The following is a 53,480-nucleotide window of genomic DNA, read 5'->3' on the forward strand; positions in this document are numbered from 1 at the left end:
CTTCGGATGATCTGACAGAATAACCATATACACAGAAAGCCCACGCCTCCGGTTATCTTGCCGGCTGCGTGGGCTTTTTTTCGGCCATTGCTTTATTTCTTGTTTTGCAGCTGTTCATGGGCTTCCTGCTGGACAATCATCCCCGCCGAAAAGCCATACTTGAAATGGCTCTCACTTTCCTCGCATTGGGCAATAGCGTTCTGCGCCCGGAGTTCCTCCACCAGAGCATAGTCCTCTTTGCTGAGCCGCTGGGATAACTGATCCATCAGCTCTGCACAGGTTTGGACCGCCTTGCGGTATTCCGGGGACGTGGGCACTACCGTTTCACAGGGATAAAACTCTCCATTATACATGGTTTCTAAAATCATGGTGTTCCCTCCCGCAACAGTAAACCAGCTCCGCCAGGACAATTTCCTCGGCTCTGTTGTGGATGGAGTTCATGGAGCGCACCCATGCCATCTGGTCGGCAGCTTTCAGGGCTTCTGTGACGTCCTCTTGCTGCATCATGGCTTTTTCAATGATTTCCAGCCGCTCCCGGCAGGCGGTGTCGATTTCCTCCAAGTGGGGAAACAGCTTTTCGGTGATAATGAGATCGGTATACAGAATAGGCCGGTGTTCTTTTAAGTAGGCACGGCGCAACCGACCATATTTCCCGATATGGTACTCTTTGGTGTCCGATAACACAAGATCGGGAATGAGATAGTCGCCGCATTTGCTGTAAGTCAGTTCCATACAAGGCTCCTTTCGTGGGAATGTGGTTGACAGTTACGGTAGGTTTGAAGGCATCCCTCCTTTATCATAACTGTCTTTTCATTCGCCACAAATGAGCCGCCAGTCATGATGTAATGTTTTTTGGTGTAATCCACCCTCTATACATTACATCATGGTTGCCGATGCTGTAACTCTCGCCCTCCAGGTTGTCATCGCGGGAAAGCCGCTCATAGAGGAAAGCGGTCATGTCACGGGATTTTTTATGATTCGACTGTCTCATAACTCCTCCTTTCCGGACAGCCGAACAGTGCATATCTTGTATTCCCAATACAATTATACCGCCGCCCTCTGCCCGTGTCAGCCGAGTATGGAGAGTTTATCATTTCTCATGTTCGGCCTTCATCAATCGAAGAAGGACGCTGCCCAGGGTATCCGGGCTTTCCTCTTTGAAAACAGACTCTACAACAAACGCCCTGTTGCCGAAGCGATATGTCATTTGTTCAAGTTGTACTTGGTTTTGCTTCGGGACATCCTGGGATGCAGGTTTCTCTTTCATAGATTGTTGTCCTTTCCTCTCGTATAGAAAAATGAATCCAGCCCAAGTTGTCGACGGGCGCAGAAAGGGGAAACCGTCCGCCGACACTTGGGCTGGTGCAGTTATTTCCGAACGATAGCCCGAATCAGTCGGATTTCCAGACAGCGCTTCATGTGGGTATCCACGCACACATGAGGGGTTCCGTCCTTGTCATAGAGGGTGCAAGTACACAGGCGGCTCATATAGTCGTCGTAGTACCGCAGCACTTGCTCCATGGCCTCGCTGTCACCGCCGGAGGCCGCGTGGATCACCCAAACGGGCGGCAGGTCCTTTCCCTTGTGGATGGGCTCTGTCATCTTCCTCAGCCTCCTTTCGGCACCAGCGCCGACAATGCTTCGCGCAGCTTCTGCAGCGCCTTTGTCCGGTGCCGCTGAACGGCGCTCCGGGACATCCCAACGAGATTGCCGATCTCACCATCTGCCAGGCCCAGGGTGCAGTGCAAAATCAAAATACTCTGCTCCATCTGCGGCAAAGCGGAGAAAGCCTCGGCCACAAGCTCGTTGTCGATATGTAGATCGTAGCCGTGCGACGAGAATACAATGCTGTCGCTGGGGTAACGATCCACGACGCAGAGCTTGTCCAGTTCCGCCTGGGACAGGTCACTAAAGAAGGCTTCACGCTCTCTTTGGCGCTTCATGTTCCGCAGGTAGGCCCTGGCCTCATTTCGCAATACCTTCTTGCAAAAAGCATCAAACCGGCATTGCTCGCCATAGTCGCGGGGGTTAGATTCCATCAGTTTCACCCCCTTTCCGTGGGGGGGATCAGGTGGTTCTCTCCCTTTCCGCTACTACCAATCCTGCGAGAGCGTGTTCTGCCCGCTAAGCGCCTCCTTTTTGAAGAAAATTTGAGAAAAGTAACGGCCAGCCAGCCCGACCGCAGGAAACGACAAAAAGCGCCCGGCAGGTCACAGACCCACCGGGCACAATGGAAAGTGATATGAAGTTTATTTACATGGTATAGTTCATACTCATGGCCGGACCTCTCCGCCGAATGGAACGGGCTTTTTTTGAGCGGCTAGCCCTTGTCAGATCAGGCGGAAACAGCATCCGGCGCAGCATGGCGGCATCCTCCTTCTGTGCCGCCGTGTGAGCTGTCGGTGCAAAGAAAAACGGCGGCCTTGATTTCTCAAAACCGCCGTTTATTCGATTGGGCATAGGAAAAGGGCTGCTGTACGACGGCTTTTTTTCTTTTGCCGTCGTCCGGCAGTTTCATCGGATTTTATGATTTAAGGGACATATCATTAGGAGGGCTATTCCTATGAGGAACAGAACACATTGCGTAACAATGGTTCCAATGGGTAAAGAGAATGTAGGATCAAGAATGTCAAAGGTCAAAGGACGATCCGTAAAAATACTTCCGTTCAACAGGCCAAGAAATTCTGGCAGCGGCAAAACCATCAGCACAAAGGGTACCAGTATCCAGGCGTAGATCAGATAGGAGCGAATCCTGCCCAGTAGCCAGCCGCTGCCAAGGGCAAGCATCAGCGGGGGAATCAGCGTAACCAAGGTGGGCAGAGCCAACTCGTCCCACCCATACCAGTCGAAATACCGGCCATAAAAAACGGCGGCCTCGATCAGACAGACCAGAGCCAGAAGTCCTGTCCCCACCAAAGCGGCGGCGCACCGGGCCAGGGCATACCGTCCTGGGGCCACTGGCGTAGCATCGGTGAGGACGGTCACACGCCGGGCCTTGCCGGAGGTAAAGAAGGTGAGAAAGAACAGCACCCCGATCCACAGCAGCTGGATCATCCGACTCAGGTAATCCCCAAAACTCCAGGGAGAAAAGGGTGCGGTGTGGGACACCCCAAGAATGGTCACGCTGTTCAATACTTGCCATCCATAGAACAAGATGACCAGCAAAAGGCCAAAGAAAAACTTGTTCCACAGCAAGCGTTTGCACTCATATTGAAATATCTTAATCAAGGCTCAAATCCTCCTCCGTAAGCCCGCAGGCGTCCAAAAATTTCTGATAGGTCAGGTAGGGATACATGGGGTCCAGTTCCCGATTGAACAGGCTGTTAAGGATTTGATCCATAGACTCCTCGCCGCCCACCAGCTGCTCTGCTTTTAAGATCTTCAGCGGCATCTCGCAGTATTGTCGTACATAGGTCAGATTGCCCGTGATCTCCAACTGCTTGTCCTCCGGCAGGTTTGCCAGATAGTCAGGATTGCGCACATAAAAGTCCAGATAGTAGTCATCCACCGCCTTCTGCCACTGGTCTACATAGTGCTCCCGGGCGTAGTCCTCCCCGTACAATTCCTTGACAATGCGGTAGGTGGTGTAGACGGTTAGGCCCTCGGCCGACCAGGGACTTGTTGGATCGGAAGTGTCAAACATATTGCCCAGGCCCCACCATTGGTGAACCAACTCGTGAATCATGACTTCACCGGCACCACCGCCTTTGCTGGCGTCGCCCAGGTTGTCAGCAGTGAAATCCGCTTCATCCAACAGGCTGGCCCCGTCTGTGGCGTAGCCACCACCGGCCACTCGGCTCTGGATGAGCTTAAGCGTTTCGCCGGTACCGAAAGACAACAGGCCATAATGCTCGGTACAGTAATCCACCACAGATTTGACCGCATCCACCGCCCCGGCGGACTCCATGACAGCCTGATGTTTGCGGCCATAGTAAAATTCGATGGTCATGCCGCCGGCCTCAATGTCCTCCCGGACATAGTCGCCGGCATACAGAATCCCGCCAGCACTGTTGGCCTCATAGCGCCAGGTCTTCGTTCCATCCTCATTTTCCGCGATGACCTCCGCCTCGCTGGAGTTGAAAGGAATGGCTATCATGACCTCCGGCAGGGTGATTTCAATGGTAGTAGGGTAGCCGTTCTCCCCCGGCAGAACATTCATCAGACGGGGCGAGAGGACGGAGTTTTCCAGGCACAGGTACTCAGAGCTGATTTCCGTGCTGCCCTGCATGGTGGACATATTGTAACTCTCCTGGGGGAATCCGCTATACTCCATGGTCAGCTCCACCTGTTCCACGGCGGGAATCGTCACCTCCAGCATAGCCTCATTGTATTCTTGATAGTCGCTCACCGAGAAAGGAACGTTCACACCGTTGGCCTGCACATTTGAGATGGTATAGCCGGGATTAATGCCGAAAGCCACATTCTGCTCCTGATCGGATGTGTTCTGAAATTGATAGGACGCCGTACCGGTAACGGAGCCGACAGATGTATCCGGGAATACCTGGGCACTGCGCCCGGTGCAGACCACCCCCTCCACATAGGGGATCTCGTAAAAGGTCATGGCCATCTGATCCGGATTGCTGCTGTCTACCAGGGGCTGGGCGGCGTATGCCGTGCCGGAGCAGGCCAGTAGCGCCAGGGCGATGATGGGGCGATAGACCCGCCGTACGTTCCGGGACAAAGAGCCAAACACGCCCTTGCCGTACTGTCGGATGCAGAGATAAGAAACCGTCCAGACCCCGGACAACGCTGCCAGCCAGGTCAGACGCATCCAGGCCACCGAGCGGAAGATGCGGAAGTTTGAAAAATCATCCGACAGGGCCCACACGCAGGGGTTTAACCAGCACAACTGCCAGTTGTCTGCCCACACCGTCAGGCTCAGTGCCGCAAATGCGGCAAACAGCACCAAGGAAAGATCCACCCGTCGTGTGAACTGATAGGCGGATGCTGCGGCCAGAATAGACATCGGCAAGGACAACCCCATAAGGAGCAGGTAGGCTAAGATATAATCCACACCGCCAAAGACCGAACCGATCAGCCCCGCACTGATGGGGAGCCAAACCAGCATCGTAACGGCCACGGTCACCACCGACGCTGCCAACAGAGCCAAAAGGCGTACTAATGCCATCGTCAGAGGGGAAACTGCCGCATCCATCAGGACATCCACACGACTCCGGGCGGCCCGGTCCGACTCAAAGACAGACAGCAGACCGAATAGGATGCCGCCCACAACACCTCCGGCGATAGCGGGGTTGGCGAGATACATGGAGAGCATTGTGCTGGCGGTAGCCGGTTTGTAGAGGATTAGACCCACCGCAGGCGAGAGCACGGTCAGACCGACGATCAGCCAGGTAAGCCGACTTTGGAAAAGCCGACGCAATTCCAGAGGAAATAGGCAGAGTGTTTTCATTGGGCAGCCTCCCTGGAAATCAAATAGAGATAAGCGTCCTCCAGGGATGGTTCTTCCACTTTGGCATAGGTTGGAAGTCTGTCAGCAACCGCACGGCAACGAATCCCTTGACTGGTGTTGACCCGCGCTGTGATATGGAGTCCCTGCTCCTGCTTGGCATCCCGTTCCCAAAATGCTCCCACATGGCCCACAGCAGTTTGGATCAGTTCTTCGGGTGTGCCGGTAAACAGCACCTTGCCATGATCAATCACAACAATTTGATTGCATACCGACTGTACATCTTCAATAATGTGGGTTGAGAGCAGTACCAGCCGATCCTGGGCTGTGCGGGAAAACAGGTTTCGGAAATGGATGCGCTCCTCCGGGTCAAGTCCAACTGTAGGCTCGTCAAAGATAAGAAAAGGCGGATTGCCCAGTAGAACCTGGGCAATTCCAACCCGCTGACGCTGACCGCCGGAGAGTGTACGGATTTTTGCCTTAGCCTTCTCCTCCAGATTGACAGCTCGGATCACTTCTTGAATAGTCTTTTGGGAATCATGAAGCCCTTTGAGAGCGGCCATGTAGTCTAAAAATTGTGCCACCGTCAGTTCGTCAAACAGGCCAAAGTCCTGGGGCAGATAGCCAAGTTTGGACTTCAACATATGCTCTGTCTTTGCGAGAGGCTGCCCATCCACCAGGATCGCGCCGCCCGTAGGCATGAGAGCTGCCACCAGCAGTTTCATCAGTGTGGACTTGCCCGCGCCATTTGGCCCCAACAATCCGATCAGGCTGGGAGCCTTCAGCGCAAGGTTCAAATGTTGCAGGGCCTGTTTTCCGTTGGGATAGGTCATATTCAGGTCTTGAAGTTCAATTTGCATGGGTTGGTATCCTTTCTTTTTGGATTTCATCCATAGGATACCGAGCCTGTATGGAGAGGACTTGAAGCCAATTTGTGTTTTATATGAAGAAAGCGTGCATCTGATGGAAAATCAGATGCACGCTTTCTTCACTGTATGTTACTTGGGAGGATTAAAACTGACTGTAGCCTGAACGCCATCCTCCGTATTTTCGATCCGGCAATTTGCTCGATGCTGCTCCAGGATGATCCGTACTAGATAGAGCCCCAGACCACTGCCGCCCGTGCGCCGGTTGCGGGATTGTTCCTCCCGGTAAAAAGCCTCAAACAGATGCGGCAAAGCCTCAGTCCCAATATGGACGCCAGTATTTTCGATTGTCAGGGCAGGGGTATCTTGCTGAAGGCCAGACCAAATACGGATTTCTCCGCCCTCTGGAGAGTAAAGCGCCGCATTGGAGATCAGATTGCCAATGGCTTTTGCCAGCATTGAGGGTTCTCCTTTTACTGTCAGCCCAGGACACAGATCAACGGTTACCCTCAGATTTCTTTGTTGTATCAAATCTGTATCCAATTCCAACTGCCGTTTTGCTATTTCAGAAATGTCCACCAGTTCTTGAACAAACGCGCCGCCATGAGCCTCTACCCGTGAGATGGTCAGGATTTCTTGAATCAGATTTTCCATCCGGGCGGTTACCTGAAGAGAACGGGCCAGGTATTTTTCTCGATCCTGATAGACATCCACTCCATCCAGCATACCGGACAACTGGCCTTTCAGAATGGTAACAGGAGTTTTTAGTTCATGGGATGCGGCAGAGAAAAAGGCCATGCGTTGGCGATCCATTTCCCGCTCCTGCTCCATTTCTCCCCGGAGCGCCTCATTGGATGCCTTTAGATCGCAGAGGGCACCGGACAACTTTTGTGCCATTTGGTTTAGGCTACGGCCCAAATTCCCAATCTCGTCCTGCCTGGTCTCCTCACAGGTCCATCCAAAATCTAAATCGGCCATTTTCCCAGCGATCCCGCTCAGCCGGACAATGGGGCGGGTGATATATCTGGAGTAGACCAGCGCACACAGCAGGGAGAAGATCAGTAAAAGTAGCAGCAGCCAAGGAGCCATTTGAATCAGCGCCTGTACCGCCAGATTTTCTGCCTTCAGCCGAGGTGTCACATAAAGCGTGTAGGAATCCGACTGGTTAAGAAAGCGCACATCAGCCGTAATGGTAGCCTGCTCAGACATGGTGACAGTTACAGAATCTTCTGTATCTAAGCGGTCGGTGGTATAAGTAACCGTGGAACCGATGTCCGCTGCCGTAGTCATTTTGCCAGTGTCCTCATAGATCGATTGAAGTGCAAACTGGGAGCCGGTATTGACAATTTGCTCGTCGGGGCCCACCAGCATCGCATCTGCTCCAGAGTCCCTGAGAAAGGCATCCAGTACCGACCCACAATCCTCCAGTGTGGTGTCCGCCAGTTTTTCCACCAGCGCATTTACCTGTTTGGTCAAATCATCATTGATCACAGCGGTATAGGTACTGGGGGTTGCCCAGGCAATCAGCCCAAAAGTAATAGCTCCTGCCCCTAGCAGAATGAGGGCCGTTATCAGAAAAATACGGACTGTCAAACTTTCACGGATTTTCTTTCGCAGCACGATACCCCACCCCTCTTACAGTTTCGATATAGTCAGTACCCATCTTGTGCCGTAGGTTTTTAATGTGACTATCCACCACACGCTCGTCCCCAAAGAAGTCGTAGCCCCACAACTTGGCCAGCAGAACTTCACGGGTGAACACCCTCCCCGGACTGGAAATCAACGCCTGGAGCAATTCAAATTCCCGGGTTGTTAAATCCAAAGATCGTCCTGCCAGAACAGCCTCCATTCCGTCTAAATCCAAAGTTAGATCACGGTAATGCAAGCATTTGTTATTTTCCATGCCTCCTGCGGTGCGACGAAGAATTGCACGGATTTTTTGCAGTAAGATAGGCATAGAAAATGGTTTTGTCACATAATCGTCAATTTCCATCTGGAATCCACGCAGCTGCTCTTGTTCACCGTCCAGCGCGGTGAGCATCAGAATCGGCACACTGGACTCCCGGCGTATCAATTCGCACACACCAAACCCGTCAATTTTAGGTAGCATCAGATCCAAAAGGATCATGTCAAATGCACCTTGTTGAAATTGGGCCAGCGCCTCCACACCATCTCCCGCAATCACTATTTCGTAACCGGCATCTCGAAGATATGCAGCCAAAAGTTCCTGAATATCCGGCTCATCTTCTATAATCAAGATTTTTCTCAAATCGAATCACCTCTTTGCTGAATATATCACGCAAATATGAATTTATCATGGAGAAAGCCAACTTTATTCCCTTGAAATTATCATGTAAGCAAGAGGTAAACGGGAGGAGAAGAAAACAGAGCAAGCACAGCAAGTGTGGCCTCACTTGCGAATTTTTGCTTTAGGGAACCCCTGCCCCTAAACACAAAATTGTTTGTTGGGATAGTCCCAAACCCTTAGACATAAAGTTCGATTCCTACCTCAGTAAATCGCAAATGCCCCCATCATCCTGATCTGCCCGATAACATCAGAGGATCTGGTCCTACTTGAACAGTAGATGGCGGATCTGCAGACAGCGCTTATCTCTTCGCTTTAGGATCGTGATAGGTGGATGTTTGAACCTGGAGATGTATCCGCCCGAAAAAGGCCATGGGATTAGGGTGCAGCTAGCAAAAATAACGGGTGGCAAGTACGAATTTGTACTCACCACCCATATTGACAATGAGAACGAGGAAAAAAAGATTTAGATACTGGATAACTTCTTTTAACTGCGTTTTAGCGAACTTCCATATTTGATACTAACGGTTGTAACAGCAACATAAAGGCGGAAATAGTATCAATTATGTGAATGACCTCTTCTGTGTTACTCTTACGCCTGATACGGTCAATTATGTCATCGCCACAACTACAAAATGTTTTGATTGCCTCTATCATTTCAAGAATTTGCTTGTCAGCATCTGTGATAAGTTCATCTACAATATTCTCACACACAGTGAACTCGGCCCATAAGTTTTGAATTTTTTCTTCTGTTTTTTCGCAAAACAATGCTAATACACCAATGCAGTTTTCGCTGGGCTCAATCTGAATAATTTGTTGGAATCGTTTAATATAAAGTTTGATTTCTTGAACTTTTTGCATGGCGGCAATCCATGTGAGTACATCTGTTTTAGTGAAGAATTTTTCTTTGACTTCAGGTTCTATTTCGCATGGCAACATCGTTTTTTCAAGGGCCGAAACATCAGAGTCAAAAAGTCTATAAAAAGGAATAGAAAACGCTGTAGGTGAATACGAGCCGGAAATTACAGGGATGTATGCTAGTTCTATAGGCTGTGTTTCGCAATACCATCTATCGCTAGATGGCAACACGGCACTTTGAAACACACTTCTCAATTCGTAGACTAGACTTGCATACTCTTTTTCAATCGGATTGTTCTCATCAATGCTGTAATCTTTAGCAATATATGCATGATGGTCAGTTACGAAAAGTGTTCCCTCTATTGTACCGGGTATTCTGGCAAGGGCATCTTGAAAAAATGTCTTGCTTTTACGATACCGCAATTTAGACTCATAAGCTATTGCTTGTCCTTTGGGAGGATTATCAAGAACATGACGCCAAACATTCAATAATGTGAGAAAATTTTCTGCTTCTTCCTGCTTAAAAGATGTACTCAGGCCGCTGTATTCTAAAAACAGTGAATCATACTCATAACAAAAACTGAAAAAAGCTTTGGCAGCAGAATAGAGATTAAACATAGCTAGCCTTGGATTCTTAATTGATGATATATCTTGTTTTTGGATTCGAACCAAAAGAACCTCAGCAAACTGATTATAAAAGCTGTCCAAAGAAGAATATACCTCATTAAAATATTTCCTAAAACGCTTGTATTTTTCGACGGAAAGCAACTGTCGCATCGGAAAATATTCAGATGCAGGTATATTATTTTTCCCCTCTGAGTAGAGGCAATATGGATCTACCGCAGAAACCGGAAGATGATTTTCAGCGAAGGTGTGCCTCCTAAATACACCGACCTGATCTTCAATTCGCTTCCACCTTTCTTTGGTAAATCTTCCTTTTTTATAAATATCATCTATCAACCTTATCGTTTGCTCAATCAATTCGTTAACATCTGTTCGGATTTCATCGACTTCTGCCACATACTGCCCCCAAGATTCCGGGCGTTGGGTATAATCTATTCTGATCTTAACCCATCCGTTGACTTCGGAGACCCAAGAGTTGTATCTCCTATCTTTATGCATACGAAGTTTGTAATCTAACGGCTCTATGCCCAAATCATCTAGAAGGTCAACACCAAGTAGTTCTATATCAATGTACTCTTTTTTTGGATACATCTGTTCAAGAATATCTAGCATTTTAATTCGCCAGTATTGGTTTAGATTCTTAGTTTTTTCTGGAATCGTTACTTCATTTTCAAGCGGCGGGATGAATTTGCATATGATCTCATTCTCGTCCTCAGTAAAAGATATTACCGGAAATGTCAATAGTAAATGCGAAAAAAATATAAAAATTTATTTTTAGGGCATCAGGCGAGGGCGGCAATACACTCCCGAAAACAGATTTCAGCCGTTTTCCATCCCAATATTTCACGCGGATAATTGTTCATCCATGCTTCCGCCGCCTCGATCTCCGCCACGGACACTTTTCCGAAATCGGTTCCTTTCGGAAACTTCCGGCGAATCATTTTGTTCTGGCACTCATTTGACCCGCGTTCATACGATGAATACGGGTGGCAGTAGTAAGCCGCTGTCCTCCGCTTTCCCTTTCGCACCACGGACCGTTCCAACCTCTTCACGTCGGAGAACTCCCCGCCGTTGTCGAATGTGATCGTCTTGAATGCCTTTGCGAAAAGGTCCGCACCGAATTTCCGTTCTATGCGGTCCATTGCCTTTACAACACTTGCCGCCGTCCGGTCTTTGATTCTTGTAATGATTTCCCATCGGGTCAAACGCTCTGTCAGCACAAACAGGGCTTTTGACCCGTCTTTTTTACTGTAAACTGTGTCGCCCTCCCAATGCCCGAAAGTGCTTCTCTGGTCCACTTCATCCGGGCGTTTTTCGATATTTTTTCCATACGACGCACGCTTTCCGGTCTTTTTAACTTTCTTGTATTCTCGCTTTCGCTTCGATTTCTCCGGCAAATTGCTGTTGGTCAGGGACAGGAAAACGCCCTTTGTAATGTAACTGTAAAGCGTGCTTACGCAAATCGAGGTTTTGAACGTCCGCCCCTCCAACCTGATTTCGGCAAGGGCCGCGGCGGGCGAACGATCTTCCACGATAATCTTTCGTTCTATGTATTCCGCAAGCTCAAAGTCGCGCCCGATTTTCAGCGGTGCGCCTTTTGCGGCGAGGTTTTCGCGGTATCTCTTTTCCGCCCCGTCCGGGTTATAGCGATCTTCTGTAATCCATGTATCACCGTCCAAATACTGCCAGCGAGCGCGTTTGATTTCGCGGTAAATCGTGCTGATATGCACGTGCAATTCGTCCGCAATTTCCCGCTTTGTATGCCCCTGATTCAAGAGGGCTTCAATTTTATAGCGGTCTGTTTTTGATAAATGGCTAAATACGTGTCCCATGCCACAACCTCCACAAAGCAAAGAAACCCGCCCAATCCGGGCGGGTTTCTTTCGTTCTCCCTTGTTCTTGCGGGGTTTCCTCCGCCGTTGTGGTCATATTATAGCATTTGTTTCATACTCACGCAAGTATTTATTTTTCGTTCTGCTCTGTCAGCCATTCCAAAGACACGTTTAGGACCCTTGCGAGAACGACAAGTTCATAATCTGTCACAAAACGCGTTCCAATTTCAATTCGGCTTACGCTGTCCCGCTCCATCGTGATTCCCTCCACCTGTAACCGGGCCGCAAGGTCCTCTTGCGTGATTTTTAGGCGTGCGCGGGCTTCTTTTACGCGGTTTCCGCAAAGATTTTTGCGCCCTTTATAGTCATATATCTTCATCGGTTGTTCCTCCACATGTGTTAAAATTTCGCATTTTTCTTGACTTTAACACGCGTACCGCCGATAATTGTGTTAAAGGTCAGAATCCAATAATTCCAATGGATTCAAACCCGCAAAAATACGGGTCGCCCGACACAACGGGCGGCGAAATGGAGGATTTCACATGAAAAGATTGCTTTCTCTTTTTCTTGCGGCCTGTCTTGCCCTCTCCCTCTCCGGGTGCCTTGCAGACTACGACACGCCCAAGCACGCCGAATTGTCCGAACAGTACGACTTTTACGCCGATTCGCAAAGCGCGCTTTCTTCCGGTATGGCGATCACGCCGGAACAGGCCGATGAAGTATTCATCGTCCTTGTGTCCTGCGGCATGGAAGCAAAAGTAACAAATGTCACCAGAAAGGCGGGCGACGACGGACATTGCCAAGTTTCCGCCGGGCTTTACATGTACGATGTCTATTACACCGACGGCGTGGTTGACCGCGTGGAATACAACGGGGAGGAACTTTACCCAACCCCCGCCCCGGCTCCCGTAGAACCTGCGCCCACGGATGACCCCGCCGCGCCGGAAACTCCGGCCACGCTGGAACAGGCAGTTGACGACGCGATCACCGCGGCCAATGCCGAAAAAGAAGATGTCAGTATTTACGACGCGGCCAGCGTCGGGGAAAGTTCGGACGGCTCCTTTGTGGACATTTATCTTTCTGGGAAAGATCATCTAACCTCGAATATGGTTCGGAAAGGAATGCTGATGCAGGCCGCCGACATTCTGGAATCCCTGCAATCCCGCGACGACATCGGGCGCGTAACGCTTTTCTGGGCTTTCCCGCTCGTGGACGCTTACGGAAACACGTCCACCGAAACCGTGATGAAAGCGACATTCTACAAAGATACCATCGACAAGATCAACTTCGACAATTTCGATTACAACAGCATTCCCGTGATCTGCGACGACTTTTACCAGCACGCGGCATTGAACGGGTAAGAAAAAAACGGCGGGCATGATTCAACGCCCGCCGTTCTCTATGCTCATTCGTCTTTCTTTTTTGCTTGCTCTGCCGCCGCCTGCACTTCCGCCGCGTATTGCTCCGGGGTCAGCCCCAAAACCTCCGCCGCGATTCTGTCCGTCGCCGTTTCGATCAGGTCGTTCAGGCTTTCAAAGCCGCCAGCTTCTACCGCTTTTTGATAGACCGCCTTTTTCCCGATCTTCACATAGGGGTAAAGGCGGTCGTAATTTTCGGCGTTCCACTTGTTCTTCGCCCGCGTGTTGCACGCATACTTTTTCTTTTCCATGTGTTCCGCCTCCTTTCTCCGCTGATTATATCATTTTCTGAATACTCACGCAAGTATGAAAAACTATACAATCTCACGTGAGTATTTTTGTGCAACTTCCCATCTTGCTTTTTCATACTCACGTGAGTATAATAAAAACAGAAAGAGGGAAGCGAAAGCCGCCCACCCGCCGGGGCGTAAAGAATACGGCGGGGGCCAACCTTACGGGCCGACACGAAAAGGGGGCCGACACGGTAAACGACAACACTTCAATTTCTGGTTTTTATATATGGGAGGTAATCACATGAAAAAGTTTGAAATCGGCAAGGAATACTTCACGCGTAGCATTTGCGACAGCGAGTGCATTTTCTCCATCAAGATCACCGGGCGGACCGCGAAAACCGTTTCTTATGAGTATATGGGCGAATCCCGCCGTTCCAAGATTCGCTTCGATGATTCCGGCGAATATATCCAGCCGGACCGCTATTCTATGGCTCCCACGTTCCGCGCTGAACGTGAGGTTCAGCCGGAGGAAGAGGCCCCAGCCGCGGAGGAATCCGCCGTTTCCGTTCCCGCGGAGGACGCGGCCCCCTCCAACGTAATCACCATTTCCCAGCCCGCCGACAACGGGACGGTAATTGTAATGATCGGCCAGCGCGTCGAATGCGTCTGCGGTGCCTGCTATCCCGTAGAGGGCGGAACGGTAATCGGCTTTGAGGATGTCCCCGACGGGCGGTTCTTCCGCGGCGGCGTGTTTGCCCTGATTCGCTGGGACAGCCGCCCGGACCGTCCCGAACGGGTCCGCCTCTCCGACATTCACCGCCGCGGGTGGCGGTCTGCGGGTGGCTCTCCGCTGGGCGTGTTCGTAGCCGGATGATTTACCGGGGCGGCGCAAGCCGCCGCCCCTTTTCAAAGAATGGAGGTTCTGAACGAATGAAAAACTTAATCCGAATCGTGGAAGCGTCCGGGGATTTGTCCCTTTTTCCCTGTCCTTTTTGTGGCGGTCACGGGGCCGTCTATGCAGAATATGAAACCCCCGTTGGGAATCGCTGGCGCGTCTTTTGCCCTGATTGTATGGCCGGAATTGACCCCGGCTGGGCGCAGACACGTTCCGTTGTTTGCGGCCTATGGAACAGGCGCACCCCCGCCGAAAGAAGGTGACTTCGGAATGCCTTGCAACCCCCACCGCATGACCCGGACGGCCCGCACCCGCTCCCGCAAGTTCTCCGGGCGTTGTGAATCCTGCGGAAAGCCCCTTTGCAGTTGCCGGGCGTATCAGTACACCGACGAAAACAACGGGGCGATCACCGCAAACGCGCCGTACCTCTGCCGCGACTGCTACGAAACCCGCTACGGTGTGAAGATACCGACGGAGGTTGACGCGTACAAGGCCCGCTTGCTGGGCGTGCTGGGCCGCTATGCCGACAGCGTGGAAGATGCGTCCGCCCGCGATCTTGCCTTGCGCGTGATGCGCCTGATCGAAAGTACAGATTGACCCCGCGCCGCCGAACCTCCCACGGCGGCGCAACTTTTTTGAAAATTTTTCGTTTTCCTCTTGACTTTTTATACTCACGTGAGTATAATAATAATCAGAAAGAACAAAATAAGCGGAGGTATTCAAGATGAAGAGGACGACGAACAAATACCAGAAAGCATACATGACCGCCAAAGCCCGCGTTCAGGAAATTGAATCCCGGCAAGAGGCCATCGAAAAGAAGTACATTTCCGACAACGACATTGTCAATCCCGACGGCTCCGTTCCCGAATTTCTGTACTGCATGGAGGACGACGCGGCCTTTGAAAAGGCGAACGACGAATGCGCCGCGCTGATCTCCGCCGCCGGGCTGGAAACTGAACTTCTTTCCGCCCGCTCCGCTCTGAAAATTGCGGAAGATCACCTGATTGCCTACGGCCTGTCCCTTGCTCCCGCCGGGGTCCGGGCCACGTTGGAAAAGGCCGTTCAGCACAACGCCGCGACCCGCGCAAAGGTCCTTGACCTTGCGTTCCGGCTTGACGTGTCCACGGTCAGCGCGTAAGATAAAGGCGGGCGGCGCAAGCCGCCGCCCGCTTCAATAAAGAAAGGACGTTTTTTATGGAAAATTCGGAGTTAGAAAAGCAGATTGACGCATGGAAAGAAAAGGTTCTTTCTGTGCATGACGGGTGCGGCGCGGACACGCGCAAGATGATGATCGACATTGACAAGATCATTTCCGCGGCATTCGATCATATACCCTGTTTCCCTGAAAATTTATAATCGCAAACAAAAAAGCCCGCCGGGGAATGACCCCCGGCGGGCTTCGTGTTGTCCGAATCGGACAGTTATTCACTTTCCGCGGGCGCGTCTGCTTCCTCTTCCGCGTCCTGTTTAATTCCGATTGCCAGCATGGTTTCGGCGGGCGGGGTTTCCACGTACTCTTTCAAATTCTCGTTGGTTCCCCACGCCTTTTTCGCTTCCTCCAATACGGCTTCAATCATAGTCGCAATATCCTTTTCCGTGAACAGCAGTTTCAGCACCGCCGGAATTCTCTGATAAATCCAGTCTGCGACGGCGGCAAACTTCAATTCGCCCGTCCCGCTCCCGAACTGCTTTTCTGCCTGTGTCACAAGATTAAAAAGAATCTTCTTCAAAACCTTTGTTTCGCCGCGCTTGATAAGCACGACAACCAGCACAAGGAACGCGAGGACCACAAGAACACTGTCCCAATTCGCGGCCAGAAATTGAATGATGTTCATAATTCGTTTCTCCTTTCGTTTTTACACAGCCCCGCCCAGCGCGCAAAGAAGCAGGTCAAGGCTCTGCAATTTCCCGTAGTTCTGCAACCAATATTCCGGGGTGTTGATGACCCCGGCTTTCACCAGCGCGCCAACGCCCGATTTCACGTCCGCGGTTCGCGGCCCGGCCTTTGTAATCTTCGCCGCGGCCTGCGTGAACAGAATATCCAGATAGGCCACCTTTCCGCCTGCGACGGCGTTTTTCCAGTAGTCCGGGGAGTTGATGACCCCCAGCCCGGCCAGCTTGTCAATGGCCGCGTCCGTCTCGCTCTGAACGTCCGCCGCGTTGACCCAGCCGTAAACCGTGGACCCGCCGCCCGCCTGCTTGATAAGGTGGTACGGGTGTTTCGCGCCCTTTGAAATCATGGTGACTTTTGCCGGGCCGGGCTTACAGGCTTTCCCGCTTGCCGCCGCCGCGCTGGTGTAGTGCGTGTTGCCCGTAAACTGCACCACGTCGCCCACGGCGAACGCCAGCGCGCCGGAGGTGTCGGAGGTCCCGCTGGGCTTCTGCGCCGTTCCTGCGCCGCCTGTGGCCGCGCCTGCGGTGTCATAGGTGATATACGGCAATTTGCCGTGTTTGGTCCACCTGCGCCCGTTCATGCCGGAGATTGCGCCGATGTTCAGGCACGCCGTCACCTGTACGCAGTTCTTGAACGCCGGGGAACACTCGATCACCTTTCCGCCGCCGATGTAAACGCCGATATGACCTTTCAGCCAGACGGCTTCCCCCGGAACAATCTTGCCGAAATCGGTGGAAACGCCGGAACACTTCGTAATCATGGTGTCGGCTCCGATGTCCGGCACACCGCCGGAGGCATAGGACGCGCCGCCGTAGGTTTTGGACGCGTCGCCGTTCCAGCCCCACAAAACGCCCTTGATCATGCACACGCAGTCAAAGCCGAAAACGGGCGGGTTCTGATTCGCCGCGGCCTTGATCATGGCCGTGCGCGCCGCCTGCTTGTTGTAGCTGTGGTTCTGGCAGTACCGGGACACGTTGCCCCCGGTCAGGGGCGCGCCGAAACAGCCCATGACGTACAGTGTCTTGTAATGGTCCACGATGTCTTGCAGTTTCTTGATGAATTCAGACGCTTTCATTTTGCCCTCTCCTTTCGCGTCTGCGGGGCGTTCCGCCCCAGCCGTGATATTTGACCCGCCGCCCGCTCCGGCCTGCCCTGCGCCGTCGTAGGCCGTCAGGCCGTATGATTCGATAATCTGAATCAGCTTGTCCGGGTACTTCGGGTCCGTGGCGTAGCCTGCCGCCTTGATCGCCCGGCAAGCGGTTTTATAGTCCCGCTCCCCGACAACGGCTTTATACCGTGCCGCGCCCGTCAGCAGGGCCGAATGGTCCGCCACGCTCTCTTCCCAACTGTCGTATGCTCGGAAAAGGGCCGTCACGGTGGTAAAGGTCACGCCGTCGTAACACTCTTGCGTTTTCGTGCTGTAAACGCGGCCTTTCCAGCTTGTCCCGGCCTTGATGCCGAACAGGGCGTTCGCCTTGACGGTCAGGCCGGATTTTCCCCAGCCGCTTTCCAAGATCGCCTGTGCGATTGTCAGGGAGGCGAGAACGCCGCTTTTCTGCATATCCGCCGCGGCCAGCGCGCCCACCCGCTCAATAAATGCTTTCTGTTCCTGTGTCATTTGTGTTCCTCCGCTATGGCTGAATGTTGTTCAGGTCTACGGGCATTCCCTCCGTCGCCGTCGGGTTCGCCTGTTTGATCTTCACCACGTTTTCCGCCTTTGCTTTCCAACTGTAAAAGCCGATTGCCGTTGCCGCCGGGGTTCCCACATAGGCGAGGAAAACGCCAAGTTGCGACGGGTCAAGGATGACGACACGAACGCCGATGACGAACCCCGCGAAATAGGTTAAAAGCACCGCCGAAAGAACCAGTTTTGAAAACTCGATCTTTCGGCGGTCCCGCTCTTTCTTCCGGCGGCTCCGCCGTCCGCCAAATAGGAGGACCGCGGCAATTCCACCGATTAGCCCGGCGGCGGCGCTGATAAGGTAAAGCACGTTTCACACCGCCTTTCATAAAAAATCATGCTTTATCAATCTGTCGTCGTAAACTCGTTTGATGTTTGCGACGGCGTGTATTGCGCGGTTGTTGATATACTCTTTGTGGGTGTCGCAATATTGCTCGTAAAAGTCAATTTCGCTTAAAACTTCAAAAAATTCTTCCCGTGTGTGGGGAATATCCCGCAATAGTTCATTGTTGAACCGTAAAATCGCGGCCCGGTGCATGTCTGCGTTGCGCGCGTCGTCGGTCTTGATGTGATCGTCAAGGGTTCTCCGGGTTTCTTCTAACTTCTCGATCACGTCCCCGTTGATCGCCCGCCCGACGGCCTTTCCGATCGCCGTCCACGGATTGACCTTGATAGGGGCAATCTGAACCAACGTCAGAAGCACCAGCAAAAGCCCGACAATCCCACCGCCGCCGGACAGAAGTTCGGCGATTGTCACGTTCCTTTTCCTCCCGTGATAGAATGGCCCCGGCGCGGTACAGGTCCGCGCCGGGGTGTTCGCTTACTCCATGTCCACAACTTCCCATCCCTGCGGATAGTCTGCGGGGGAATAGGCGTTTGCGGTTTCCATTGTGGACCGATAAACTTTGCCGTCAGTCCACAAGCAGACTTCGCCCTTTTGGTAGGAATCTTCCGCCATCGTGGGCTGAATGAACGGTTTTCCCTTTTGGGGGTCTGTGGTGTGATATGGGACCCATTGCGCCGGAGATTTGCCCGGCTCAATATCGGGGTTGTTCTTGTTGTCGTGTGGTTGACAGCACCGCCACACCTGCCCGTCGTGAACCCGCACGTCGTCTTTCTCATATTTTCCGGGCTTCCATTCCTCGAACAACGCTTCACAAGCCACAACGTCGGTTCCCGTTCGTTTCCCGGCCTTGATTTCGTCGTTCATGGTCAGCCGGGCGGACATGACCGCCGCTTGCATGGCCGGGGACGCGCCCCCGCCGCTCTGCTCCAACTCCGAAACCTTGCGTTCCAGTTCCGCCCCCTGCGCGGTCAACTCTTCAACCGTTTTCGGCTTGTTCTTGATACTTGTCCGCTTATGCTGTACGCTCATTCAAAATTCCCTCCCACGGATGAAATAAAGCAATCCCCGCTTGCGCTGTTCCGCTTCACCTTGATTCGGAAATTGAATCCCCATTCCTCCGCCGTCTTGCTGTCGTTGGAAAGGAAAAACTTGCTCCCGCTGGTGACGGCCTGCGTCACGTCCTCCCACGCGGGGGAATCGTCGTGGCCGTTGTTGCACGCCTCCACGGTGAACTCTGCGCCCGCCGGAATCTGCCGGGTGATGGACATAATCGCCTTTGTCACCATGTCGTCGGCTTCAAGAGGCGTTGCAAGGGTCAGTTCGATTTCAGTTTCGTTCTTGCTGAATGTGTAAGTCCGCGTCGCGGCTCCGCCGTAATTGTCCGTCGCCGTCACCGTCAGCGTGTGGGACCCGTTCAACAGCTTCCGCCATTCATCCGCGGTGACGCTGAACGTGTATTCCTGCCCGCTGGTCGCGGCGTAGGACCGCTTTTGCGTTCCGTCGATCTTCTCAACGACGGTGATCGTCTGGCCGCTGTCCGGGTCGGTGACGGTGTATTTCTGGTCGAACGCTCCGGTCTTTGCCCCAAGGTCCGTATCTGTCCCGCTGATCGTGGGCGGCGTGTTGTTGATGACTGTCCGTGTCGCGCTGGTTTTGTACGCCGATTCTGCGCCCGCGCTGTCGTATGCCTTGACCCGGTACGCCACATTCTCCCAGCCCTTTGTGATCTGGTCGGTGTACGTCCGGTTGATTCCTTTGTAGAGCTGCGCCCAGCCGCCGCCGTTGTACTGCCGTTCGAGGATGTACCCCGAAAGGTTGTTGTCCGGGTCGGTGGAGGTCCCCCACGTCACGGTCAGTTTTTCTCCGCCCCGAACGTCGCTCGGAACGTCGATGGAATCCGGGACCGACGGGGCGCGGTTCCAAATGATCGTATATGCGCCGTCCGAATCCGGGCTGTCAGATACCAAGATTTCAGATTTTAGATTACAAAGCGGGCGAACGCCCCCGTAGCCGCTGTACGCGTGGCTCCAGTTCATCGCGCCGGAGGAATAGACGTGGCGGACGATGTACGAGTCCGACGCATAAGCGTCCGCAAGCCACCAGTGCCACGGGTCATTGACGTTAAAACTGCTTGTCTGGTATTCGCTTTTTGATACGCATTCCGCCGTTGGCTTCGCCTTGCGGGAATTGTCATCCGTAAATAGCGCAAGTTTGCTTCCGGCCACCACGTCGCCCGACAATCCAACTTCCGTTGACGTGGCAAAGAAAATCTTGTCGGTGCATGTTTCTGTTCCGCCGCCGTCCATCTGCGCTTTTCCGACGGTCCGGTTCGTGGTCAGCAGGGCGGCAATGAAATTCGCGGAGAACCCCGCCAGAAAGCCCGCTTCTGCCTCGTACTCGTTGTAGTTGCTCCACACATTCGAGTTGTTCGGCGGCGCGTCCATCCCGTGCTGGGCCGCGTACCACGCGCCCGCCCCCGCTTGACTGTTCAGCCATCGACGGATATTTGACCAAATCCAGCGGTTGTTTCCGTAGGAACGGCGGTTTCCGTCGTTGTTGCTCGGCTCCATAGCGTCAAAGCATTTCAGCGAGATAATGCGCTCCGTGATCAGCGTGACGGAATTCGCCGGAAACCCGGCGTGGTTCTTGTCCGCGATTTTCCAAATAATCGGTTTCCCGTTGTAAAGCGTCCCCGTGTCCTTGACCAGCGCGCCAACGGCAAGGGAACTTAAACTTTTTGCCATTGTTTAACACTCTCCTTGAATAATTTTTTGAACAGGCGGTCCGTTTCCCGGATAAGGTGGTGACAGTTGCCCTTTGCCGCATGGCTCCGCCAACTTCCGTATGACTGTTCGATTGCCGCAAGGGTAATTTTCCCCTTGTCCAGCAAGCCCCGCTGTTTCTTCAATTTCCGTTGCTCGTTACATTTGCTGTTCCTCCTTACCTTTCGCACGATCTTCCCCGTGTCGGTCATATAGGTTCGGAATCCAAGGAAATCAATTCCGTTCCGCAACGGGAAAATATTTGTCTTGTTGTTCAGTTTCAGTCCCAGCCCGGCCACGTACTTTTCAATCTCCCGGCGGCAATACTGCAAATACGCCTTGTCCTCGTGAATCAAGTAAAAGTCGTCCATATACCGCCCATAATAGCGGATTCCCAATTTCTCTTTTATGAAGTGGTCAAGCCCCGAAAGGTACATGACCGCGAACCATTGTGAAGTCTGGTTGCCGATCGGAATTCCGGGGTCGTCCGTGCTGTCAATGATCATATCGACAAGCCATAGAACGTCCGGGTCCCGGATAAAGCGGCGCACCATTGCTTTCAATGGTTCATGCGGAATTGAGTAGAAATATTTTGATATGTCGCATTTCAGAACCCAGCCGTCCGCATAATGGGCGGCGCGCGGGTCGGGCCGCGGCAACCCCTCCTCCCGGCACCGTTGTTCTTCCCGTGCTTTCCGCTCGAAATAATAGGACCGCATAAACGCTTCCAGTCGATACAGTCCGTCATGCGTCCCGCGCCCGGCCTGCGACGCGTAGTTGTCGCGGATAAAGGTGCAGGAAAACGCTGGTTCTAACACATTGTCACATAAGGAATGCTGAACCACCTTGTCTTTGAACGCGTTGGTCATAACAATGCGTTCTTTCGGTTCGTAAACCCGAAATACGAAATATTCCGACGGGCGATAGGTTTTGTTCTTCAGCATTTCCGAAAGCAGGCACAGGGCTTCCAGCAGGTTTGCTTCAAACTTCGCAACGCTTGCTTTGCCCCGTTTGCCCCGGCGGGCTTTTAGAAACCCTGCGTACAGGTTCCCGAAATCGTGTACCCGCTCGAATTCTGTTTGTTGCATAATAAAAAATGCTCCTTGCCGTGTATAGAATCCGCCTTGCGGGGGCGGCAAACGGTCCTCCGCCTGCCGTCGCAATGCTTCATCATCGGACCCCGCCGCGCGCCCGTGGCGGGGCGGAAGCTGGTTCCCGTGGGCCTTGCTTCACCAATCTTGTGTTTACCGTCGCGCTGTCACCGCGGCGGAGGGATGCGGCTTCCTTTGATAGTGGTCCTCTGTTTTCAGCCGTTGGCTTACTCATTCGCGGTATTCCACCAAAGCGGGCGAACGCCCCTGTTGCCGTTGTACGCGTTGTTCCAGTTCATCGCGCCGGAGGAATTGACGTTGCGGACGTTGTACGAGTTCGACGCTACAAGCCGCACCCCAAGAAAAACGCCCCGGCGATCACCGCCGCGGCGCATTTCCCCGTTGTCTGGATTCTGTGAACCGTTCGAGGTCCTTTTTCCTCCAACTGGCCGTCATCCGTTTTACTTCCACGGCGTACTTTGTCCACGCCGCGCATTGCGCCGTTGAAATCAGGTTCTTTCGTTCGGCCAGTTCGATCAAAAACAGCATGTCTTTACAACGTGAAAGGGCCTGTTTCTGTTCATACCGCCGTTCCCGGAACTCTCCCGCGTCTGTAATATCAAGTTCGTTTGCGTCCTGAATGTGAACCACGATTTCCCGCGCAAAGGTCATCAAATCAACCGCAAGTTTCCCGTGCCGCTTCGGAAAGCGGCGGGCGGTGGTCATGTCGTAGGTGTGAAATGCTAAATCTTTCGCTTTCGTGATGATGATAAATTCCTTTTCATCCGCCACGCCGCAAGCACCTCTTTCCCCGGATTTCTTCGATCTCCGACGGGTCCCCGTCGAACCGGAATCCCCATTCCGTGACAGTTAGAACCGCCTGTGCCCCGGTATAGGTCCGCCCGCTGATCGTCAGTTCGTCAGCGTCGGAATCGCACGCGGCGCAAGGCGGGTCCAATTCCGCAAACAGATTCCCGATGATGCAGGACAGTTCCCGCCGTGTGCAGGCGTATTCCCTCAACATTCGATTCTGTTTCGGGCCGCGTTCCAAATGCCCTTTGTCATAACCACCCCGTCGAGGGAATCAAATTGCACAAGGAACGGGTTTCCGGTGATGTTGTTGAACAGTCCATCTTCCACGCGGGAAACGCGGCTTTCCAGCCCCGCAATCGCGGACAGGGCTTCCGCCGCGTCCGCCTCCGCCTGCTCTGCGGCCTCCGCGCCTGCGTCCCACGCGGCCCGCTCGCCCGGCTGAACGTGAACTTCTGTGTCCTCCGTGTGGTCGATCAGTCCGGCAATGGCCGTGTCGTAGTTCCCCATCGTCGTGGGGTTCACGTGAATGTCGCTGTTGTTCGCGTGGTCGTTCAGGGCAGTAACGTCTGCCTTTTTCTTAAACTCCGCGGCGTGCGCCGTCTGCGACGTGTTGTGGTCTGCAAGGTCCTTTTTCGTGGCCGTTACCACGTTCGGGTCAATGACAAAAGAGATCGCGCCCGTGTTGGAAATTTCGATGTGCATAGTCAGTTCAATTTCCCCGGCGGCTCCGCTGGTGATAATGACCTTTTCCGTGTCCGGCGTGTTGCAAACGGCAATCATGTTCGGCTCTTCCGCGTCGTCGAACACGCCCATTTCCCGGATAGTCCAGCCGCCCACGTCGGAGGGGACCACCGCCACCACGTCAATCATGTTCGGGGATTTCTCGTTGACCTCCACGCGGTTTACCTTTCCGCGCCATTTCTCGCCCTTTAGGGCGGTCATGGTGGAATTCGGCTTGTAGTAGCTTCCGCCGCCGTCGCCCACGGCGAGGGTTGTAATATTGACTTTCTGCCCCTCCATGACCGCTTCCGTGATAAGCTGAACGCCTACGTCGGTCACAATACTTCCGTATTTGTTTTCGATTTCTGCCATTGTTACGCCTCCGTTCTGTTCTGCGGGAAGATTTCAAGTTTCCCGGTTTGCTGAATATAGGCGGCGCATAACGCGCGCCAATCTGCCCCCATCTTCCGGTAAACATGCGGGTAAATGTCCACGCGCACGCCGACGGTGTGGCCCGCTCCGGCCTTGATGCGCGCCGTTTCCTCGATGTCCTCCGCAAGATAGGGGTAAACTTCCAGCCGCACGCCGACGGAATGGACCGCCGCCGTGAATACTGCCGCTTTTTTCTCAATCTGATAACTGATTGCTTCCAAATGGGACCGGAGGTTTTTATAAAAGCGCACCCGCTCCAAAACCGCCGCTTGCCGGTCCGCCGATACCCCCGATTCCGTCGCGCCGATGATGACTTTGAACATGTACGGTTCTCCGCCGTACTCGAACCACTCTTGCACCCGCGTTCCGGGGAATACCGCCCCCAGCGCGGTTTCGACGGCGTATTTCGTCCCCAACCTCCGGTGAACGCGCACGCTGTCCCGGATGGTCTGCCGCTTGACTTCGATCGGATAGGAATAGTCGTACCAATCCACATGCAGGTCATAGGCCAGCACGTCAAGCGTCTGTTCGTCCAGTTCGTCAATCCGGGCGTATATGATGTTCTTCCCGATCTGCCGGACGGTCCCTTGCAACTGCTCCGCAATGACCCGCGCAAGGGCCGTCATGGTCGGGTCGTTTTTCAGGGGAGGGGGGAGGGACCGCGTATAATCTGCCGAATGCAGTTCGTTGTCATTCACTTTCCGCACCCCCGTTCGTAACGGTGGTCGTTCCGATTTTCGCAACCTGATTGTCTTTCACCGTCGCAAAGGCCGGGGCGCGGACCTCCACCCGCTTTACTCCGGCTTGCATAAGCAGTTGAATCAAATAGGACGGGTTCACGTCCCGCCCCATCTTCTCCGCCTGCCATTTCTTGAACGCGCCCACCGCCGCGTTTACGTTCTCCGAAATCACGTCGTCGCTGATTGCGCCGCCCTCCTGTGTGTAGTAGGTCACGTCGATGTTGTATGCCACGGTTTCCGGGGCCTTGACGGTCACATGGTCAGTCAGCGGGCGCACCGTGTCCGCGTTCAGGATTTCCGAAACCTCTTTCAAGATTTCTTCCTCTGACAGTTCTCCGCCTGCCAGCAGAACCCGCACGTCCACTTCTCCCGGCTCCGGCGACGTGGCTTTTACGTCCGCGATCAGGGCCGACGCGGATTTTGCGAAATACTCATATCCGCCCATCGGCCCCGCTGTGGAGTATGTTTCCACGCTCTCCCGTAGCCGTTCATAAAATGCCGCGTCGCTCTCTTCATCTGCGCCGCCCGCGCTTTCCGTTGTGTTCGACACGCTTTGAAAGTAGGGGAACACGTCAACCGCCTGTTTGATTTGCCCCGGAACAAAGCCGTTCCCGATTTCTCCCGCCTGCGTGCATTCCGCCGCCACGTCGCCGGACAACTGGCCCGCCGGAATGGTCAGGTCTTGAAGCGTGGCAAACACAACGTCGCCGTCCGGTGTTGCGCGGGTCCCTGCCGGGATGACGGTCGCGGTGTCAAGTTTGATGGACAGCGTATATCGCAAGGTTGTTTTCGCCTTTTCCGGCTCCAATCGGTACGTGTCCTTGAACAGTTCCGCGAGGGAATCCAGATATTCCCCCTCCGCGTATCGCGGCACGTTCTGTTTTGCCGAAAAGTCGATGTTCACCCGCTCTTGAACGATGATGTCCGCCACCCACAAAATGAAAAGCCGCGCCGGGTCCGCCGGGTACAGCGTGCGCCCGGTGAACTTCTCGTATGACTGAATCAGCGCGGTCACGATTGCTTCCGTGTCGGTTTCCACAAAGGAAATATCCGGGTAACTCCTATTCGTCGCCGCCAATGATCTTCACCTCCACAATGGGAATCAGGGTCCCCGGCCTGTCCCCCAACTCAAAGGTCACGTTTTCCACCTCTGCCCGCGGCTCGAATTCCTCGATCGCTTCGAGTACCTCCGAAATCAAGATTGACTGCGCCGCCGGAATCGGTTTATCAAGAAACCGTTGCGCCAGCCCCAAGCCCCGCTCCAACGGAACGGAAAATTTCGGTGTGGAAAGGATGACCGCCACGTTCTGCAATACCTCTTCCGTGATGTCCTCCGGCGCGAGGTTGATTTTTTCAAGGGCGTATGCCTTTACGGTGTAAGCCATCGTCCGCCCTCCTATCTGCTCGAATATGATTGCATGGTTACATTGACCGACGCGGCCAGCAGGTTCCCGCCCCGGTCGTATCGTTGCAGGGAATTTGACAGTTTGGTGATGACCCACTTGTTCGTCCCATACGCTTTCGGGCCGATGATCAGATAATGGGCCTCGCCCCGCCGCATGGTTTGAAGCAGGTTCGCAACCTCCGCAATGGGGTTCACGCCCAAAAAGACGGAAAAGAACATGGTGAAAGACATGCTTTCCACGTCCTGCCCGGTGAACTCCAAAAGCGGCTCTTTCAAATGCCGCTCGTGCGTGGCGTACTTCACCGAACTTTCCCATTTCAGATCGTCAAACGTCTTGATGGATGACCGGGAAACGTAAAAGGTGAACGTCCCCCAGCTTCCGATTTCCGCCATCGTCAAATCCCCCCAATCACGAACCCGTCCCCGTCCTCTGTCGGGAGGTAGATGCAAAGCACGTAATCCCCCGGCGACGGTAGCCACGGGCTGATCTTGACGGCGTGGCTGTGGCCCGCAAAGGCCGCGTCGCCGCTTCCGCCGCTCTCGGTTTCCGTCCGTTGCGGCGCGTTCTGCGCCGGGATGAATGGCGCATTTTTCAGAACTTTCAGTTCTCCCGAAACAATCGGGCTTTCTCCCTTGTCCGAAAAGGTCACGCGGGCCGTTCGGTTCCCTGCGTTGACAGAAGAGACGATGCCCGTTCGGACCATATTTTTCAAAACGGATAATTCGCTCATTTAGTAGCCCTCCAGCACGCGGCGCAAGGTCAGATCGGTTTTATACCCGCTTCGGGATATGGAATGCGTCGCCGTTTCGATGATGTACTTTCCATCGAACGCCCCGTACCCTGCCACCTGAACCGTTACGCCCGCCACAAGGCGCGCGTCCCCGGCCAGCTTGAACGATGCCTTGAATTCTCCTTTGTTCTTTTCCCGTAACCGCTTCATTGCCAGTTGCCGGGCCTCTTCACGGTTTGATACCTTTTCGTTGATTTCCAGCGTTTGGCCGCTCTTGTCCGCGTCCCGCGGGGTGTAGGTATATTCGATCGTCGTCCCCGTGGCCGGGTCTGTGTAGGACACGTGGCATTTGCTGTACGCGGTGTCGTGCAGGCTCGTGGAAAAAGAATAGCTTCCCACGTCCGCTTTTCCCCGCTGGATGGTCCGCACCGCGTCTTTCTGCTCATACGCCGCCGCGTCAAACAGGACGATGATTTTTGCCGTGACTTTCAGGGAGATTCCAGCCGCTTTGCAAAGCCGCTGTAAAAAGGTGATGTCGGATTCCTGCATTTGCTCTTTCCGCTGATAAAATGGGTCGGACGCGGATTCAAACATGCAGGCAAACCCGTTCGCCCCCGCAATCTCCTTTGCAATGCCGGAAAGCGTGTATTTCTCCCACGCTTTCGTCTTTTTCTGTGTCCGAATGGTGGAGGCGTAGGGGATAGACCCGGCCTTGATGGTCGCTTTCGCGGGCGGTCCGCTCCCGTCCACTGTGTCCACGGCGAACACGCCGCAGTCAAGAACCCGGTCTTTCCCGTCCGATTCCCAATTCTTTTGCACAATCACGGCGGAGATTTCCGCCCCCTTTGACGCGGAGGGCGTATTCAGCCAGCTTCCCAGCCATACACCCTCCTTGTCGTCAAGGGATAGTTGCAGGTCGTCCGTCTTGTCCTCTTCGTTGTCCGTGTAGGTCAGCGAAAGAAGATGCTTGTTGATGTCCGCCGAAATATCCACCCCCGAAAAGGTCAGGCGGATAACCGCTCTTCTCGCATTCATGCCGTCCCCCTTTTCCACGGCGGCAACCCCGCCGCAACCTGCGATTCAGGCTCCGGGATGGTCAGCACGATTCCCGCGGGGAACACGAAAAGGCGGCGGTATTCCGGGTTCAGCTTCATAATCCTGTCTGTGTACGCTTCGTCGCCCATCGTTTTATAGGCGATTGCGTCCCACATGTCCCCGGCTATGGTGGTGTATTTAGTCATAGTTCCGCCTCCTTTCGTCATCCTCCTGTTGCCGCTTCCGCTCTTCGATTTCGTCCAGTAGTTCTTCGTCGTGCCTGCGTAGCAGTTCTTCGATGTCCTCCGCCTGTGCCTCGCTCCCAACATGGAAAACGGGCGCGCTGTGAATGACAATCGACGCTTGCCGTGCGCCGGACGCGATAGACGGGGCCGACACGCCGGGGGCCTCCGCGCCTGCATAAGCCAGTTGCAGGGACGGAATACCCACTCCCGCCCGAATGGTGTTGACGGTGTTTGCGAGATTGCGGAAGATCGCCCCGGTTTCCGCCGCATTGAAAACGGTCCGGTTCTTTGCATTCGTGACAAGTTCCGCGCCCGCTTCACCCGCTATGAACGTGTCAGGTGTGTTTTTCGTGCCTTTTGCAAAAGTCGGAATCAACGGAATGTTGATGCCCTTTCCGCCGATGCCGGGGACCCAATCAGGAATTTTCAGTTTGTTCAGCCCGGAAATCACGCCGTTGATCAGGCCGATAATTCCGTTCAGAACGCCGCTTGCAATGCTTTTCAGGGAATTCCAAACGCCGCTGAATATCCCTTTCACGCCCTCCCACACGCGGGACCAATCCCCCGTGAAGATGCCCGCGAACACGTCCACAATGCCTTTAATCGCCGTCAGCGCGCCGGACACAACCCCTTGAATGGTCGTCAGCGCAACGCTGATAATATTTTGAATCGTCGGCATAAGAAACTGAATCACGGACATAATGGCCGTTGCGATCGTCGAAACGACGGTTGCCAGCCCTTGCAGGATGGAAGCGATCGTCGGTGCCCAATCCGCGAACGCCTGCGCGATCTGCGGAAGCACCGTTTGAACGATGAATGTAAAAATCTGTTCCACAATCGGGCGGACGTAGGTATTCACGAACTCGATAAAGCCGGAAAGTATATTCCACACAGTTTGCAAAACCGTGATCGCGCCGTCGATAACGCCCGTCGCTTCCTCTCCGAACAGGTTGATCAGGAAGTCCCGCGCTCCGCCCAAGTTCCCGTCTGTGAAAATGCTTTGAATTGTGCTTCCGATATTCGAGATTGCAGTTACAATCTTGTCGAATACTTCAACGCCCGCGTCCCCGAACACGTTTCGGATGACCTCGCGCACCTTGTCCAGATTGTCCCGCAGGATTTGCACCGCCGAAATAATCAGGGTAATCACGCCCACGACGGGAAGCACTTTTCCAAGAATGCCGCCGAACGGTCCTAAAATCGCGCCGCCCAGCTTTTGAAGCGGGCCGAACAGGGTTGACAGCTTCCCGAACCCCTTTGCAACTACGCTTCCAATCTTTCCAAGCGGACCTGCCGCAACTGCGGCCCCGGCCCGCCCCAATATCCCGGTAATGGTTCCCGCTACTCCGGTAAACGCCCGCGTAGCAACGCCGCCCACGCCGGAAAATATGCGGGTAAACACGCCGCCCACGGCTCCGCCGATACCGGAAAACAGGTTTCCGATTTTCGTTCCGGCGAACATCTGCCCGAACGCGCGGCCTACGCCGCCCGCCGCGCTTCCGATTCCGCCGAAATACCCTGTGACGCTTTTTGCAACGCCCTTGACTTTAGACGCAAAGCCCACGGCTTCCACGCCCGCAAGGGCGAATTTGCCTTTGAACAGGGCCATAACCTTTTGAATGGTCAGAACCCCGCCTTTCAGGTCAAGGAACGCCAGTTTTGCCACCAGCCCCGCCGCCTTGAACGCCAGAAGCCCGGTGACAACCTTTGTGATCGTCCGTACCAACTCCGGGTTTGCATTGATAAACTCGGTCAGTTTGGAGATCAACTCCGCGGCCTTTTCCGCGCCCTCGGTAAACGTCGGTAACAGCGCGTCGCCCAGCGCAATTTGTAGGCCCTCAACCGCGGATTGCAACAGCGTTACTTTTCCTTGAAAGTTGTCCAGTTTGATTTGCGCCATTCGCTCCGCCGCGCCTGCGGAATTGTTGACCGAATCGGACAATTTTTGAAAATCTGCCTCGCTTGCATTGACGATCGCCAGCATACCCGCAAAGGATTCCTTGCCGAAAATGGCCGTTGCCGCCGCCACCTGCTCCGTTTCAGACAACCCGCCCAGACTGCTTCGCAGATTGTCCACCACTTCGCGGAATGACTTCATGCTTCCGTCTGCATTCGTCAGGCTGATTCCGTACTTGTCCATGTACTCTTTCATCTGCTTTGTCGGCTTCGCCATGTTCGCAAGGGCGGTTTTCAGCGAGGTTCCGGCCACTTCCGACTTTATGGACGCATTCGCCATCAGGCCGATTGCAAGGGAAACGTCCTCAACGGAATATCCCAGCGCGCCCGCGACGGGGGCCACTTTTTGGAAAGTCGCGCCCATCATTGCCACATTGGTATTTGAATTGCTCGACGCTTGCGCCAGCACGTCCGCAAAGCGGCCCGCCTGATCTGCCGTCATGTTAAACGCGGTCAGCGCGTCCGTCACAATGTCGGAAACCTGCCCCAAGTCCTCGCCGGATGCCGCCGCAAGGTTCATAATGCCCGGCAAGCCGCCCAACATCTGGTCTGTTTTCCATCCGGCCATTGCCATGTATTCGAGGGCTTTTCCCGCTTCAACGGCGGTAAACTGCGTCGTCGCACCCATTCTCTTTGCTTCATCCGACAAACGCTTCATTTCATCCGCGGTCGCGCCGGAAATGGCTTCTACGGTGGACATCTGCGCTTCAAACTCCGCGGCCTTTCTCACTGGCCCGGCGTAAATTGCCGTTCCAAGTGCCGCAAGGGTTCCGACGGTCCCCGCAAGTTGCGTTTTGGTCTTTGAAATCGCCGCGTTGTTCTGTTCCAACGCGGCGTTTACTTTTGCCAATTCCTCTTGACTTTTTTTGACCCGCTCGTAACTTTTGGATAATCGTTCGTTTTCCTCGGTCAGACGGGAGGTGTTCACCCCTGCGCCGGACAGTTCTCCGCCCAATTCGTTCAGCCGCGCTTCCTGTTGCTCGATTCTCGATGTGGTCGCCGCGATCTGCCGTTCGTTCTGCGCCATCTTTGCCCGCAGTTCTTCCGTTGGCTCTCCGGTTTCGCTGATTTCCCGTTGCAGTCGTTCATGCTCTGCGGTCAGCCGTTCCAGCTTTTGACGGTTCGATTCAAGGGCGGCTTCCTGCTTTTTGTACGCGTCGATCTTTCCGGTGATAGAATTTAGCTTTTGCAGGCTGTTTTGCATTTGCCGCGTGGTATTCAGCGCGCTACTGAATGCCGCATTGAAGTTTCCGCCCAATGCGGCGGTCAGTTTGAAGAGAAGTTCATATTCCTTTCTTCCCGCCAAATTCTTCACCTCGCTTTCTGGTTCTTCTGCTCCGCTGTGGCGGCGTTGATGTCCTCAATCCATGCCGTGATCTCCGTCACGGTCATGTCAAGCCAGAATGGGACGGGCGTAAAGGTTGCCTGTGCCAGTTTGAAGCATTCCCGCCGCCACCAGCGGGCCGGGCTTCTTAAAAGCCCGTGTCGATTAAAAAACTTCTGGCCGCGTTGGTGATCTTGTTGAAATCTTTCAGGGGCATTGCTTCCAGCACGTCGCTTCCGATGCCCGCGGCCTTTGCCGCCATCTTCCCTTGAAAACTCCGGGAAATTTCCGGTGCAAGGGCGTATTCGTTGTTCATCTGCATTTCGGTTTCAATGGAAACCATGTCGCGCCCGGAAAGCCGCTCGAAATTGAACGTCAGTTCGGTGTAGGTCTTTCCCTCATACTCGAAAGGCTTCTTGAACACGTGCGTATAAACGCCCGTGTTGCCCTCTGCGGGCTTCTCTGCGGCTTCCTGTGCTGGTTCATGGGTGACGGCTTCCGCCGCGCCTGCGGGCCGCTCTGCGCCCTCTGTGGTGGTTTTTTTCTCGGTGTCGTTCATGGTCAATTCCTCCATTCAGATTTTCATAGGTTCAAATACAGAAAAAGGGCAAAGGAAAGCCCAGCGGGGAGGACCCCGCCGGGCTTATGCCTTGCCAAGTGCCTTTCTAACGTCGGCCAGATAGTCGGTTCCGTTGATGTAGTAAATGAAATTGATAATATCAATTTCGAGGACCTTTTTCCCGTCGATGTATGTTGCGAAATAGGTTGCCGCATACTCCCCGGACGCTTCCGCGGAGGCGGCGGGGGCCAGCTTTCCGGGCGCGAACTTCGTCGGCGTTACCATCAGCACGTGTTTTACCGCCTGTTGAATGAACTTGCCCGCGCTGTTGTCCCAATACTGTTGTGCCGCGCGCAAGTCAAGCTGGTGGTTGCGCGGCTCTGCCAGTTTGATTGCGTCGGCGGTCACAGAACGGAAATTCAGGGTCAGCGTCATTGCTTCGATATGCCCGACGAACGCGCCGTTGAACGCGCCCGCGATTCCCGCGCCCTTGACTTCCTCCGTGATCTGCGAGATTTCAGGAAGCGTAGCTTCCGCCATTCCGTAAAACTCCGTCGCGTCCTCATACACGGCAAAGTTGGTTGTGCCGTTGTCAACTTTCATGTTGTCTTTCCCTCCTTATGCCGCCAAAGCCGACGAAACATAGTCCGCGTCGTACTCCAATACGAATTCGCATTCTTTCATCGGGCTGGGCGGGGTCATGTAGATGTGGAAAACTGCCTTGCCAGCCATAAGCGCGGTTTCGCTGTTTTCCTCTTCCAGAAATTCCACGCGCCCGCCCAGCAGTTTTTCCTCGTTGACAAGGCCGTTCAGCCAGATATTGACGGAATTCACGATGCTGTCGATCAGGCGGCGCGTCATCTTCTTGTCCAGCTTGCTCCAATAGGACAGGACAAGCGAATTCGCAACCCATCCGAACATGCGCGACACGGGAATGAAGTAGTTCTTCACGTCCGTATCGGCGGGGAAGCAGGCGGTTTCATTGCCCCAAAGGACATACCCGCCGATGAAATTCAGCGCGGTTACAATGCCGTTGCTGTTCAGATAGTTTGCTTGATTCAGGTCGAGAAGAACGGTGGTCCCGTCGGCAAGGCACGCCCGGTCGATCTGCAAAGACTTGTTGGAGGGGCTTTCCGCCGGGCAACCGCCGTTGTCCGAATCGGTCGCCGTCATCCGCGCCGCGGTGTGGACCGACGCGTGAAACACGTAATCGCCCAGCCCGAACAGGGGCCAGCAAAGGATTTCCGCCTTGTCGTTGATGTTCTGCGTTTTCTTCCACGCGGGCGCGTCCGCATAATGCGTGACTTCTGTTGTGTCAATGTCGATCAGGGCCTTTGCGCCGTGGAAAACGCCGTTGATGGTCTCCGCCTTTGCCCGCATTGCCGCCGCGACAGTTGACTTATGGGACCATCCCGGCGCAAGAATCATGTCGCACACAATTCCATATTTCGGGAAAACCTTGTCAATCAGTTCCAGCCCGGAATATTTCTTTGTGCTTACCTCAAAACCGCCGATAATATCTTTCTCCGCGATTTTGGAGGGGTCCACCGCGTCAAACGCAATGGTCAGTTCTCCCGTCCGCTCTGGAATGCTCCCGCCCTCGATCACTTCAAGAATCAGATTTTCGCCCTCGTAGAACAGGTCGAAATCCTCGCCTGCGGTATAGTCGGTGACTTTCACCGTGTCTTTCAGGGCTTCCAGCGGCAAAAGAACCTTTCCGTCCGTGACAGTGTAATTCTGCTCCGAAACGCTCTTCTTGTGCTTTGCGGGGTCCAGAATGTTCACGAATACGACGGGTGATACACCGTACAGCTTGAACTGTGCGTAGATCGCTTCGCAAATCGGATAGTTTCCCCAGTTGTCGCTGTACCCCATAGCGGCCACGGCCTCCGCGTAACTCTGGCACATGATCGGGTCGTTCACGCTTCCGCCGACGGTGTGCGCCGGGGCCGCGCCTACGACGAACGCAATCCCGGAATCTGCCGTAACAGGGGTCGAAACCGACGTGTCAACCTGCCGCGTCGAAACCCCGTGGAAATACTCTGCCATTTGTTATACCTCCTTGTTTCCCCGCATTGTCGAAACAATGTCGTTGTAATACTTGTGTGCAAGGTTTCCGGGCGTTTTCACCTTGACGTGAAACGCGGAAAGCCGCTCAACAGGGACGATCATCCGCGCTACAAGGGGATAGTCCGCGATCACGTCCGCAAGGTACGCTTTCACGTCCTCGAACGTCCCGTTGAACACGGCATTTTCTTTCAGTCTCCCGCGTGGGAGGGACGGCCCGGCATAGACAAACAGGTTGTACCCCTCCGGGGCTTCCTGCGCGTCCTCTGCGGGCGTTTCCTGCCCGGCGGTGTCCTCGGTCCCCTCTCTGTCCCCGGCCTGTCCTGCGCCGTCCAGCGCGGCAAGAATTGCCGTTTTTGTCATGCCGTCGTCGGCCTGCACGCCGTTTGCGGCGGCGATTTCCAGCAATTCCGCTTTCGTCATGCTGGGTTTATAGTTCATTGCCATACTTTTTGAACCTCACTTTCTACAACGGGCATTTCCCATTCCGTCATCATTTCCCCCAAATAGTAGGGGGCTGTCGTTCCGTCCGGGTACACAATCATTTCAAGGGGCAGTTTCAGCATGTACCGCTCTCCAATCACGCCGTCTTTCAACAGGGCAACACGAATTCGGGTCAGCAGGTTCAGAACGCATGTTGCGCCCTCGCTTTCGTCCTCCGAATACGTCGCGGCGACGATGCGCACCGTACAGACGCTTTCCGGTTCCTGTCCCGGCTCCTGTGTGTCTGTGCTTTTGATGTACTGCAACAGCAGATAGGGGACGCGCTCGGTCTGCGCCTTTTTGGTCGGCAACCGCATTTTGTAAATTTCCGCGGGCCGCTCTTTCGGCTCTCCGCTCCGGCGGTCTACGCGGACAGGCAAAAGCATGTCCTTTGTTTCGCGCCGCACGAACTCTTCCAGCACGTCCAAAAGGTCTAAAGGTGTCATGTCTTATCCTCCGTAGCCGTTCAGAATCCGGGTGATTTCATGTTCAATCCGCTTATTTATGACTTCCTGCGCCTTTTCCTCCACCTGCTCCACAACCACGCTGTTCGCCGCCATCTGTGCGGCGGATGGTCCCATGAACTCGGTGATCGGAAGTCTGCCCGTTCCGTCCCGCTCGAACATGCCCGTATGACCGCTTTTCATTTTTGCGATAAATGCGTGTGCAAACGGGGTTCGCCCGCTCTCCGCCAGCACCGCCGCCGAAACGGTCGCGCGCTGGACGGGGAGGGTCGGGGAGACATTGAAGCGGTAAAGGGGGATTTTGTACCCGGCAAACGATACCATTCCCACAACCCCGCCGTCCGCTTTCTGCGTCCGCACTTTGATTGTGGTGTCTGCCCGGACATTCTGCCGGGTGATTGCGTAAACGCTCGTGATGCCCTTTAGGGCCTCTGATCTCACGGTGTTGTTGGCCCGGCGGATGACGCTTGCCATTGCCTTTTCCGCGCCTTTTGGAACGCCAGAAAGAATCAGGTTCACCCGCTCGATCTGGTCGGCTGTAATCTGAATCATTCGGTCAACGCCTCCATGTAAAGCACGATTTCCCCGGCTTCCGGGTGAACCTTTGTGATTCGGTACAGGCAATCCCCGATTTCCACGTTCAGGTCCTTTTGCGGGATGGTTTTCAACAGGGACAGCGGAACATACATGACAAGATCGACAAGAATCAAACCGTCCACGTGGTCCGTGGACGGCTTCTTCCGGTCCTGCGCCCCGCCGTCGTCGATGATGACCGGGCCTTTGTAGCGGATTCCGTCAATCCAGAATTCCACAACGTCGGCGTGTTCCCGGCTGTTGTGGAATACGGCGGTCAAATCCCGCTCCACCTGATCTTTGAAATTCATGGTTAAAGTACCTGCGCCACGTACCAGCTATTGACCTCATGGGGGACGGTCAGCGGCTTGCTGTTGATTTGCAGGAAGCGGCGGTCCGGGCGGCGTTCAATCCATGTCTGCGGCACCTTGTCGCCCTCCACGGTGACAAATCCCTTGCCCTCTTCGGGAATCATAGTGATTGCGCCGTAGTAGATGGAGTAATCCGCCTCCGTATAAAGCAAAGCAATGTGCTTGTCCGGTACAATGGGCTTGTTTTCCGGTTTGCCCGGCTCCGTCCAGTCGTCCAGATACCATTCGTTGTACTGATAGAAGTCAAGCCCCAACTTGTGATACGTGCCGATGTAAGTTGCTCCGTTCGGAAGTTGCCGGGGCTTGATGACCGCAAGATCATAGGCTTTCACGTCCAGCACTTCTTTAACCTTTGCGTGGTTAATGAACGCTGTTGCAACATCTTTCGCCATGACGCAGACATTGCAGTTCACGAAACCTTCCCGCTGTACGATTTCGTGCCACCGCTCAATGTCTGCCAGCGGGTCGCTCTGCGCGTTGTCCCACTTCTTTTCGGCGGACACGATGGTTTCTTTGTTGGTGAAGTCAAAGTCGATGACTTCATTCACGCCCTCGCCAACAATCGGAATCTGCCCCGTAAAGATCGCTGTCGCCGCCATCCACTCTTCCCGGCGCACGATCATTTCGTTCAGTTCCCGCAAATCCTCCGCCAGCTTTTCCACGGCGCGTTCCGCGGGCTTTCTGCCGCTGTAAGGGTCCTCGCCCGCGGCCCGCTCCAACAGGTCGTCAACGGTGGTAATCTTGTTCGGGGCCAGCAGAACGGGGGTGTAACTCTTCGTCTGATAGCCCGTGTTCAGGATGGTTTTCCCGCCTACTTTCGGATGAACAAAGGGCGCAAGGGCGCGGGACCCCTTTTTGAAGTCCACGTCAACGCTCTTCGTGTTGAACGTCCGGCGGTTCTTGAAAAAAGTATCGCGGAAGAACGTATGCACCGGAGGCATACGCCGAACCAGCTTCCCCAGCGTGCGGGGAGTATAGATGGTAGTTTCGATTCCCATTTTGTTTCCTCTCCTTTACTTCAAAAAGATTCCGATATTTCGGAACGCGGTTGTCAGGGTTTCCACGGTCACACTGTCCGGGAGATTGATTGCGTCCGCGAAAAATTCGCCCGTCAGGTAAACAACGACATCTTCTCCGGCTCCCGCGTCGCCCGCCGCAATGCCGTAGATTCCCGCCGTGGTGTTCTCGTACTCTGTTTTTGCCGGGGTAGTGCTTCCGCTGTCAGCCGCGCTTGCGTCCACCTTGACGATGGGTTCCACCTTGCCGCCAACCAGTTTCACGGGGTCGTATTTCTTGACGCTTTTCCCGCTCGAAACCTCGCGGACCGCTGTTGCAACGGGATAATCGCCCGCAAAAAAATTCACCGGGCTTGTCTGGTCTTTCTGAATCTCGTACATGCTTCTTTCCTCCTTACTTTACGTCGGGGAACAGCTTGTCAATGGCCGCGTCCACTTCGTCGGGGCCGTCGCCGCCCGCTCCCTCTCGCTGTCCTCCGGTCCCAACGTCGCCCGCGCCGCTCGCGTGCGCGTCGTCGTCGCGGTCCTGAATGTACTTGCCGCCCTGTTTCTTCTGCTCCGCAAGAATCGCTTTCGCAACGTCGCCCGCGGCAATGGGTGTCTTGAACTTTGCGTCCGCCACGATGGTTTCATAGCCCGCAATCGCCACGTCCTCGATGTCCTGAATGCGCTTGCGCTCCGCGTCGGTCGCCGCTTCCTCGATCTGCTTTGTCAGGTCAGGAAAAGCCGCTTTCAGGTCGGCCACGGTCTTAATGTCTTTGATTCCGTCCATGTTCTCTTCGCTCCTTTTCGGTTCATTTGTTGTTGGTTTATTTGAAAAACCGCCGTGCGCGCGGGCCGTCGTGCGGTTTAACAACGAAATCGGCATATTCGGATAACGGTTCAGGTCCAGCGAAACGCTGTTGACAACGATTTTCGCGGCGTTTTCAATGGTGGTTTCCGCATCCTCAAACATCAGCTTGTCGCAAAATCCAGCGTCAACCGCCTGTTTTCCGTCAAACCAGCTTTCCGCCGCCATAATTGCGGCAACCTCCGCCGCGTCTTTCCCCGTTTTCAGGACATAGGCGTTCACAATAGACTGTTTGACCACTTTTAATTCCTCGGTCATCTTTGCAAGGTCCGCTTCGTTGAAGTAGCCCAGCAAGCCCAAGGACGGGTCATGCACCATGAAAACGCCGTTCCCCGGAATCTCGATCACGTCGCCTGCCATTGCAACGATCGTCGCCGCGGACGCGGCCCAGCCGTCGATTTTTACGGTGATCTTTGCCGCGTTGTCCTTTAGGCGGGTGTAAATCGCATTCGCGGCGAACACGTCGCCGCCGCCGCTGTTGATGCGCACAACGATTTCAGGGACCGCCCCCAGCGCGTCCAATTCCTCTGTAAACTGCCGGGGGGTCACTTCGTCGCCCCACCACGTTTCGGAAGCAATGTCGCCGTATAAAATCAGTTCCGGGGCGGCGTTATCTCCCGCCGCGGCCCGGAACGTCCAGAAATGTTTATTCTTTACCTGTTTGTGCTGGGCCTGCGCCCGGCTCTGTTCCTGTGCCATCTGCTTTCGCCTCCCTTAACATTTTTTCTTCCCGTTTGATCTGCGCGGCATTCCGGTAGAAATCGGACCCATTCATTTCCATTGCTTCCCGGTCGCGGGTGGAAAATCCGTTCTGCACCCGTTTTTCCGCCGCAGTCACTTCCTGTACCGGGTTCAAAAGCCCCTGCGCCGGGCCGTTCCATTCTGCGCCTGTGTACGCCTTGCGAATGATAGGGTCGCCAAAAAATCCGGGCGCGGGGATTCGTCCCTTTGCCACGGCCTCCGCGAACCATTCTTCATAAATCGGTTGGCAGAAGTCATTTGCAAGCCATGTCCGGTACATTCGGAACATTTTCCACGCTTCCAGCAACGCCCCGCGGGACGCGCTGTAAGACGCGTTGAAGTTCTTTACCAATAGTTCATAGGGGATTTCGAGGGCCGCGCCGATCTGCCTGCAAATCGCAACCACGAACCCGTCAAATGCCGTGTTCGGCCTGCCGGGGTTCATGTCGTGCGCCTTTTCTCCCTCGTTCAAGTCCACGATTGCGCCGGGCGCAAGTTCAATCGTGCTGTCGTCGCCCGCGTCCACCTGCGCTTCCTCCGGGATGATCTCGCCAAAGGTTCCGTCGCTGGACGCGGATTCCTTTTCGATGAACACCGTGAACATACCGGAAACCACGGCGGCGACAAGTTCCGCGTCGGTATATCGGCCCAACTGCTTCAATGCTTCAATGACAGGGGCCAGAAACGGCACGCCGCGCCGTTGTCCGATGCGCTCCCGGTTCATAATGTGAAGCACGTTCCGCCGTCCGGTCTTTGCGCCCCATGCTTCAACCCGCGTCCACCCGTATTCGCTTGCATCGTAGGACAACGGATGGTGCTTGCTGATATGGTACGCGATCACCTCGCCCGCGTCGTTGGTTTCCACGCCTCCGACGAAATGCGGGTCAACCGTTCCGTTCGGGTTGCTCAATCGGTCCGCCTCAATCAGACAGATTCGCAGGTCATACGGGCAGTTCACCCGCTTTGTCACTGGCAACGTGGCGATCACGTCGCCGCTCATAAGCCAGTTCAGAAAAGCCAGTTGTTGCAGTTCATAGAAATTGTCCAGCCGTTCAAGGTCGCAGGCCGGGGAATCCGCCCACAAGGAAAATTCCCGCTCGATCTTGCGTTCAAGGTCGCGGGCTGTTTCTTCATCCATCCCCAACGCCTCATAGTCAATTTGACTTTTCAGCCGCAACCCCGCGCCGACAACATTTGTCCGGCATGTTTTCAGCGCGCCCGTTGCCAGCGGTACGCCCATGTAAAGATCGCGGCACCGTTGCCGGAGGACGGAAAGGTTCTCTTGTATATCCTCTTTTGCGGACCCGCCGCCATACAACCAGCCCAGCATTGATTTTTTTGTCTGTGACGCGCCGTAGTTGCTGTACCCGCTGTCCAGTATTTCCAGCTTCCGGCGGGCGGCGGCGCGCTTCACGGCCCGTTGCGGCGATACTGCGGCAATCATTCGGTCAAGCGTGTTCAACCCGCTTCGCCTCCTTTGTCATGGTCTTAAAGGTCCCGCGGGACCACACGGAAAACGCGGTTTCGTCCGCCGCGCTTTTCGATGTTTTCCAGCCGCGCAACCTCGTTTTTCCAAAATTCGATTTGTTGCCGGATGTCCGCAAGGTCCGCTTTTGTCAGGCTCCGCGAACCGATGGTGTAGCTTTGGTGTGTCGTAACCTCCAATTCCGCTTCCAGCCATGCGGAAAGGTGCTTTCTTGCGATTTCAAGGCTGATTCCTGCCATTTACAAAATACCTCCGTTGGTTCTTGATCGTCTGCCCCGCCGCTTCTGCGCGGGGGCGGCTGTGGCCGCGTCCCGCTCCGTCCGTTTCAAAACCGGATTTGCAATTTCCAAAGCGACGGTCGCATAGTTCCGAATATCAAGCGGTTCATTCCGCTTGTACCCGCCGTCTTTCAGCGTCCAGACGTATTGCGCTTTTCCGCGCTTATAGGTGATCACCATTTTTTCGGCGGTCAGGCCGCGGAAATACTCTTGCGTGTACCCCCGGTCCTTTTCACGCGGAAAATGGCAATAATTCGGCCCCTCTTCCTGCACCGCCAGTCGTTGATATAAAAGGGCCTTGCCCGTGTCAACTCCGACAGTGAAAAGAGGGGCTTTGATATTGTTCGCCGTTGACGGCCTATTGAAGTACGGCACTTCTGCGCCGCCTTTTCCCTTGATTGCGAACACACGCCGGGCCGTCCGCTCTTTGCAGAATCGGTAAACCTGTGTCGTGAAGTGTCCGCCGGAATCCACGCAGGCGCAAATAATTTTCAGCCGCCGCCCGTCTGCGGTGGTGAACGTCTGCGAAAGAAACTTGTCCAGTTCATCCCACACAGGCTTCAACTTCAAGTCGCCGTAGATCGCCTGATACTTGATTCCCCAGCTTTCCTTGTCCACGCCCCAGCCGACAACCTCCACTTCAAAGCGGTCGTCCTGCACGTCCACGCCCGCGGTCAGCACCAGCACTTCTTCCGGGACCTCGCAATTATAGCGTTCGCGGCGTTTGAAGAGGTCGTCCGTTTCGATTTGTTCGCCCTCTTCCTCCCACGTTTCGCCCATTTCGGTATTTGTCCAGACTTTTAGAAGTTCGATGTTGCCTTTTTTCTTCTCTTCGTTTGCTGTCAGGAATTTTTCGACGATTTCCCGCCATTCCACAAAGAGGGAGGCAAGGGCGTTCAAATGGAATCCGCGCACCTTTCGTTCCGGGTGTGCCGCAACGAATTTACCCTTTCCGAACTGCTCTTTCCACTCCGTTTCGCTGGAAACCACGCCGCACGCCGGGCAAGCGCACCCGATTTCGTCCAGCTTGTCCCGGTCGAAAATGATATTCGCCCACAAAAGCGGCGTGTATGCCCCGCACGCCGGGCAAGGTACGTTCCATTCCTCTTGTGTGCTGTGTTCAAATTCAACGGCGATTCTGGACGTTTCCTTGTTGGTCGGCGTACTCACGCACACTTCTTTCTTGTTCCAAAAGGTCGCAAGCCGCTTCCCGGCCAGCAACAGGGGGTCGCCCTCATTGCCAGCCGTGGCCGGGTATCGGTCTATTTCGTCCGCAAGCAGAATCCGAATCGGGCGGGAGGCGAGGGAGGACGGCGAATTTGCGCCAACCATCGTCACATGACCGCCGGGGAAAATTTTCTGCAAGATCGTGTTCCCGCTGTTCCGGCTCTTGTCGTTCACCTTGTCCCGTAAAACGGGGGTGTCCCGCAACATCGGGGAAAGTCGGTCTTTTGAGAATGTTTCCGCCATTTGAATGGTCGGTTGCATGACCATGATCGGGGACGGGTCGTAGTGCATATAGTAGCCGATCGGGTTCAGAATCAGCGCGTCCGTTTTCCCGATCTGCGCCGCCGACATGATGACTACTTTTTGAATCCGCATGTCGCAAACTGCGTCCATAATCTCCCGCTGGTATGGGGCCTTTGATGTGCGCCATCGGCCCGGCTCCGCCGACGATTCGGAGGACAAGCGGCGGTATTTATCCGCCCATTGCGATATGGTCATATTCGGGGCAGGGGCCAGCACCGCAAAAATCCGGGTGAACAGGTCAACCGTCGCTTTTTTCATTGCTGTTCCCTCTTTCCCCGAACGTAGTTTTGAAATCGGAAAGTTCCATCAATGCTTCGTCGATATGATCTTTCAGCAGGGCGAATATCTCTGCCTTGTCCGTTTTCTTGCAAAGGACCGGGGCCAGCTTTGACGGAATCGCCATCAGGCGGGATTTGAAGTTTACCAGCATATCCGTCATAACGGCTTCGATGTCCGCCGCGGCGTGAAGCGTGTTTTCTTTCAACTGCAATTCGTATTCTTCATTCTTCCGCTTTGCCCGAACCAGCTTCGCCCGCTCGGTGTTGTAATCTATCGTCTCTTCGCTCTCCGGGTTCCTCTTTCGGAGATAATTTATATAGCGGTGGTTCGTGTCGATCAGGTCGTACAAGCCGGGGCGAACTTCCGCAATCACCTTTTCGTCGCGCAACTGCCGCACCCGCCGTTCCGACACGTCGAGGAATCGGGCAACTGCTTTCGCGTCGTAAAGTTTCACCGTTTTTCCACCCCTCCCGCGCTTTTTTGGCATACCCCCTTAAAAATTTTCCCGGCCCCGGAAGCGTTCAAAAAAATTTCGTATCTAAAAAAACGCCGGGGCTCGCTGGACCCGCAGGCCGCGCGGCCCGCCGAAAGAACCTATTTCATATTTCCAATTCGTCCGGCTCTTCCGCTTCGTCGTTGATCTCTCCCGTTTCAGGGTCGATGTCGTATGCTCCCGAAAGTTTCTGCTTTGCAAGATTATATTTCCGCTCTTCAAGCCGCAGGCGGCGGCTCTCCATCTCATATCCCTTGATGGAATCAAGCAGTTTTATAATGCGCCCGTGTATTCTGTTCAGTTCGGCTTCTAACTTCATAGCCCGGTCAAATGCGCTTGCCTTTATGACAGTCTGCATTGTCACCGTGTAGCCCTCACGTTCAAGGGCGCGTTCCTTGTCGCCCGTGGTGTCCTGCAAGGCGGCAATCTCACGTTGCAGGGTTTCCAACTTCTTTTCCTGCTGTCTGGTTGGTTTCTTCCCGTCGCTCCCGTCCATATCCCAAATCAGGGAATCTTCTTCCCGTTGCAGGGCTTCCAACTTCTCCCGCTGTTGTTCTAATCGTTTTGTCCCTTTTGGGGCGCGCATTTCAACAACACGGTCAATATAAAGCGCGGCGGGGTCGCCATGTTCCAGCGCGGCAATCTTGTTTTGCAGGTCGGCTTCCTTTGCAATCAGTGTTTGCAGTTCTGCAAGCATATTTGTTTCTGTGTCCAGCGTGATTCCCTCGATATACTCTCGCTGTTCCTGCGGTAGATCGCATAGGCGGACCGTGGAATATGCCCCGTGCGTTTCGGCATTTTTATTCCCTACGGGCGCGCCCGCGCCCACGGCATTTTTATTGCCCGGCTGTCCGCCGCGTTTTCGCTTCGGTTTCTGTGCGTCAAGGTCTGCCTGCCAATTATCAAGGCTTTTCCATTTTCGGACCTGTTCAGCCCTTACGCTGAATTCTTCCGCAAGCTGTTTCGCCGTCATGGTTCCGCCGGATTCAAGCCAAGCCCGGCGCACTTTGTCCCGCTCCGGGCTTCTCGCTTTTGCCACTGTCTACGCACCCCCCTTTCGTTTGTTTCCTATTTTTCGCCCCGCATACTTCCGCGGAAGCGTGTAAAAAACGGGCCATGTTCAAAACATGGTCCGTTTTCTGCACTCGAACGGCGCGGAGGAATACGCCGTCCGAATCGTTGTGTTCATTTTCCACAATACCAATTTTACCACGGAAAACGGGCAATGGGTGGCAATCTTATTTTTCCGGGAAGCGATAGCGCGAAATGATTTTGTTTGCGCTGAAATGCCTTGCCAGACAGTCCAGCGCGGCGGCGCGGATATTCCGGCATTGCCGCGGGCTGTAATTTACTCGCGCCGAAAGCCGTTCCCATTGTTCGCCCTCTATGTAAAACCCCTGAATCAACGCTTTTTCGGTGTAATTCAGGCATTTCAATTCTTCCGCGATCTCTGCTTTTATTTTCCCGATTTCCTCTATCTCGCGCCGCAATCGGTCAATGGTCTGTGTAACAGAACGAGGGATATTCAGCACCACACGTTCAACGGGATTTGAAGTCGTACCTTTCCCGTGCGGCATACCGTCGGAATTGACCGCCCCTAACGTCGAATAATACTGATCTTCGAGGTTCTTAATAACCCGCTCGTTCATTTTGATTGCTTTGTCTGCGTCCCTGTAATAACGCAGAATCACAATAACTTTTTCCCTGTTCACGTCCGCTTCCTCCGCTCTGCTTTAGGGCGGCTTATATATCCGCCGATAAATTCGTGTATTTTCCACCCGCCGGATTTCTGCCCGGTATCGCTGTTCGATTATCTTCGCCCGCGCCCTATTCCGCTTCCTCCGACGGACGCGCGGTTCAATGTCTATCGGCCCCAACTCTTCCGCCAGTTCACGAAATACCGCTGTCAGCTTGTCGAACGCCTCCCGAATCGCGCCCGAAATGAAGTTTAGTGCGCCCAAAATCTTTTCAGTTGCCTCTTCCACGGTAAACGTTGTTCTTTCAGCGTATTTTCTCGCGGCTTCTCTTATGCTCTCGGTCTGTTCCGCAGTAAATCCGGCCAATTCGATTTTGTCCATCTGCACGCCCTCACTCTTCCGCGGGGGAACAGATATATTCCACCGAACACAAGATTTTCAGCATCTTCCCGCAATGCGGACAATGCACAGGACCGACGGCCTGCGTCCCGAATGTGTTATATCGCGTGACCTGCCCCGCGTCGAACTTCTCACCGCAACACGGGCAAATCCCTTTCCCGACGCACCGCGTTTCTTTCTGCGGCTGTCTTTCCGCCCCCGTTTGCCCCTGCGCGTCCTCTGTTGGCTTTTCGACCCCCTCCGGGTCCATCTTCACCGCCTGCGGCTTCTGCCCGTTCTGCGCGTTCTGCGGGCTGTCTGCGGGGTGTTCCGCCCCCGGCGCTTTGTCCCATTCGATTTTCGGAGGCGGGACGGCGGAGGGAATGCAATGCGCCGCGGGCGGCGTGTGTTCGTCTCGCTCCCGGACGGGTTCAGCAGGCGGCGCGGTTTCTTCCGGTTCCTCCGGCGGCTGTTCGGCCTGCGGCGGGGGAGGGGGCGGGGCCGTCTGCGGCTTCCGCTCCCGCGCGGCCTTGATGGAGATTTCCCCGGCTCTCTGGTATTCCTCGAACGCGGCCCGCTGGTCCTCTTCCGGCAATCCCGCCAGTTCATAGGCGGTCGAAAGGTTTATGCGGTCTGCTTTCAGTTCTTCTTTGAACTCCGGGGACAGGTGGCGAATAATGGTGTCATACCGCCCAATCTGCGCCGGGCTGGTATGAAGCACTTTTGCGATAAAATCGCGGGTTCCGTCCGCCTGAACCTCGCTGTCCCCGAACACGGTTTTGACAATCCTTTGCAGGACGGCCACGAACCGCGGGCGGGTCTTTGCCTTTTCCAGCACGTCCCGCAAGTAGCGCACTTCCTCGATCTTGTCCCACGCCGTTTTCTCCCGCTGGGAGTTGGTGACAATCAGGTTCAGGCCGTCCCGGATTTCCTGATCTTCCGCCGCTTCCTCGTTCGGCTCCACGGAACAGGTGACGAATTCATATTGCGGCTTTCCATCTTCCACAAGGGCCAGCGACGCGAGGCGGCGGCGGTGGCCCGCAATGACTTTGTATTTCCCGCCGTCCAGCGGAACGACGGTCAGGTTTTGCAGAACTTTCCCGGCGATCTCGATTGCCGCTTTCAGTTCTTCAATCTCCCGCATGGAATAGAAATTATCTTCCGACGGCACAAGGTCAAAGACGCTGATTTTCTTAATCTCGCTTTCAGCGGGGCGGGGCGGGTTGTCCCCGCCCTCCGCCGCCTGCCGCGACGCATTGTTCAAAATCTGATTCAGATTGAATTTTCCCATGATGTACGCCCCTTTCTGTCCGAATCGGACGGTTTATCTGTGTACGCCAATTCGTCCGGCACCTGTAATCAGTTCGAACGCTTCCCGGCACCCGTCCGGGTCCCCGCAACCGGGCCAGAATCCCGCTCGGCAAAAGCGTTTGTCCGTCACGTCGTCCACGTCCAGCCGATCACAAATCCCGCATTGATACGCCCGTATTTTCCCGTTTTTGCAATACTCCGGGGACAACTTCTTTTCCCTCATGCCTTTCCCCTCTGCAAATATTCCCGCACGAAAGCGATATAGTCCATAGCGGTCCCGCTCCGGCGGCTGTATTCCGCAATCGGCATTTCCGAAAAGGTGCTTTCGGTGACTTTCTCCGAATACCGAATGCGGGTGTCAAATACGGGGTATTCCGGGCGGCTCCGCAACCACGCTTCGCCCTGCTTCTCTGCGTCGGCCCGGATAAAGCAAGTAATCAGGCACCCGGCCAGCCGCAAGCGCGGGTTCAAGTCGTCCCGCGTGTCCTCGATCTGTTCTTTCAGTTCGGCCAGCCCGTCGAAAGCGTACTTGTCAATCTTAATCGGAATAATCACGTCATCGGAGGCAACAAGGGCGTTTATCGTGGAAATGTTGATGTCCGGGGCGTTGTCGATAATGCAGAAGTCATATTGCCCCGCTACGGGGTCCAGCGCGGCCCGCAGACGCGTTTGCTGTGGCCGGGTGGTGTCCATCAAGACTTCCATATTTGCGCGAATCAGCGTCATGTTAGCGGGCAATACGTCGATATTCTCGAACCGGGTCTTTTTGATGACCTCCCGCACGTCCAGCCGCCGGGCGGTCAGAACGTCGGAAAGGCTCTTGTCATCGTAGGAATGGACCCCGAATGCCTTTGACGTGTTGCCCTGCTTATCGTTATCCACAAGTAAAACCCGCTTTTTGTGGAAAACCGCGAGGACGTGGGCCATGTTGTCGGCGGTCAGCGTCTTTGCCACGCCGCCTTTCAGGTTGATAATGGAGATAATTTTCATCGGTCAAACCTCCTTGTTTTATTTCTCCCGCTCGACGGCGGGGTTCTATGTGCGCCGCCGCTTCCGCCGCGGGGCTTCCTGAATCTTCACCAGCGGACCGCGCCCGTCCAACTCATACAGAAACACGGCTTCCCCGGTCTGCGCGCTGTACTGGTACACAATGTCGGTGATCGTGCGTTCCTCCGCCGGGAAGCGGAACACCAGCCCCGGCGGGTGGATTTCGCGCCCAACCGTGATTTTGTCGCCTATCTCATAGGGACATAGGGCGGAGATTTTTACTGTTTTCATGCGTTCGCCTGCTTTCTTCCTGCTCTGCGGCTATCCGAACCGCCGCTTGATGAAGTCCACGAATTCCGGCGGAAGCTGGCCGCTTTCATCCCCTGCAATCAGCATTACGCCTCCGCTTTGTGTCGCGGCTTCCCGTTGTTCCGGGCGCGGGGTCGCGGCAATATGGACCAGCTTTCCGCTGTTGTCCAGTTCATACAGGAATGTAACGGTCCCGTTCTTCACGCTATGTACGCACACAATGTCGGTGATCGTGTGGACCTCTTCGACAACCGCCGCCGGGTCAAGTCTGAACGTCTCCGCCTCTCCCGGCTTCACTCTCCGGCGGCTCTTGATTTTGTCCCCGATCTCAAAAGGGCACGTTGCGTTGAATGCCGCAAGTTTCATTGTTCTGCCTCCATTTCTCCGGGGAAATTGATGATTTCCCCGGTGCTTTCGTCTACGTTGATTCGGTACTGTGTTTTGTCTATGGCTTCCGTCGCGGGTCGGTCTATCTTCTTTTCCGCCAGCGCGCGGCTACATTGCCGGGCCAGCGCGGAAAGGTGGTAGACGAACTTTTCATTGATGACGTTATACGGCATGATGACCGCCGCAACGAAAAGCCCGGTCTTTGCGACAATGTACGTCATTCCCTGCGGGGTTTCCCGCTCGTACAACTGCACCATGTCAATTACATCTTCCAGCGGCGATAAATACTTGTTCTGAATGAACGAAATCCCGTTCCGCGTTTGCAACGGCTTCAACACGCCGCCGTCGTACACCAGTGAAAGGCTCTCTTCGTCAATCCGGTGTTCCGTCTGGTCCGTGTCGGAAAGGTTGATTCCCTCCGGCGCGCGCTGGTGACGAAATATGATCTTCTCTTGCTGTTTGGCTGAAATGTCGAACATGGAATAGATATTTTCTTCATCCATGTACGGAAGTCCTGTGATCGGGTAAATTGCGGATGAATCCCCAAGCCATTGTGAAACCTCTCCGCCGGATTCCTCCCGGTCATACAGACAGAAGATTTTCGTTTTACTGCAAAGGGAAGCGACTTTCTTTAGCTTCATGTGGGTTCACCGCCTTTCTTTTCGAGGTATTCCCGCATGACACGGACAGCCACGCGGCACGCCTCTTCCGTGGCCGCAAGCACCGCTTCCGAACCTCTGAACCCTCCGAAATACCGATAACCAAACAGGGCGGCGCGTCTTGTCTCCGGGTCAAGAATCGCTATGGCCTCTTCGATGGTCATTTTCTGTTGTTCACCCATTCCGGCTTCCTCACTTTCTGCGCCGCTTCCTGCGCTTCTTTTTTTGTGGCCGGGGCGGAGGTGTGGCCGTCTGCGGCTCCGGCACGATCTCTTCGCAAAGAACTTCGATTTCCTCCACGTCCTCCGGCTGAAAACATAGTGTCGCGCCGGGGTCGTAGGTCCCCGCGGCCCAATCCGCCTTGAACTGTTCAAGGTCGTTTTTGTATCGGGGGAACGGGTGGACCTGCTCGGAATGATAAATTGCCATCATCATTCGTTCGTCGTCCTCCGGGTTCCAGTTATGCAGGTGATAGGCTTCGTGGTTGTCGTAGTCCCAAAGGGACAGCAGGACCACCAGCCCGTCAAACTCTTCATTCGCCCGCTGAATGCTCTCGAAATCCCGGTATGTCATGCCCTGTCCGGCGTACCTCTCCCGGATTTCCTGAATGGTCTTGCCGCCCGTATGGAGGCGGCACCGAATGACTTTCGGTTGATAGGTCATGTATTTTCACCGTCGCTTTCCGTTGTAGATGACCACCATCGACGGGAACGGGGCGGGGGCGTATGCGTTGCCCTCTTCATCGGTGAAGCGTAGCCGCCCGCGCACAAACCGGATTTCCGCTTTCCCGTATATGTAGTCGTGAAAGTATGCTGTGTCTGTTCTGGCCGGAATCAGAAGAACAACCGTTGTCCCGCTCCGGGATTCTTCATAGGCTTTGCGAACCCATTTCCCGGTTTCCCGTCCGTATGGAGGGTTACACCAAACAGCACCCCCCCCCCCCCCCGCAGGATTCCAAGGACTATTCAAACCATCGGTTTCCGGCGTGTAGTACGCCGGGCATTTTGCACTTTTGGCCGTCGCCGCCGCGTCCAGCACAAACCCGAATTCATCATTCAGACGATCGAAAAAGTCTTGCGGCGTGCAATAGTCCATTTTCTTACTGCTCAATAAGGCCGCATTCATTCCGCGTCCTCCATGCCCCGCTCCTTTGCGGCTTTTACCGCCGCCGGAATATCCCCGCGGCCTGCGCCCTCAACCTCCACGCGCACAACGTCGCCCGTTCGATATACCGCAATTTTCCGGGCCGGGCTAATTGCCTTGACGATCTCCACAACAGCGCCACCCGCCGCGGCTACCAGAACCACGAACCCCAGCCAAACCCAAAAAGACGAAAAGATAAATCGCAAAAACTCCATGTCTCTTCTTCACTCCTTTTTAATTTCTACCGTGCAAATTGTGTCGTTTCTCGAACCTCCGTGCGGGACAATAAGTACCCGCTCCATCGAAAAGCCGCGTTTTGCACCGCATCCCATACTATTCCAGCCAAAACATATAACTTTTCCACCCGGCTTCACTATTCTTGCAATCTCGTTCTTCGCCTCACTCCAAAACGTCATGCGTCCACCCCACCCATCAATTCCGATTCCGTCATAGCATTCTTTTACCTGTCTTTGCGAATATGGTGGGTCATATAAAACACCATCCACTGATTTGTCCTTGAATTTTTTCAGAAAATCTATCGCCTGTAAATGATAATCCGTCGGTCGTTCAGGATTAAGATCGTTTGTTATCGTTGCAGGGCTACACTCTCCCGCGTATGGGTCAACCCACAACCCATCCGTTATTTCCTGCATGAGTAATTCTTTTATGGGCTTGATTCTGAACGTCCACTTATTAGGCATTGCCCATTGCCTTTCTATCTTCATTTGCTCTTTCCACCTTCCAATCTGTCGGCTATGTGCAAAATTCCTGTCATTGCTTCCCGAATATTCGTGTCTGTGCCTGCCGTGATGGAAAGCACCCGCGCAATGTCCCGCAATTCCTCCGCCGCGGCCACGGCCTCCGCCGCCGCGCCGGATTCTTTCATGCAGTCCGGGCAAAGTGCCAATCCCTCCGCCGTCCGCTTCCCGCACCGTTCGCACGCTTTCAGTTTCATAGCGCGCCACCTATACCGGATAGCCGAACACGACAAGGGTTCCCGTTAGCACCGCGCCGATCAGGAAGAAAAGCCACGCGGCCAGAAGAACCACAAGGGCGGTTTCCGCCCAATCCGCCGCGCGCAAGGCCCACTTCGCCGCAATCAGCGGGCCACGCCTGCGCTGTGCGGCCCGCTTCGCCTCCGGGTCCCCGCGGTTCAAGTCGTATGTATTCGCCTTTGTAGCCGCGGCCAGTTTCGGCGTGAAGTGTTTTCGCACCGTGAAGATCACCCAATAGGCGATCATAAGCAAAATTCCTGCGTTCATCGGTTTCTCTCCATTTCTCCGGCGTGGCCCCGTAGGGCCAGCATTTTTTCACGAACCAGCTTGTCAACGACGCGGCCCGGCGTTTTCTGCCCACTCATGGTCATAAGCCGTTCGAGGTTATAGGCGGTCTGCGGTGTTACCCGAACCGTTAATTTCTGTCTGTGCTGTTTCTTCATTGCTCCCGCTCCTTTCGTGCGCGTAGTCGAGGAATAGAACCGCTCCGTTGAATCGGACCCGCCACGGTTCGAGGTCCGCCGCGGTGACGTATTTTCTGCCGAATCGCTCTTTCATGTCCCGCCAGACTTCCCACGGAACAAAGAAAAAGTCATTTCCGATTCCGGCGCACACAGCGGAGATTGCGCCGTGCTGGTGGTGATGTTCCAGCGCGTCCCGCTGTTCCTGCGTTAGAATGTCCCATTTCAGGCGGTCCGTGGTGGTGTACTTCGCTTCAAAGACGATAGACCGCCCGCCCGCAAGCGTCCCTTGAAAGTCCGGCTGTGCGCGGGCCGTGAACCGCCCCTTGAAAATCCCGTCGCGGCTCTTCTCCAACACGCGGAACGGTTCAGGCGTTTTGTCAGCCGTCGCCCGCCCGCGGCTTTTATGGCCTGCTCGAAAAAATGCCCCTGCGCGTTGTTGACCTTGTTTTGGTAGCGCATGGCCGCGCGTTGGTGATCTATCTGCATCGTTTATCCCTCCGTTTTCTCCCGCTCCCGTTCGTCATGGTCTGGACAGGGGAACGGCTCTGTCCGGTAGCACTCTTCGCAACATTCGTCGCACACGGCTTCCCCGCGGCGGCGGTAGTATTCGCAAGGGTGGACCCGCTCGACGGGCTTTCCGCATATCGCGCAATTCACGGTTCCACCCCGCTTTCCAGCGCGGCCCGCCGGGTGTGGTGGTTCATTCCCCCATGTGTACGGCTCCCCGCCGCAATTATCGCGGAACAGGCACTTTCGGCAAGCATCGTCCGCCGTCCTGCCGTCGCAACATTCTTTGATAACGGCAACTGCGGCGTTCAATGCCTGCGCCTGTTCTATCAGGTTGTCGCGCTCCATTCGTGCAACCTCCGTTCTTTGTGACGCTCCAAGTATTCGCCCCAGCTTTCTTTCAGGTATGACCGCCCGTAAATAAACCGCTGTGCGAATTCTTTTTGAAGCGCGTTTGGTATGATTCCTTTTCTCTCGTTCCGCTCCGGCTGGGCGTATATGCTGATACCCTTTAGGCGTTTCAGCCGTTCCACCCGGTAGGCCGCGTTTTCCACGTCCTCCGTGACAAGCAGGTAAATAAACAGGTTATACGGCTTCTTCCCGTGGTTCCCCAGCAGTTCCGCCGCCCGCTCGATTGCTTCAATCTGCGGTATCTGGTCGCACGAAAACTGAATGAATCGAATCCACGTCAGCCGCGCCAGTATTCCCGCTATGTGGTCATCGACCAACCGCGCGTCCATGCCTTGATTTAGGTCTATCGCGTACCCGCTCCCGATCATGCTTTCAAGCTGGGAAACCCCGTATTCGGAAGCAAGAATGTTGTTGTCCATCAAAACAAGTTTGTTCGTGTCAGGGCGCACAATCTGTTTCCATTCCCTGTACGGCTTTATTCCGCCCTCTTTTTCCGGGACTACGCACCACGGGCAATGATTCGGACAACCGCGGGTCAAATAGCCTATTGCGTAATCACACTCCGGGTAAATGCTGTAATCAGGAAAGGCCGCGTCGATCTCCGGCGGCAACTTCTGGTTTAGCGGTATGTCGTCATATCCTGTCCCGCCGCGTATTGTGTCCGGCGGCAAGTACAGGTTTTCCGGCGTGAAGTCAAAGACTTTGCTTGAATACACCCGGTCATAATGGCACATAGGGGACCACCATTCGACGGAATCCCCGCGGGCTTTGTGGTATGCCGAAATCTTCATCAAGGCATAGTTCGGAAAGGTCTTGTGCTTCATGTACTCCTGTTCCGCGTCGTGAAGTCCTATCCGCATAGCGCACCCCGCTTCACAACTCCACAATTCCGCCGATGTTGTCCACGTCTGCCCGTGTGACGCTCCGGCGTTTCAGAATTCCCGCAATCACGGTTCCGTACTTTTCCCAGCGCGCCGACACAAGAATGAAATACCGCAATTCCGGGTTCATCGTTGCCTGAATTTTCAATGCCCCCAAAAATCCGGTCGTCAATCTCCGTTTTCAAGGGATAGACGGCAATTCTTCCTGTGTCCTTGTCAATTTCGCGGCAAATCGCCATAAGGCGCATAGGCTTCCGCGGCTCTTGCTCCGGGCGGCGCGTCTCCCGCTCGGACCGCCTGCAATCGCATAGTTCGCCCGCGTCCAAATGCGCCCCGCAATTCGGGCATTCCCGGTAAGGCGTTCCCATGTTGACCGCTCCTTTCTATTCTTTCTTCCTCAATTTCAGGTATATTGACCAACCCGTGAAATCGTTGTATTTGTACTCAATCCCGTAATCTTCGTCCGTCAGGGTCCAGCCGGGATATTTCTTTTCCCAAAACTCCCGCCCCGGACTTTCCCGCGCCCACTTCTCAATCTGCCGCCGATT

At 54.6% G+C, this 53,480-nt stretch carries 71 protein-coding genes (1 of these 71 running past the window's edge); 5 read left to right on the forward strand and 66 right to left on the reverse strand.

The genetic code is table 11. From position 1 onward, the window contains the following. Positions 1-92: 92 nt before the first annotated feature. The 14 genes from I2C21_RS00005 to I2C21_RS00070 form a co-directional block, all read right to left on the reverse strand. The gene (locus tag I2C21_RS00005; protein ID WP_195278178.1) at positions 93-368 is read right to left on the reverse strand and encodes a DUF6809 family protein; all 276 of its coding nucleotides are present in this window, start codon (positions 366-368) and stop codon (positions 93-95) included. Then, positions 346-732: a TnpV protein gene (locus tag I2C21_RS00010; protein ID WP_195278179.1), complete on the reverse strand. Its 387-nt coding sequence runs from the start codon at positions 730-732 to the stop codon at positions 346-348. Before I2C21_RS00010 ends, I2C21_RS00005 begins: the two co-directional genes overlap by 23 nt. Positions 733-835: 103 nt before the next feature. Continuing rightward, positions 836-991, reverse strand: a complete 156-nt coding sequence (locus I2C21_RS00015) for a hypothetical protein (RefSeq protein ID WP_195278180.1) — start codon at positions 989-991, stop codon at positions 836-838. A 99-nt stretch (positions 992-1,090) separates the two neighbouring features. Beyond that, entirely contained in the window at positions 1,091-1,267 is a 177-nt protein-coding gene (locus I2C21_RS00020; RefSeq protein ID WP_195278181.1) for a hypothetical protein, read from the reverse strand. 101 nt (positions 1,268-1,368) lie between these two features. Continuing rightward, entirely contained in the window at positions 1,369-1,602 is a 234-nt protein-coding gene (locus I2C21_RS00025) for a helix-turn-helix domain-containing protein (RefSeq protein WP_195278182.1), read from the reverse strand. Positions 1,603-1,607: 5 nt separating this feature from the next. Further along, complete coding sequence (locus I2C21_RS00030; RefSeq protein WP_195278488.1) at positions 1,608-2,039, reverse strand: sigma-70 family RNA polymerase sigma factor; 432 nt, start codon at positions 2,037-2,039, stop codon at positions 1,608-1,610. Between the two features lie 475 nt (positions 2,040-2,514). Beyond that, positions 2,515-3,228, reverse strand: a complete 714-nt coding sequence (locus tag I2C21_RS00035) for a hypothetical protein (RefSeq protein WP_195278183.1) — start codon at positions 3,226-3,228, stop codon at positions 2,515-2,517. Further along, the gene (locus I2C21_RS00040) at positions 3,221-5,410 is read right to left on the reverse strand and encodes a hypothetical protein (RefSeq protein ID WP_195278184.1); all 2,190 of its coding nucleotides are present in this window, start codon (positions 5,408-5,410) and stop codon (positions 3,221-3,223) included. Before I2C21_RS00040 ends, I2C21_RS00035 begins: the two co-directional genes overlap by 8 nt. Continuing rightward, positions 5,407-6,267, reverse strand: coding sequence for an ATP-binding cassette domain-containing protein (locus I2C21_RS00045; RefSeq protein WP_195278185.1), 861 nt, complete (start codon positions 6,265-6,267; stop codon positions 5,407-5,409). The genes I2C21_RS00040 and I2C21_RS00045 overlap by 4 nt, the downstream gene beginning before the upstream one ends. 138 nt (positions 6,268-6,405) lie before the next feature. Next, on the reverse strand, positions 6,406-7,893 hold the full coding sequence (locus I2C21_RS00050) for a sensor histidine kinase (protein ID WP_195278186.1): 1,488 nt from the start codon (positions 7,891-7,893) through the stop codon (positions 6,406-6,408). After that, a complete protein-coding gene (locus I2C21_RS00055) occupies positions 7,871-8,542 on the reverse strand; it encodes a response regulator transcription factor (protein ID WP_193538129.1) in 672 nt (223 codons plus the stop codon). Before I2C21_RS00055 ends, I2C21_RS00050 begins: the two co-directional genes overlap by 23 nt. A gap of 534 nt (positions 8,543-9,076) precedes the next feature. Further along, complete coding sequence (locus I2C21_RS00060) at positions 9,077-10,672, reverse strand: hypothetical protein (RefSeq protein ID WP_195278187.1); 1,596 nt, start codon at positions 10,670-10,672, stop codon at positions 9,077-9,079. A 170-nt stretch (positions 10,673-10,842) separates the two neighbouring features. After that, the gene (locus I2C21_RS00065; protein ID WP_148337879.1) at positions 10,843-11,892 is read right to left on the reverse strand and encodes an IS30 family transposase; all 1,050 of its coding nucleotides are present in this window, start codon (positions 11,890-11,892) and stop codon (positions 10,843-10,845) included. A gap of 130 nt (positions 11,893-12,022) precedes the next feature. After that, positions 12,023-12,271 (reverse strand): helix-turn-helix domain-containing protein, encoded by a 249-nt coding sequence (locus tag I2C21_RS00070; RefSeq protein WP_148337877.1) that lies wholly within the window; start codon positions 12,269-12,271, stop codon positions 12,023-12,025. A gap of 163 nt (positions 12,272-12,434) precedes the next feature. On the opposite strand from I2C21_RS00070, the gene I2C21_RS00075 reads away from it, so the two are divergent. Next, entirely contained in the window at positions 12,435-13,253 is an 819-nt protein-coding gene (locus I2C21_RS00075; RefSeq protein ID WP_195278188.1) for a hypothetical protein, read from the forward strand. Positions 13,254-13,297: 44 nt separating this feature from the next. Here I2C21_RS00075 and I2C21_RS00080 read toward each other — a convergent pair whose 3' ends face one another. Next, positions 13,298-13,561 carry a hypothetical protein gene (locus tag I2C21_RS00080; protein ID WP_172715493.1) on the reverse strand — a complete coding sequence of 88 codons (264 nt, stop codon included), beginning with the start codon at positions 13,559-13,561 and terminating at the stop codon, positions 13,298-13,300. Positions 13,562-13,844: 283 nt separating this feature from the next. Between I2C21_RS00080 and I2C21_RS00085 the strand changes: the two genes are divergently transcribed. From I2C21_RS00085 to I2C21_RS00105, 4 genes are all read left to right on the forward strand, one after another. After that, a complete protein-coding gene (locus I2C21_RS00085; RefSeq protein ID WP_148337691.1) occupies positions 13,845-14,417 on the forward strand; it encodes a hypothetical protein in 573 nt (190 codons plus the stop codon). A gap of 312 nt (positions 14,418-14,729) precedes the next feature. Continuing rightward, positions 14,730-15,035, forward strand: coding sequence for a hypothetical protein (locus I2C21_RS00095; RefSeq protein WP_195278189.1), 306 nt, complete (start codon positions 14,730-14,732; stop codon positions 15,033-15,035). A gap of 163 nt (positions 15,036-15,198) precedes the next feature. Then, the gene (locus tag I2C21_RS00100) at positions 15,199-15,576 is read left to right on the forward strand and encodes a hypothetical protein (protein WP_195278190.1); all 378 of its coding nucleotides are present in this window, start codon (positions 15,199-15,201) and stop codon (positions 15,574-15,576) included. A 56-nt stretch (positions 15,577-15,632) separates the two neighbouring features. Continuing rightward, the gene (locus I2C21_RS00105) at positions 15,633-15,794 is read left to right on the forward strand and encodes a hypothetical protein (protein WP_172715497.1); all 162 of its coding nucleotides are present in this window, start codon (positions 15,633-15,635) and stop codon (positions 15,792-15,794) included. Between the two features lie 65 nt (positions 15,795-15,859). On the opposite strand, the gene I2C21_RS00110 is transcribed toward I2C21_RS00105, so the two are convergent. The 51 genes from I2C21_RS00110 to I2C21_RS00355 all read right to left on the reverse strand — a co-directional run. After that, positions 15,860-16,273 (reverse strand): hypothetical protein, encoded by a 414-nt coding sequence (locus I2C21_RS00110; RefSeq protein ID WP_148337699.1) that lies wholly within the window; start codon positions 16,271-16,273, stop codon positions 15,860-15,862. Between the two features lie 21 nt (positions 16,274-16,294). Further along, on the reverse strand, positions 16,295-17,950 hold the full coding sequence (locus I2C21_RS00115; RefSeq protein WP_207730548.1) for a glycoside hydrolase family 73 protein: 1,656 nt from the start codon (positions 17,948-17,950) through the stop codon (positions 16,295-16,297). A gap of 13 nt (positions 17,951-17,963) precedes the next feature. Beyond that, positions 17,964-18,323, reverse strand: coding sequence for a hypothetical protein (locus I2C21_RS00120; RefSeq protein ID WP_195278191.1), 360 nt, complete (start codon positions 18,321-18,323; stop codon positions 17,964-17,966). 15 nt (positions 18,324-18,338) lie between these two features. After that, positions 18,339-18,770 (reverse strand): hypothetical protein, encoded by a 432-nt coding sequence (locus I2C21_RS00125; RefSeq protein WP_195278192.1) that lies wholly within the window; start codon positions 18,768-18,770, stop codon positions 18,339-18,341. 63 nt (positions 18,771-18,833) lie between these two features. After that, on the reverse strand, positions 18,834-19,388 hold the full coding sequence (locus tag I2C21_RS00130) for a hypothetical protein (protein ID WP_195278193.1): 555 nt from the start codon (positions 19,386-19,388) through the stop codon (positions 18,834-18,836). Then, positions 19,385-21,103 (reverse strand): DUF6273 domain-containing protein, encoded by a 1,719-nt coding sequence (locus tag I2C21_RS00135; RefSeq protein ID WP_195278194.1) that lies wholly within the window; start codon positions 21,101-21,103, stop codon positions 19,385-19,387. Before I2C21_RS00135 ends, I2C21_RS00130 begins: the two co-directional genes overlap by 4 nt. Continuing rightward, entirely contained in the window at positions 21,088-22,209 is a 1,122-nt protein-coding gene (locus tag I2C21_RS00140; protein WP_207730549.1) for an RNA-directed DNA polymerase, read from the reverse strand. Before I2C21_RS00140 ends, I2C21_RS00135 begins: the two co-directional genes overlap by 16 nt. A gap of 230 nt (positions 22,210-22,439) precedes the next feature. Further along, entirely contained in the window at positions 22,440-22,607 is a 168-nt protein-coding gene (locus I2C21_RS17880) for a DUF6273 domain-containing protein (protein ID WP_502709449.1), read from the reverse strand. Then, positions 22,591-23,004, reverse strand: a complete 414-nt coding sequence (locus I2C21_RS00145) for a four helix bundle protein (protein ID WP_195278195.1) — start codon at positions 23,002-23,004, stop codon at positions 22,591-22,593. The genes I2C21_RS17880 and I2C21_RS00145 overlap by 17 nt, the downstream gene beginning before the upstream one ends. A 225-nt stretch (positions 23,005-23,229) precedes the next feature. Continuing rightward, positions 23,230-24,117: a phage tail protein gene (locus tag I2C21_RS00150; protein WP_172697903.1), complete on the reverse strand. Its 888-nt coding sequence runs from the start codon at positions 24,115-24,117 to the stop codon at positions 23,230-23,232. A 2-nt stretch (positions 24,118-24,119) separates the two neighbouring features. Next, complete coding sequence (locus tag I2C21_RS00155) at positions 24,120-24,875, reverse strand: phage tail protein I (RefSeq protein ID WP_172697902.1); 756 nt, start codon at positions 24,873-24,875, stop codon at positions 24,120-24,122. Then, entirely contained in the window at positions 24,868-25,995 is a 1,128-nt protein-coding gene (locus tag I2C21_RS00160; protein WP_195278196.1) for a baseplate assembly protein, read from the reverse strand. Before I2C21_RS00160 ends, I2C21_RS00155 begins: the two co-directional genes overlap by 8 nt. Then, the gene (locus I2C21_RS00165; RefSeq protein ID WP_195278197.1) at positions 25,979-26,302 is read right to left on the reverse strand and encodes a hypothetical protein; all 324 of its coding nucleotides are present in this window, start codon (positions 26,300-26,302) and stop codon (positions 25,979-25,981) included. Before I2C21_RS00165 ends, I2C21_RS00160 begins: the two co-directional genes overlap by 17 nt. Before the next feature lie 11 nt (positions 26,303-26,313). Then, entirely contained in the window at positions 26,314-26,715 is a 402-nt protein-coding gene (locus I2C21_RS00170) for a phage tail protein (protein WP_148337719.1), read from the reverse strand. 2 nt (positions 26,716-26,717) lie between these two features. Next, positions 26,718-27,053 carry a hypothetical protein gene (locus I2C21_RS00175; protein ID WP_148337721.1) on the reverse strand — a complete coding sequence of 112 codons (336 nt, stop codon included), beginning with the start codon at positions 27,051-27,053 and terminating at the stop codon, positions 26,718-26,720. Then, the gene (locus I2C21_RS00180; RefSeq protein WP_353654753.1) at positions 27,054-28,106 is read right to left on the reverse strand and encodes a phage late control D family protein; all 1,053 of its coding nucleotides are present in this window, start codon (positions 28,104-28,106) and stop codon (positions 27,054-27,056) included. It abuts the gene before it with no gap. Further along, positions 28,085-28,294: a tail protein X gene (locus tag I2C21_RS00185; protein WP_195278198.1), complete on the reverse strand. Its 210-nt coding sequence runs from the start codon at positions 28,292-28,294 to the stop codon at positions 28,085-28,087. The genes I2C21_RS00180 and I2C21_RS00185 overlap by 22 nt, the downstream gene beginning before the upstream one ends. Continuing rightward, positions 28,287-31,595, reverse strand: a complete 3,309-nt coding sequence (locus tag I2C21_RS00190) for a phage tail tape measure protein (protein ID WP_286167174.1) — start codon at positions 31,593-31,595, stop codon at positions 28,287-28,289. Before I2C21_RS00190 ends, I2C21_RS00185 begins: the two co-directional genes overlap by 8 nt. A 166-nt stretch (positions 31,596-31,761) precedes the next feature. Continuing rightward, the gene (locus I2C21_RS00195; protein WP_195278199.1) at positions 31,762-32,172 is read right to left on the reverse strand and encodes a phage tail assembly protein; all 411 of its coding nucleotides are present in this window, start codon (positions 32,170-32,172) and stop codon (positions 31,762-31,764) included. Between the two features lie 84 nt (positions 32,173-32,256). Then, a complete protein-coding gene (locus I2C21_RS00200; protein WP_148337728.1) occupies positions 32,257-32,775 on the reverse strand; it encodes a phage major tail tube protein in 519 nt (172 codons plus the stop codon). A 15-nt stretch (positions 32,776-32,790) separates the two neighbouring features. Further along, positions 32,791-34,221 (reverse strand): phage tail sheath family protein, encoded by a 1,431-nt coding sequence (locus I2C21_RS00205; RefSeq protein WP_195278200.1) that lies wholly within the window; start codon positions 34,219-34,221, stop codon positions 32,791-32,793. Positions 34,222-34,224: 3 nt separating this feature from the next. Further along, on the reverse strand, positions 34,225-34,686 hold the full coding sequence (locus tag I2C21_RS00210; protein ID WP_195278201.1) for a hypothetical protein: 462 nt from the start codon (positions 34,684-34,686) through the stop codon (positions 34,225-34,227). Next, a complete protein-coding gene (locus I2C21_RS00215) occupies positions 34,677-35,168 on the reverse strand; it encodes a hypothetical protein (RefSeq protein ID WP_195278202.1) in 492 nt (163 codons plus the stop codon). Before I2C21_RS00215 ends, I2C21_RS00210 begins: the two co-directional genes overlap by 10 nt. Before the next feature lie 3 nt (positions 35,169-35,171). After that, positions 35,172-35,738, reverse strand: a complete 567-nt coding sequence (locus I2C21_RS00220) for a phage tail protein (RefSeq protein WP_172697896.1) — start codon at positions 35,736-35,738, stop codon at positions 35,172-35,174. Next, a complete protein-coding gene (locus tag I2C21_RS00225; RefSeq protein WP_148337738.1) occupies positions 35,735-36,070 on the reverse strand; it encodes a hypothetical protein in 336 nt (111 codons plus the stop codon). The genes I2C21_RS00220 and I2C21_RS00225 overlap by 4 nt, the downstream gene beginning before the upstream one ends. Positions 36,071-36,072: 2 nt before the next feature. Beyond that, positions 36,073-37,128 carry a major capsid protein gene (locus I2C21_RS00230; protein WP_195278203.1) on the reverse strand — a complete coding sequence of 352 codons (1,056 nt, stop codon included), beginning with the start codon at positions 37,126-37,128 and terminating at the stop codon, positions 36,073-36,075. Positions 37,129-37,143: 15 nt separating this feature from the next. Further along, positions 37,144-37,527 (reverse strand): hypothetical protein, encoded by a 384-nt coding sequence (locus I2C21_RS00235; protein ID WP_195278204.1) that lies wholly within the window; start codon positions 37,525-37,527, stop codon positions 37,144-37,146. Between the two features lie 13 nt (positions 37,528-37,540). Then, a complete protein-coding gene (locus tag I2C21_RS00240) occupies positions 37,541-38,695 on the reverse strand; it encodes a head maturation protease, ClpP-related (protein ID WP_195278205.1) in 1,155 nt (384 codons plus the stop codon). Then, positions 38,643-40,199 carry a phage portal protein gene (locus tag I2C21_RS00245; RefSeq protein ID WP_334259991.1) on the reverse strand — a complete coding sequence of 519 codons (1,557 nt, stop codon included), beginning with the start codon at positions 40,197-40,199 and terminating at the stop codon, positions 38,643-38,645. The genes I2C21_RS00240 and I2C21_RS00245 overlap by 53 nt, the downstream gene beginning before the upstream one ends. 26 nt (positions 40,200-40,225) lie before the next feature. After that, entirely contained in the window at positions 40,226-40,462 is a 237-nt protein-coding gene (locus I2C21_RS00250) for a DUF6148 family protein (protein ID WP_195278206.1), read from the reverse strand. Then, positions 40,463-42,289: a phage terminase large subunit family protein gene (locus I2C21_RS00255; RefSeq protein ID WP_195278207.1), complete on the reverse strand. Its 1,827-nt coding sequence runs from the start codon at positions 42,287-42,289 to the stop codon at positions 40,463-40,465. After that, a complete protein-coding gene (locus tag I2C21_RS00260; protein ID WP_148337749.1) occupies positions 42,270-42,764 on the reverse strand; it encodes a hypothetical protein in 495 nt (164 codons plus the stop codon). Before I2C21_RS00260 ends, I2C21_RS00255 begins: the two co-directional genes overlap by 20 nt. Before the next feature lie 145 nt (positions 42,765-42,909). Then, positions 42,910-43,842, reverse strand: a complete 933-nt coding sequence (gene terS, locus I2C21_RS00265) for a phage terminase small subunit (protein WP_148337751.1) — start codon at positions 43,840-43,842, stop codon at positions 42,910-42,912. 199 nt (positions 43,843-44,041) lie between these two features. Next, positions 44,042-44,515 carry a hypothetical protein gene (locus I2C21_RS00270; RefSeq protein ID WP_172697889.1) on the reverse strand — a complete coding sequence of 158 codons (474 nt, stop codon included), beginning with the start codon at positions 44,513-44,515 and terminating at the stop codon, positions 44,042-44,044. Positions 44,516-44,536: 21 nt separating this feature from the next. Then, complete coding sequence (locus I2C21_RS00275) at positions 44,537-44,881, reverse strand: hypothetical protein (RefSeq protein ID WP_195278208.1); 345 nt, start codon at positions 44,879-44,881, stop codon at positions 44,537-44,539. Positions 44,882-44,891: 10 nt separating this feature from the next. Beyond that, entirely contained in the window at positions 44,892-46,169 is a 1,278-nt protein-coding gene (locus I2C21_RS00280; protein WP_195278209.1) for a ParB/RepB/Spo0J family partition protein, read from the reverse strand. Between the two features lie 239 nt (positions 46,170-46,408). Then, positions 46,409-47,179 (reverse strand): ParA family protein, encoded by a 771-nt coding sequence (locus tag I2C21_RS00285; RefSeq protein WP_195278210.1) that lies wholly within the window; start codon positions 47,177-47,179, stop codon positions 46,409-46,411. A gap of 45 nt (positions 47,180-47,224) precedes the next feature. Further along, complete coding sequence (locus tag I2C21_RS00290) at positions 47,225-47,467, reverse strand: hypothetical protein (RefSeq protein ID WP_195278211.1); 243 nt, start codon at positions 47,465-47,467, stop codon at positions 47,225-47,227. A 30-nt stretch (positions 47,468-47,497) separates the two neighbouring features. Beyond that, the gene (locus I2C21_RS00295) at positions 47,498-47,851 is read right to left on the reverse strand and encodes a hypothetical protein (RefSeq protein ID WP_195278212.1); all 354 of its coding nucleotides are present in this window, start codon (positions 47,849-47,851) and stop codon (positions 47,498-47,500) included. Next, on the reverse strand, positions 47,848-48,513 hold the full coding sequence (locus I2C21_RS00300) for a hypothetical protein (RefSeq protein ID WP_195278213.1): 666 nt from the start codon (positions 48,511-48,513) through the stop codon (positions 47,848-47,850). Before I2C21_RS00300 ends, I2C21_RS00295 begins: the two co-directional genes overlap by 4 nt. Then, positions 48,510-48,695, reverse strand: coding sequence for a hypothetical protein (locus tag I2C21_RS00305; protein WP_195278214.1), 186 nt, complete (start codon positions 48,693-48,695; stop codon positions 48,510-48,512). The genes I2C21_RS00300 and I2C21_RS00305 overlap by 4 nt, the downstream gene beginning before the upstream one ends. A 28-nt stretch (positions 48,696-48,723) precedes the next feature. After that, a complete protein-coding gene (locus I2C21_RS00310) occupies positions 48,724-49,194 on the reverse strand; it encodes a hypothetical protein (protein WP_195278215.1) in 471 nt (156 codons plus the stop codon). 6 nt (positions 49,195-49,200) lie between these two features. Then, the gene (locus I2C21_RS00315) at positions 49,201-49,656 is read right to left on the reverse strand and encodes a DNA N-6-adenine-methyltransferase (protein WP_195278216.1); all 456 of its coding nucleotides are present in this window, start codon (positions 49,654-49,656) and stop codon (positions 49,201-49,203) included. After that, complete coding sequence (locus I2C21_RS00320; protein ID WP_195278217.1) at positions 49,653-49,889, reverse strand: hypothetical protein; 237 nt, start codon at positions 49,887-49,889, stop codon at positions 49,653-49,655. Before I2C21_RS00320 ends, I2C21_RS00315 begins: the two co-directional genes overlap by 4 nt. A gap of 9 nt (positions 49,890-49,898) precedes the next feature. Next, a complete protein-coding gene (locus tag I2C21_RS00325) occupies positions 49,899-50,375 on the reverse strand; it encodes an adenine-specific DNA methylase (RefSeq protein ID WP_286167175.1) in 477 nt (158 codons plus the stop codon). A gap of 20 nt (positions 50,376-50,395) precedes the next feature. Next, positions 50,396-50,560: a hypothetical protein gene (locus I2C21_RS00330; RefSeq protein WP_195278219.1), complete on the reverse strand. Its 165-nt coding sequence runs from the start codon at positions 50,558-50,560 to the stop codon at positions 50,396-50,398. Between the two features lie 79 nt (positions 50,561-50,639). Continuing rightward, positions 50,640-50,936 carry a hypothetical protein gene (locus tag I2C21_RS00335; protein ID WP_195278220.1) on the reverse strand — a complete coding sequence of 99 codons (297 nt, stop codon included), beginning with the start codon at positions 50,934-50,936 and terminating at the stop codon, positions 50,640-50,642. Positions 50,937-51,053: 117 nt separating this feature from the next. Then, a complete protein-coding gene (locus tag I2C21_RS00340) occupies positions 51,054-51,626 on the reverse strand; it encodes a Holliday junction resolvase RecU (RefSeq protein ID WP_353654768.1) in 573 nt (190 codons plus the stop codon). A gap of 343 nt (positions 51,627-51,969) precedes the next feature. Then, positions 51,970-52,875: a radical SAM protein gene (locus I2C21_RS00345; protein WP_195278221.1), complete on the reverse strand. Its 906-nt coding sequence runs from the start codon at positions 52,873-52,875 to the stop codon at positions 51,970-51,972. Positions 52,876-52,924: 49 nt separating this feature from the next. Further along, positions 52,925-53,062, reverse strand: coding sequence for a hypothetical protein (locus I2C21_RS00350; RefSeq protein WP_195278222.1), 138 nt, complete (start codon positions 53,060-53,062; stop codon positions 52,925-52,927). Between the two features lie 253 nt (positions 53,063-53,315). Next, positions 53,316-53,480, reverse strand: the 3' end of a protein-coding gene (locus I2C21_RS00355) for a hypothetical protein (protein WP_195278223.1). 654 nt of this gene lie beyond the right edge of the window; the window shows 165 of its 819 coding nt (coding positions 655-819); its start codon lies beyond the right edge, outside the window — the gene reads right to left on this strand; its stop codon occupies positions 53,316-53,318.

Source organism: Clostridium sp. J1101437_171009_A5 (assembly GCF_015547905.1).
Taxonomy (GTDB): Bacteria; Bacillota; Clostridia; order Oscillospirales; family Oscillospiraceae; genus Pseudoflavonifractor_A; species Pseudoflavonifractor_A gallinarum.

What these genes read in the sequence shown, in the direction of transcription:
- I2C21_RS00135 (WP_195278194.1), bottom strand. Translation starts at nt 21,103, where the DNA reads ATGGCAAAAAGTTTAAGTTCCCTTGCCGTTGGCGCGCTGGTCAAGGAC.
- I2C21_RS00045 (WP_195278185.1), bottom strand. Translation starts at nt 6,267, where the DNA reads ATGCAAATTGAACTTCAAGACCTGAATATGACCTATCCCAACGGAAAA.
- I2C21_RS00075 (WP_195278188.1), top strand. Translation starts at nt 12,435, where the DNA reads ATGAAAAGATTGCTTTCTCTTTTTCTTGCGGCCTGTCTTGCCCTCTCC.
- I2C21_RS00210 (WP_195278201.1), bottom strand. Translation starts at nt 34,686, where the DNA reads ATGGCAATGAACTATAAACCCAGCATGACGAAAGCGGAATTGCTGGAA.
- I2C21_RS00220 (WP_172697896.1), bottom strand. Translation starts at nt 35,738, where the DNA reads ATGATTCAGATTACAGCCGACCAGATCGAGCGGGTGAACCTGATTCTT.
- I2C21_RS00350 (WP_195278222.1), bottom strand. Translation starts at nt 53,062, where the DNA reads ATGAACCCGGAATTGCGGTATTTCATTCTTGTGTCGGCGCGCTGGGAA.
- I2C21_RS00225 (WP_148337738.1), bottom strand. Translation starts at nt 36,070, where the DNA reads ATGAATTTCAAAGATCAGGTGGAGCGGGATTTGACCGCCGTATTCCAC.
- I2C21_RS00330 (WP_195278219.1), bottom strand. Translation starts at nt 50,560, where the DNA reads ATGAAAGAATCCGGCGCGGCGGCGGAGGCCGTGGCCGCGGCGGAGGAA.
- I2C21_RS00255 (WP_195278207.1), bottom strand. Translation starts at nt 42,289, where the DNA reads ATGAAAAAAGCGACGGTTGACCTGTTCACCCGGATTTTTGCGGTGCTG.
- I2C21_RS00335 (WP_195278220.1), bottom strand. Translation starts at nt 50,936, where the DNA reads ATGAACGCAGGAATTTTGCTTATGATCGCCTATTGGGTGATCTTCACG.
- I2C21_RS00295 (WP_195278212.1), bottom strand. Translation starts at nt 47,851, where the DNA reads ATGAAACTTGCGGCATTCAACGCAACGTGCCCTTTTGAGATCGGGGAC.
- I2C21_RS00105 (WP_172715497.1), top strand. Translation starts at nt 15,633, where the DNA reads ATGGAAAATTCGGAGTTAGAAAAGCAGATTGACGCATGGAAAGAAAAG.
- I2C21_RS00250 (WP_195278206.1), bottom strand. Translation starts at nt 40,462, where the DNA reads ATGGCAGGAATCAGCCTTGAAATCGCAAGAAAGCACCTTTCCGCATGG.
- I2C21_RS00065 (WP_148337879.1), bottom strand. Translation starts at nt 11,892, where the DNA reads ATGGGACACGTATTTAGCCATTTATCAAAAACAGACCGCTATAAAATT.
- I2C21_RS00095 (WP_195278189.1), top strand. Translation starts at nt 14,730, where the DNA reads ATGACCCGGACGGCCCGCACCCGCTCCCGCAAGTTCTCCGGGCGTTGT.
- I2C21_RS00130 (WP_195278193.1), bottom strand. Translation starts at nt 19,388, where the DNA reads ATGAGCGTACAGCATAAGCGGACAAGTATCAAGAACAAGCCGAAAACG.
- I2C21_RS00320 (WP_195278217.1), bottom strand. Translation starts at nt 49,889, where the DNA reads ATGGAGTTTTTGCGATTTATCTTTTCGTCTTTTTGGGTTTGGCTGGGG.
- I2C21_RS00205 (WP_195278200.1), bottom strand. Translation starts at nt 34,221, where the DNA reads ATGGCAGAGTATTTCCACGGGGTTTCGACGCGGCAGGTTGACACGTCG.
- I2C21_RS00165 (WP_195278197.1), bottom strand. Translation starts at nt 26,302, where the DNA reads ATGGCTTACACCGTAAAGGCATACGCCCTTGAAAAAATCAACCTCGCG.
- I2C21_RS00070 (WP_148337877.1), bottom strand. Translation starts at nt 12,271, where the DNA reads ATGAAGATATATGACTATAAAGGGCGCAAAAATCTTTGCGGAAACCGC.
- I2C21_RS00200 (WP_148337728.1), bottom strand. Translation starts at nt 32,775, where the DNA reads ATGAAAGTTGACAACGGCACAACCAACTTTGCCGTGTATGAGGACGCG.
- I2C21_RS00300 (WP_195278213.1), bottom strand. Translation starts at nt 48,513, where the DNA reads ATGAAGCTAAAGAAAGTCGCTTCCCTTTGCAGTAAAACGAAAATCTTC.
- I2C21_RS00240 (WP_195278205.1), bottom strand. Translation starts at nt 38,695, where the DNA reads ATGGCACAGGAACAGAGCCGGGCGCAGGCCCAGCACAAACAGGTAAAG.
- I2C21_RS00085 (WP_148337691.1), top strand. Translation starts at nt 13,845, where the DNA reads ATGAAAAAGTTTGAAATCGGCAAGGAATACTTCACGCGTAGCATTTGC.
- I2C21_RS00170 (WP_148337719.1), bottom strand. Translation starts at nt 26,715, where the DNA reads ATGGCGGAAATCGGAAGCTGGGGGACGTTCACCTTTTACGTTTCCCGG.
- I2C21_RS00175 (WP_148337721.1), bottom strand. Translation starts at nt 27,053, where the DNA reads ATGAGCGAATTATCCGTTTTGAAAAATATGGTCCGAACGGGCATCGTC.
- I2C21_RS00310 (WP_195278215.1), bottom strand. Translation starts at nt 49,194, where the DNA reads ATGACCTATCAACCGAAAGTCATTCGGTGCCGCCTCCATACGGGCGGC.
- I2C21_RS00275 (WP_195278208.1), bottom strand. Translation starts at nt 44,881, where the DNA reads ATGGACAAAATCGAATTGGCCGGATTTACTGCGGAACAGACCGAGAGC.
- I2C21_RS00285 (WP_195278210.1), bottom strand. Translation starts at nt 47,179, where the DNA reads ATGAAAATTATCTCCATTATCAACCTGAAAGGCGGCGTGGCAAAGACG.
- I2C21_RS00010 (WP_195278179.1), bottom strand. Translation starts at nt 732, where the DNA reads ATGGAACTGACTTACAGCAAATGCGGCGACTATCTCATTCCCGATCTT.
- I2C21_RS00100 (WP_195278190.1), top strand. Translation starts at nt 15,199, where the DNA reads ATGACCGCCAAAGCCCGCGTTCAGGAAATTGAATCCCGGCAAGAGGCC.
- I2C21_RS00015 (WP_195278180.1), bottom strand. Translation starts at nt 991, where the DNA reads ATGAGACAGTCGAATCATAAAAAATCCCGTGACATGACCGCTTTCCTC.
- I2C21_RS00195 (WP_195278199.1), bottom strand. Translation starts at nt 32,172, where the DNA reads ATGAACGACACCGAGAAAAAAACCACCACAGAGGGCGCAGAGCGGCCC.
- I2C21_RS00140 (WP_207730549.1), bottom strand. Translation starts at nt 22,209, where the DNA reads ATGCAACAAACAGAATTCGAGCGGGTACACGATTTCGGGAACCTGTAC.
- I2C21_RS00005 (WP_195278178.1), bottom strand. Translation starts at nt 368, where the DNA reads ATGATTTTAGAAACCATGTATAATGGAGAGTTTTATCCCTGTGAAACG.
- I2C21_RS00235 (WP_195278204.1), bottom strand. Translation starts at nt 37,527, where the DNA reads ATGTACGAGATTCAGAAAGACCAGACAAGCCCGGTGAATTTTTTTGCG.
- I2C21_RS00115 (WP_207730548.1), bottom strand. Translation starts at nt 17,950, where the DNA reads ATGACACAGGAACAGAAAGCATTTATTGAGCGGGTGGGCGCGCTGGCC.
- I2C21_RS00215 (WP_195278202.1), bottom strand. Translation starts at nt 35,168, where the DNA reads ATGACACCTTTAGACCTTTTGGACGTGCTGGAAGAGTTCGTGCGGCGC.
- I2C21_RS00060 (WP_195278187.1), bottom strand. Translation starts at nt 10,672, where the DNA reads ATGCTAGATATTCTTGAACAGATGTATCCAAAAAAAGAGTACATTGAT.
- I2C21_RS00280 (WP_195278209.1), bottom strand. Translation starts at nt 46,169, where the DNA reads ATGGGAAAATTCAATCTGAATCAGATTTTGAACAATGCGTCGCGGCAG.
- I2C21_RS00305 (WP_195278214.1), bottom strand. Translation starts at nt 48,695, where the DNA reads ATGACCATCGAAGAGGCCATAGCGATTCTTGACCCGGAGACAAGACGC.
- I2C21_RS00290 (WP_195278211.1), bottom strand. Translation starts at nt 47,467, where the DNA reads ATGAAAACAGTAAAAATCTCCGCCCTATGTCCCTATGAGATAGGCGAC.
- I2C21_RS00040 (WP_195278184.1), bottom strand. Translation starts at nt 5,410, where the DNA reads ATGAAAACACTCTGCCTATTTCCTCTGGAATTGCGTCGGCTTTTCCAA.
- I2C21_RS00315 (WP_195278216.1), bottom strand. Translation starts at nt 49,656, where the DNA reads ATGAATGCGGCCTTATTGAGCAGTAAGAAAATGGACTATTGCACGCCG.
- I2C21_RS00150 (WP_172697903.1), bottom strand. Translation starts at nt 24,117, where the DNA reads ATGGCAGAAATCGAAAACAAATACGGAAGTATTGTGACCGACGTAGGC.
- I2C21_RS00325 (WP_286167175.1), bottom strand. Translation starts at nt 50,375, where the DNA reads ATGCCTAATAAGTGGACGTTCAGAATCAAGCCCATAAAAGAATTACTC.
- I2C21_RS00230 (WP_195278203.1), bottom strand. Translation starts at nt 37,128, where the DNA reads ATGGGAATCGAAACTACCATCTATACTCCCCGCACGCTGGGGAAGCTG.
- I2C21_RS00080 (WP_172715493.1), bottom strand. Translation starts at nt 13,561, where the DNA reads ATGGAAAAGAAAAAGTATGCGTGCAACACGCGGGCGAAGAACAAGTGG.
- I2C21_RS00020 (WP_195278181.1), bottom strand. Translation starts at nt 1,267, where the DNA reads ATGAAAGAGAAACCTGCATCCCAGGATGTCCCGAAGCAAAACCAAGTA.
- I2C21_RS00025 (WP_195278182.1), bottom strand. Translation starts at nt 1,602, where the DNA reads ATGACAGAGCCCATCCACAAGGGAAAGGACCTGCCGCCCGTTTGGGTG.
- I2C21_RS17880 (WP_502709449.1), bottom strand. Translation starts at nt 22,607, where the DNA reads ATGCGCCGCGGCGGTGATCGCCGGGGCGTTTTTCTTGGGGTGCGGCTT.
- I2C21_RS00345 (WP_195278221.1), bottom strand. Translation starts at nt 52,875, where the DNA reads ATGAAGCACAAGACCTTTCCGAACTATGCCTTGATGAAGATTTCGGCA.
- I2C21_RS00030 (WP_195278488.1), bottom strand. Translation starts at nt 2,039, where the DNA reads ATGGAATCTAACCCCCGCGACTATGGCGAGCAATGCCGGTTTGATGCT.
- I2C21_RS00185 (WP_195278198.1), bottom strand. Translation starts at nt 28,294, where the DNA reads ATGACTAAATACACCACCATAGCCGGGGACATGTGGGACGCAATCGCC.
- I2C21_RS00110 (WP_148337699.1), bottom strand. Translation starts at nt 16,273, where the DNA reads ATGAACATCATTCAATTTCTGGCCGCGAATTGGGACAGTGTTCTTGTG.